Origin of the sequence: Mycobacterium neumannii (genome assembly GCF_002245615.1) — a bacterium.
GTDB lineage: Bacteria > Actinomycetota > Actinomycetes > Mycobacteriales > Mycobacteriaceae > Mycobacterium > Mycobacterium neumannii_A.
This window is the reverse complement of sequence record NZ_NKCO01000027.1, coordinates 1-56100: the sequence shown is the minus strand read 5'-3', so window position 1 is coordinate 56100 and position 56100 is coordinate 1. Positions and strand designations below refer to the sequence as shown.

Here is a 56100-nt window from a genome sequence, read left to right as displayed (position 1 = left end):
CCCGTGATGTCGTGATCAACGCGTTGACTGCGGCCACGGCACACGCCCCGCGTCGTCAGGGCCGACGCTTCGTCGACACCTGGTAGAAGAAAAAGGGACGGTGCCGCCTGCGCCTCTCGGCGAGTGGTCGCTCGAAGCGACGATTGTGTTGGGGCCCGGGGCATGCCCGGCACCGTCGCATTCGTCAACCTGCTGGTCCCTAGAGATATTCCGGGCGATGGTCGAGGCCCGCCGCCGACCCCCCGATCCGGCGGCGAGCCGACCGGTGATCAGGCCGATTCCGCGTAGAGCCGACGGTCGCGCACGGGGTGGCCGTGCCGCTCCGCCAGTGACTTCAGCTGCCGCAGAGCAAACGTGCGGCCGCGCCCGGCCTCGGGCACGAAGATCCCCGCCCACAGACCCTCGGCGCGCGGTAACTCGCAGGCCTCCCGTGCGCAGAGCCAACGGCGAGGGCACGCGCGGCAGATGGCCTTCGCCTGCTCGTCGGCCGATGTGGTCCACCGCTCCGGGTCCCGGGTGCAAGCACCGACGGGCGTCTCATCCCATTCAGTCGTGTTCATTCGTGATGCTCCTCTGCACTGTGTGCGGCCCGTCGGTCGCGATGGCGAAAACGTAGCGCATTAACCGTAGCGATGCAACGGTTAATGCGAGTGCAAGTGCCAGCGGCTGCCGCAAGTATGCCCCTGAAGTGCGAATTCACATGCTACGGGTGCCGACAAAGCCGTAGCACAGGCTGACGCGGACACGACTGAACTGGAGCGTCGACACGATTTGGGGACCGCCACGCCGCACCAAGCCGTAGCGCGCAACATAACGGCGGATACGATTACGGCGCCTTCTCACCCCCGCCCTCGAGGACCCACCGCGCCATGACCAATCCGGAGTCGACCGACGGATCGACCGAGGCGCTCGATCAGGGCATGGTTCGAGCGGGTGCGGCCGCCGCGGCGCGACGTCGTGAGCTCAACATCAGCCAACGCAGCCTCGCGGCGGACGGCATCATCAACGCCGGCGCCCTGATCGCCTTCGAGAAGGGCAGAAGCTGGCCGCGGGAGCGAACCCGAGCAAAGCTCGAAGAGGTGCTGCAGTGGCCACCCGGCACGATCGCTGGGCTTCGGCGGGGAGAACCGGCCGGCGAGAATCACCGCCCCGCGGCGGCGCCGCGCAGCGACGAGGTGCCGTTGATCGCCGAGGCGGTGATCACCGCCGCGAGGACCTTCGACTCGGCCATCGCCGCGCTACCCGCAGCCGAGGACCCGGAGTTCGGCGCGAAGGCGGCCAAGATCCTGGCCGACCTCCGTCAACTGGAAGCCGTCGCGGCGCGGGCGGCGCGGATCAGCAGGGTGACCCCGCCGCTCATCAAGGCGTTGAGCGCCGTGCGGACGCGCTATGACGAGCTGATGTTGCGCGCGGCGCGATCCCCGGGCGCGACGTTGGGTCAGCGCCTCTATGCGGCGCGGCGCCGGGCGAACCTCACCATCGCCGAAACCGCCCAGGCGGCAGGGGTTTCCGATGACGACATTGCGCACGCCGAGGCAGAAGAGCAGGTGCCGGTGCAGGCTGCCGAGGCGATCGCCGCACTCGTCGACGAACTCGGTTGAGGCATCCGAATCAATAGCGCTCGCGGCTGCGGTCGTCGCTGGTGGGGAAGTGGTCGGCCAGCGCGGCGGCGATCTCGAGGAACCGCCGACGGGTTTCCGCGGACATCTCCGAAGTCCCGTTGATGACGCCGCCCGGACGCAGATGCCCGTCGAACGGCACCTCGATGACCCTCTGGCCCTGACCCGAAAACTGTTGGGCCAGAATCGAACGCGTGCGCTTGTCGGCGTGCCCGTCGGAGTCGTTGAGCACGATGACCGTGCGCTGCAGCAGCCTCGTCAGCCCGCGCGCAGCCAGCCAGTCCAGCGTCTGGCCGGCCACAGCGGCGCCGTCGACCCACGGTGAGGACACCACGACCATCGCGTCCAGGTCCCGAAGCACCTCCTGGGTGACCGGGGAGTCCATCGTCGAACTGCAGTCGATGATCGAGATCGTGAAGTAGCGGTCCAGCCGAGAGGTGGCTTCCCGGTAGATGGCCGGGTCGAGCACGCGGCGACGCGCGGGAGTGCCTTCACCGGCGAGCACAAACAATCCGGCGGCGTTGTTTCCGACTCGGCTGCGGACGTCGGCGAAGGTTTCCAGATGCTGGTCGGAGGCCAGTTCCCAGTACGAGCCCTGGGCCTTGGGGTCGACCCGGCTGCCCAGCTTGCCGAACGCGGTGTCCGCGTCGATCGCGACAACCCGGTCGTCCTGACGTATCTCGGCGAATACCGAGCCGATGCTGGCCGACACGGTCGTCTTACCGACCCCGCCCTTGCCCATCACGCCGATCTTGTAATGACCCCGCAGCGCGCCCCGGATCTTCGCTTCCAGCTCGGCCTGCCGGATCTCGTCAGGCCCCGGGCCGAGGTTCACGTATCCGAAGGTGGCTCGATACAAGGCGTATCGCCAACCGCGGGTGGGCGCGGCCTTGCGCGGAGGCACCAGTTCGTCGGGCCTGATCCGTTCTGCGTAGGAGCCCGGTTGCTGGGGTGCGGCTTGGCCCTGCGGTCCGGGACCGGGCCACGGTCCGGCCGGCGGGCCGGGCTGCTGCGGAGGACGGGGCGGTGGCTGTTGCCTGGTGGGGTGGCCCCACATCCGCGGATCGGGACGGGGGGCGGCCGGTACCGGTCCGGTGTCGTGAAGAGAGTCCGGAGGTGGGCCGAATCGGGTCGGCTGCTCGCGGAAACTGGCGCGCGGTGCGTCCGGATCCGGGAAACCCGGTGGCGGCGGCTGCGCCGGCTCCGATTCGGAGGGCGGTGGCGGCGCCTGTTCGGCTTCTTCGGGGCTCGTCCAGCCGAGTTCTTTGCGCAACGCGTCATCGCGGTCGCTCAATGCGATCTCCTCCGAATGTCGTATCGGTCCCCGGGGTCAAGTATCAACCACTGTCCCAGCTTCCCCTGGCCAGCATTCCCAGCTAACACCGAGCCGGGGGTCCCAGGGACGATGTAGCCGTCGTGAGTCGACGTCCAGCCGGCTGCAACCGTCGGCGGGCATGCTTGCCAGCGGAAGCAGCCGCCAGCGGCTTCAGCACCCTAGGGCAGTGGAAAAGTGCATCAACAGAGTTTGCTATATCGGGCATAGGCGCGGTTATGCCGCTGAGATGACATCTTGCGCATTAACTGCAAGTTGCCTGTGCGCGACGATCGGCGGGCGCCGAGGAGCCGAAAATTGGTGACATCGGGGGTGTTCAACCGCTGGTACGCTAGCTCGCGGCGACCAGACCTGCGTGATCGGTGCCGGCCGTGTGAAGGGGTCCGCGGCAAAGGACTCGAGGTCCGTGCGCAAACGCGCGGTGCCGACAGAAGGTGCCAACGCACGACGACGGGAAGGGGTGAACGGCGATGTCCGACGATGTGCGTGTCTCCACCGCTCACCTCGGCGATCTGGCCGCTCGGCACGACCGCACGGCCGCGGACACCCGCGCGATGAGCCGCTCCGGCGACGACATCCAGGCAGCGGTCGAGAACACCCACGGCACCATCGCGGCGCCGACCGCCGATGCGCTGGATGCCGTGCTCACGTCGCGAGACCACGCCGGCGTCGCGGCCGCGGAATCGTCGGTCGCCCTCTCCGACGAACTGACCGACGCCGCCGCGCTCTATGGCAGCACCGACGAGGCGGCGGCCTCGGCATTGACCGCCCAGATTCAGACGGATCAGCCGTGAGTACGGACGCCACGCACATCGACGACGTCGTGGGCGTCGAGGTCACCATCGACGGCATGCTGGTCATCGCCGACCGGCTCGGCCTGATGGAATTCCCCACCGCCTTGGGCATCCGGCTGAACATCCCCCAGCCGGAACTGCGCGACCGCGTGTGGGATCAGGTCGCTCGCGATCTGACCGCACAGGGCGTGCTCGACGTCTTCGGCCACCCGCACCCCGAGGTGGCGGCGATGGTCGACACGTTGAGCCGGGCGGACCGCACGTTGGAAGCACGCTGGTGGCGGCGCGACGTCGGCGGCAAGCTGATCCGCTTCGTGGTCTGCCGCAAAGGTGACCGCCATGTCGTCGCGGCCCGTGACGGCGACATGCTCGTGTTGCAGCGGGTGGCTCCCCAGGTCGGTTTGGCGGCCATGGTCATGACGGTGCTGGGCACCGCGACGCCGGCCGACTTCGAACCGCTGACGGGTGTGGCGAGCAAACTCGCCGCATGCCGCGACGCAAACCAGATCGCGGCCTACGGAATCGGCCCGTCGTCGGCGCGCGCCTACGCCGACATCATCGCCGACCCGGAGAGTTGGGCGGAGATCACCGCGATCGAGCGGCATCCGGGCGGAACGTTCACCCAAGCCGACGTCGCCGCGGGCGTGCTGGACTCGAAGTACGGACGGATCGTGTCGATTCCCCGGCGGGTGAGCGGTGAACTGTATGGCAGTTTCCTGCCCGGCAGCACCGAGAACCTGCAGCGCGCGCTGGACGGCTTGATCGAATTCCTGCCGTCCAGAACGTGGTTCGAGCACGCCACGCTCGACCCAGCAGAGGCCGCGCATGGTGGATGAGCGGTCTCAACACGATGCCGACGACGAGCGCGACGACATGGCCGCGCTCGATTTCAGCCCACCCGAGGTCTCCGACGACTCCGTGCTCGACGCCCTGGATGGCTACGGCCCGGGCGCAACCGGCGCCACCGAACCGCCGCTCCCCGTCGCCACTGTGACCAATCCGCCCGGCACCGTCTCCGTCAGCGCCTTGTCCGACGGCCGGATCAGTCGAATCAAGCTATCTCCCAGAGCAAGTGGGCTCGCAGAGGCCAAGCTCGCCGAAGAGGTCCTCGTCGTCGCCGGGCTCGCCAGCCAAGACGCGAAGTCGACGCAATACGTCAGCATGCTCGAGGGCATGCGCCAACAGGGCCACGACGACGCGGCAACCCGCGACTTCCTCACCCGCGATCTCGGCCTCCCCAGCCCGGAACAAGCCCGCGCCGAGCGCACCCGCGTGTTCACGACAAGATATGCCGGTGGCCATGACTGAGCATCTCGCCAGCCTGTTCGGAAGCGCGGTCGGCATGTTGGCCAGCACACCCGCGCGCTCATTCGAGATCTTCACGGAGATCACCACTTTCGACGAATCGGCCTGCGACGCGTGGGTGGGCCGCATCCGTTGCGGTGACACCGACAGGGTCACGCTGTTCCGCGCCTGGTACTCCCGCGCCAACTTCGGTCAGCTCGCCGGTTCGGCCGAGATCTCGATGAACAGCCTCAACGCTCGGGTGCCGATCGGCGGGGGGTTCGGCGACATCACCTACCCGGTGAATTCGCCGCTGGCCATCACTATGGGTTTCGCCGCCAACGAGGCGTCGATCGGCAACTACGCCGACGCGATGGAGGCTCTCGACGACGCCCCGGCCGCCGGGGCCGAGCACCTGGTGGCCTGGATTAAGGCCGTGATCTACGCCGCCGCCGAGCGCTGGACCGATGTGATCGACCAGGTCCGCGGCGCCGCCGCGTGGCCAGACAAATTCCTCGCCGCGGCCGCAGGTGTGGCGCACGGCGTCGCGGCGGCCAACCTCGGGCTGTTCACCGAGGCCGAACGACGGCTCACCGAGTCCAACTCCTCACCCGCCGGGGAGGCGTGCGCCCCGGCCATCGCGTGGTTCCTGGCGATGACGCGCCGCAGCCAGGGCAACGAAGAGTCGGCGGTCGCACTGCTGGAATGGTTGCAGGCCACCCATCCCGCCCCGAAAGTCGTTGAAGCACTCCGCGACCCGTCATACCGACTCACGACCACGACCGCGGAGCAGATCGCGGCGCGCAAGGATCCGTGGGACCCGAGCAGTGTCGAGGCCGACACCTCCGGTCGCGAGCGGCTCCTCGCCGAGGCGCAGGCCGAACTCGACCGACAGATCGGGCTGACGCGGGTGAAGGAGCAGATCGAGGCCTACCGTGCCGCGACGCAGATGGCCAAGATCCGCGCGGCGCGCGGGATGAAGGTCGCACAGACGTCCAAGCACATGATCTTCGCCGGTCCGCCCGGCACGGGCAAGACGACGATCGCCCGTGTCGTCGCCAATATCCTGGCGGGCCTCGGCGTCATCACCGAGCCGAAGCTCGTCGAGTCCTCCCGCAAGGACTTCGTCGCCGAGTACGAGGGGCAGTCGGCGGTCAAGACCAGCCGCACGATCGACCGCGCCCTCGGCGGTGTGCTGTTCATCGACGAGGCCTACACACTGGTGCAGGAACGCGACGGCCGCGCCGACCCGTTCGGCACCGAGGCACTGGACACGCTGCTCGCCCGGATGGAGAACGACCGGGACAGGCTGGTGGTGATCATCGCCGGCTACAGCGCCGACATCGACCGCCTGCTGGAATCGAACGACGGCCTGCGGTCGCGGTTCGCCACCCGCATCGAGTTCGACTCCTACACCCCCGGTGAAATCGTCGAGATCGCCGAAGTGATTGCCCGTGCCAATGACTCGTCGCTGGACGAGCAGGCCGCCAAGCAGGTGCTCGAGGCCGCCACCCTGTTGAGCAGCCGCACGCTCAACGGCAAACCCGCGCTCGACATCGCAGGCAACGGCCGCTATGCCCGCCAACTGGTCGAGGCGGGCGAACAGAACCGTGACATGCGGCTGGCCCGTTCGCTCGACATCGACAGCCTTGGCGACGAACAGCTCAGCGAGATCAACGGTGAGGACATGGCCGCCGCGATCGGCGCGGTCCACGCACGTCTGAGCATCGGTGATTAGCCATGGGATTCCGGCTCACCACCAAGGTGCAGGTCAGCGGTTGGCGCTTCCTGCTTCGACGCGTCGAGCACGCGATCGTGCGCCGCGACACCCGGATGTTCGACGACCCGCTGCAGTTCTACAGCCGCGCCGTCTCCGCGGGCGTGATCATCGCGGTGGCGGTATGCCTGGGTGCCGCGCTGCTGGCGTACTTCAAGCCGCTCGGAAAGCGCGGCGATGACACGCTTCTCGTCGATCGCAACACCAATCAGCTCTATGTGGTACTGCCCGGCAGCGGTCAGTTGCGGCCGGTGTACAACCTGACCTCGGCGCGGCTCGTGCTCGGTAACCCCGGGACACCGGTGGCGGTCAAGTCCGACGAGTTGAACCGCATGCCGAAGGGTCAGTCGATCGGAATCCCCGGGGCGCCTTACGCGACGCCGGTCGGCGGCGCGAACTCGATGTGGACGCTGTGTGACACCGTCACCAAGCCCGAAAGCGTGGCGCCGAACCTGGAATCCTCGATCATCGTCCGGCCCCTGGTCACCGACGCCTCGGTCGCGCCGATGCGCCCCGATCAGGGCATGTTGGTCGCCTACGAGAACGACATCTGGCTGGTGACCGAAAGCGGCAGGCACGACATCGATCTCGCCGATCGCGCGGTCACCTCGGCGGTCGGAGTCCCGGTGACAGCGCGGGCGACGCCGATTTCGCAGGGGTTGTTCAACGCGCTTCCCAACGCGGGCCCCTGGCGTCTTCCCGACATCCCGGCCTTGGGGGCTCCCAATTCGGTTGGGCTGCCGCCCAATCTCGTAATCGGCTCGGTGTTCAAGGCGCTGACCGAGGACGGCGAACAGTATTTCGTGGTGCTGCCCGACGGTGTCGCGAGGATCAACGACACCACCGCCGCCGCGCTGCGCGCGACCAACTCGTTCGGTCTGGTCACGCCGCCGTCGGTGGAGGCAAGCGTCGTCGCCCGGATCCCCGAACATGTCTTCGCCTCACCGCTGCCCGACAAACCGTTGGAGATCCTGCCGCGCGAGGACACCCCAACATTGTGCTGGGCGTGGCAGCGCGAGCCGGGGGATCAGGCGCCGAAGACGACGGTGATCGCGGGGCGGCACCTGCCGATCGCACCGTCGGCGATGGGCACCGGCATCGAGCAGATCGGGGGTGAGGCAACGGTTTACATCGACGGCGGACAGTACATCCAGTTGCAGTCGCCCGATCCGCGGTACGGCGAGAGCCTCTACTACATCGATCCGCAGGGCGTCCGGTACGGGCTGCCCAACGCCGACACCGGCAAGACACTCGGGCTCACCGGTCCGACGACCGCGCCGTGGCAGGTGGTCGGACTTCTGATGGACGGCCCGGTGCTGTCGAAAGAGGCGGCGCTCATCGAACACGACACCCTGCCACCGGATCCCAACCCGCGCAGGGTCGGTGGGGACTCTGCCGCCGAGTCGGCCGCAGCGCAGTCCGGAGGCGGCCGATGACGACCAAGAAGTTCACCCCGATCATCAAGCGCGGGCCGAGGCTGACGCCCGGTGAGATCAACGTCGCACCGCCGGAAGACCTGGGAGTCGAGATCCCGCCGTCGGGCATCCAGAAGGCGCTGCCGTGGGTGATGGGCGGCGGCATGCTCGGGATGATCGCGATCATGATCTTCACCGGTATCCGGCAACTGTCGCCGTACATGCTGATGATGCCGTTGATGATGATCATGGCGACCGTCGGATTCATGGCGGGAGGCGGCCCCGGCGGCAAGCGTGTCCCCGAGATCAACGCCGACCGTAAGGAATATCTCCGCTACCTGGCCGGGCTCCGCACCCGCGTCACATCGTCGGCGGCCGCTCAGGTGACGTTCTTCAACTACCACGCGCCACACCCGCAGGACCTGCTGTCGATCATCGGCACCAACCGCCAGTGGTCCCGGCAGACCAACGCCGACTTCTACGCCGCGACCCGGATCGGGCTGGGTACCGAACCCGCGGTCGACCGGCTGTTGAAGCCGGCGGTCGGCGGTGAGCTGGCCGGTCCGCAGGGCGCACCGCAACCGCACCTGGAACCGGTGAGCCACATGTGGGTGACGAAGTTCCTGCGCACCCACGGGCTCATCCACGACTGCCCGAAACTACTGCAGCTGCGTACCTTTCCGACCATCGCGATCGGCGGTGACCCGGACGGCGCGGCGGGGCTGCTCACCGCCATGATCTGTCACCTCGCGGTGTTCCACCCGCCGGACCTGCTGCAGATGCGGGTGCTCATCGACAACCCCGAGGACCCGAACTGGGCCTGGCTCAAATGGTTACCGCATGTGCAGCATCAGACCGACACGGACGCGGCAGGGCCCACCCGGATGATCTTCACCCGCCCCGACGGCCTGAGCGACCTGACTGCGCGCGGCCCCCACACCGCGGACGCGGCGCCCAGCGGACCGTACGTCGTCGTCTTCGACCTGACCGGGGGTAAGGCCGGGTTCCCGGTAGACGGCCGGGCCGGCGTCACGGTCATCACGCTCGGCAACCACCGCGGCTCGGCCTACCGGATCCGGGTGGCGGACGACGGCACCGCCGACGATCGGCTGCCCAACCAGACCTTCCGGCTCATCACGTCGACGGTCGACCAGATGGCACCGGGGCAGGCCGCCCGCATCGCGCGCAAGCTGGCGGGTTGGTCGATCACCGGCACGATCATCGACAAGAGCGTGCGGGTGCACAAGAAGGTCGCCACCGAATGGCATCAACTGGTCGGGGCGCAGTCGATCGAGGAGGTGACCCCGGCGCGGTGGCGCATGTTCAGCGACGCCGACCGCGACCGGCTGCGTATCCCGTTCGGTCACGAACTCAAGACCGGCGACATCATGCACCTCGACATCAAGGAAGGCGCTGAGTTCGGTGCCGGTCCGCACGGAATGCTCATCGGGACAACGGGTTCGGGTAAGTCGGAGTTTCTCCGCACCCTGATCCTCTCGCTGGCGGCCACCCACCACCCCGACCAGGTCAACCTGCTGCTCACCGACTTCAAGGGTGGCTCGACATTCCTGGGCATGGAGAAGCTGCCCCACACCGCCGCCGTCGTCACCAACATGGAAGAGGAAGCCGAACTGGTCAGCCGCATGGGCGAGGTGCTCAGCGGTGAACTGGACCGCAGGCAGTCCATCCTGCGGCAGGCCGGTATACAGGTCGGCGCGGCGGGCGCGCTGTCCGGCGTCGCCGAATACGAAAAGCATCGCGAACGCGGGGCCGACCTGCCGCCGCTGCCAACACTTTTCGTCGTGGTCGACGAGTTCGCCGAACTCCTGCAGAACCACCCGGACTTCATCGCGTTGTTCGACCGGATCTGCCGGGTGGGCCGCTCGTTGCGGGTGCACCTGCTGCTGGCGACGCAGTCGCTGAACACCGGCGGGGTGCGCATCGACAAGCTCGAGCCGAACCTGACCTACCGGATCGCGTTGCGCACCACCAGTTCCGCGGAATCCAAGGCCGTGATCGGAACCCCTGAGGCGCAGTACATCACGAACAAGGAAAGCGGTGTCGGCTTCCTTCGCGTCGGTATGGAGGACCCGGTCAAGTTCCACAGCGTCTACACCGGTGTCAACTATGTGCCGACCGCCGCGCGGCAGGACAACGGGGAAGCACGACCCCAGGCCACCGGTCAGACCCGGCTGCGAATCCGGCCGTTCACCGCGGCGCCGATTCCGGAGACGGCGGTGACGTCATGAGCATCGAACCCGACCAGCGGGTGCTCCGCGAGGTGGTCCTCGACCAGCTGACCACCGGAGAGACCCGCGCCTATCGGATGTGGTTGCCGCCGCTGGCCGATCCGACACCGGTCAACGAACTGATCGCCAACGACCGGCAGCGTCAGCCGCTGCGCTTCGGCCTCGGCATCATGGACGAACCGCGCCGGCACCGCCAGGAGGTGTGGGGCATCGACACGTCGTCGGCAGGCGGCAACATCGCCGTCGGCGGCGCACCACAGACCGGCAAGTCCACCTTCCTGCAGACGTTGATCCTCTCAGCGGCCGCTTCCCACACGCCCCGGCAGGTCCAGTTCTACTGTGTCGACCTCGGCGGCGGCGGCCTGCTGTACCTCGAGGACCTACCGCACGTCGGCGGTGTCGCCACGCGCTCGGAGCCGGACCGGGTCAACCGTGTCGTCGCCGAGATGAAAGGCGTTCTGCGGCAACGTGAGGCGATGTTCAAGCAGTACCGCGTCGGATCGATGGCCGCCTATCGCGAGATGCGCGATGACGCGAACCATCCGCTGGCCGCCGATCCGTTCGGCGACGTGTTCCTGGTCATCGACGGATGGCCGGCATTCGTCGCGGAGTTCGCTGACCTCGAGCCCGTCGTGCAGGATCTCGCCGGCCAGGGTCTGCAGTTCGGTGTGCACACGGTGATCTCGACGCCGCGCTGGACCGAGCTCAAGGCGCGCGTGCGCGACTACCTCGGCACGAAGGTCGAGTTCCGTTTGGGCGACGTCAATGAGACGCAGATCGACCGCATCACCCGCGAGATCCCGGCCAACCGGCCCGGCCGCGCGGTGTCGATGGAGAAGCACCACTTGATGATCGGAGTGCCGCGGCTCGACGGCGTGCACAGCGCCGACAACCTCGTCACCGCGATGTCCGATGCGGTCCAGGTGATCGCGGCGCGGCACACCGACCAGGCACCCAAGGTGCGCGTCCTGCCCGAACGCATCTACCTGCACCACCTGGACCCCAACCCGCCCGGCCCGGACGCCGACTACCGCACGCGGTGGACGGTGCCGCTGGGTCTGCGCGAATCCGACATGGCGGTGGCCTACAACCACATGCACACCACACCGCACATGTTGATCTTCGGCGGGCCCAAGTCGGGCAAGACGCGAATCGCACACGCTGTTGCGCAAGCGATCTGCGCGCGCAACAGCCCCGACCAGGTGCGATTCATGCTGGCGGACTACCGGTCCGGCCTGCTGGACGCGGTTCCGGAGACACATCTTCTGGCAGCGGGTGCCATCAACCGCAACAACGCGAGCCTGGAAGAGGCGATCAAGGCGTTCGCCATCAACCTTCAGAGGCGGCTCCCGCCCGCGGACCTCACCACGGCCCAGCTGCGCGCCCGGTCCTGGTGGAGCGGGCCGGATGTGGTGCTGCTCGTCGACGACTGGCACATGATCGTGGCCGCCAGTGGTGTGGTGCCGCCGATGGCACCGCTGTTTCCGCTGCTGCCCGCGGCCGCCGACATCGGCCTGCACATCATCGTCACCTGTCAGATGAGCCAGGCACACCGCGCCACCATGGACAAGTTCGTGGGCGCCGCGTACGGCGCCGGATCTCCGACGCTGTTTCTCTCGGGAGAGAAACAGGAGTTTCCCTCGAGCGAAGTCAGGCTCAAGCGTCGTCCCCCCGGCCAGGGATTTCTGGTCTCACCGGATGGCAAGGAAGTCATCCAGGCGGCGTATGTGGACCCCCCGGAAGAAGTTGTGTAATGAGCACCCCTGGGCCGCGGTTAAGATTGGTCGACACACGCCAGCAAATTTTGTGGCAAGGCCTTAGCAAAGAGGTCGGGGAACGGTTCCTGGCTGGCGGACAGCGGCGTCCGAGCGTGCACAAGTTCATACGCATTGAATTCATGACCCACGAGGAGACGAACAGATGGAACCGTTGATGCACAATCCGGGTGCGGTCGGAGTCGGCGCCCAGGTCGTGGCTAACGGCACCCGTGGCCTCGCCGCGGGCACCACTGCCGGTGCGGCGGTCACCGCAGTGGTTCCGGCCGGTGCCGATGAGGTGTCGGCGCAGGCGGCGGTCGCTTTCGCGGCCGAGGGCGTGGAAACGCTCGCGATGAACACTTTTGCCCAGCAGGAACTGGCCCGGATGGGCGCGGCCGTCATCGAAGGCGCGGGGATCTACACCGCCGTGGACGGCGCGAACGCCACGACGTTCTGAGCGCGGACCACCGCACACCCTCACTCGACGAACCAGGGAAGACCTAGACGATGTTCTGGCACGCCATGCCGCCAGAATTCAATACCGCCCGGCTGATGGCCGGCGCGGGCGCGGCGCCGATGCTGCAGGCCGCCGCGGGCTGGGAGGCGTTGGCGATCTCGCTGGAAACACAGGCCGACGAATTGGCCGCGAGCCTGGCGTCGCTGACGGCGGTGTGGAGTGGTACGGCCAGCGAGCGGGTCGTGGCCGCGACGATGCCGATGGTGGCGTGGCTGCGGACCGTGTCCGCGCAGGCCCAAAAGCGGGCGCTGCAGGCCACCGCGCAGGCGAACTCCTACAGCCTCGCGATGGCCACCACGCCGCCTCTGCCGGAGATCGAGCAGAACCACATCACCCACGCGGTGCTCGAAGCCACCAACTTCCTGGGCGTCAACACGGTGCCGATCGGGGTCAACGAGTTCGACTACTTCGTCCGCATGTGGAACCAAGCGGCCGGGGCGATGGACGTCTACCAGGCCGAGACCGCCGTGAACCTCCTGTTCGAACCGATCATGCCCCCCAAGCCGATCGTGATGCCCGGTGTGGCCGCCGGCGCGACGGCGGTCGCGGCTGGGTACGCCGCGGCGTCGGCGCCGATGACGGCCATGCGCAACGCCGTGATCGCGCAGGTGAGCACTCAGGCCTCGATGGAGTCGGCGGTGCTGCAGGGTGGACGCGCGACCGCCCAGATCGGCATGTCGGCCCAGCAGGCCGAGGGTCAGGTGCAGAAGGCCGAGAACCTCGCCCAGCGGGCGGCGAGCCCGAACCAGATGACCCAGCAGGGCATGCAGATGGCGTCGCAGTTGGGGTCGTCATTGGCGCAGGTGCCGCAGCAGGGCATGCAGATGGTGATGCAGCCGGTGCAGCAGATGACCCAGCCGTTGCAACAGGTCACCTCGTTGTTCACCCAGCTCGGAAGCAGCTTGGGCAGCGAGAAGATGCAGGTGGGCCTGGTCGGGGCCAGCCCGCTGTCGAATCACCCGCTGGCAGGTGGCTCGGGGGCGACGTCCGGCGCGGGGCTCGTGCGAGCCGCGTCGTTGCCCGGTGCGGGCGGGACGATGGCCCGCACCCCGTTGATGGCCGACCTGATCGGTCAGCCCGCCGCGATGTCCGGCGGGCCGGGCGCGGCAGCCGGCGCAGGCGGTGCCGGGCTGGCACCGGTCGGCGCGGGAGGCGGTGCCGGACCGATGGGCCAGATGGGCCAGCGAGCGACCAGCGGGGGAAGCAAGCACGGATTGACGGCGCCGCGGGTCCTACCCCAGGACCTCGGCGAAGACGAGGACGACGACTGGTGATCGTCCACCACGACTTCCCGGTCACCCGACCGGAAAGACTCGCCAGCGATGGTGAGGACAGAGGAAGAGAGAAAGAGTATCCAGCATGGCAATGAATACCGATGTTGCTGTCCTCGCCAAGGAGGCAGCGAACTTCGAACGGATCGGTGGAGAGCTGCAGGCCGTCATCGGACAGGTGGAGTCCACGGCAGGCGCCCTGTCCGCGCAGCTGATCGGCGAGGCCGGCTCGGCCGCACAAGCCGCCCTGATGCGCTTCCACGAAGCCGCCGTTCGTCAGGTCCAGGCGCTCAACGACATCTCGGCCAACATCCACTCCGCCGGCGCGCAGTACGCCGCGACGGATAGCGACCAGTCCGCGGCGCTGTCGACCGCGATGCAGTTCTGAACCCAACCCGACGAACGGAGAACACACCATGAGCGAAAAGGTTTACAACTACGCGGCGATCGACGGGTCGTCGGCCGAGATCAACACCGCCGTCGGCCGGACCGAGGGTCTGCTCGAGGAGGGCAAGGCCTCTCTCACCGCTCTCGCCGGAGTCTGGGGCGGCACCAGCTCGGAGGCCTACCAGGCCGTGCAGATGCGCTGGGACACCGCTTCGGCCGAGCTCAACGCCGCCCTCCGGCAACTCGCCGCCACCATCCAGGAGGCGGGCGGAAGCGGGGGGACCATGTTCCAGGCCGACAAGATGATCGAAAGCTCGTTCGGCGGATAGGAACTGCGCGCGGGTGGGCAGGTTTCATCCTTCCGGGGGGTCTTGCCCACCGCGTGTGTCCTCGCTTAGCGACTACATAGAGAGGTTCTCATGTCGGCAGACTATGACCGGCTTTTCCACTCCGCGGGAGACGCTGTCCAAACAGCCGACGACGACGCAGTGGATCGCGACACCACCAGTGCGGCCACGCGCCCGCCCGCACCCGTGCCCAGTGGCCACGTCCCTGTCGAGATGACGGGGCCGACGGTGTCGGTCGGACAGACCAAACAGGCGCCGCCGCCGCAGCAGAACGAGATCACCACGCAGATGCCGGCCGCGCGGTCGACACCACCGCCGCCGCAACCGAATTCGATGATGCGCGTGCCGATGAGCGGCGGACCGGCCGGCGCACGGTTCGAGCAGCCACGCTCGGCGCCCGCACCGGCGCCGCGGCCTGCGCCCGCACCCGCGCCGAGCCAGCACTTCGCCGAATCGGAGAAGAACGGCGCCCTCGCCAGTGCCCCGCCCGCGCAGACGTCGGCGGCCACCATCGGCAATCACCGCGCGATCGACGCGCTGTCGCATGTCGGGGTGAAGTCGGCGGTGAAGATGCCCTCGCAGCGGGGCTGGCGCCACGTGCTCTACATGCTGACGCGGATCAACCTGGGCTTGTCACCCGACGAGCTCTACGAGATGGAACTGCACACCCGGATTCGCCGGAACGCCAGGGACTCCTACCAGATCGGTGTGTTCGGGCTCAAGGGCGGTGTCGGCAAGACCGCCGTGACCGTCGCGCTCGGTTCGGCGATGAGCAAGGTGCGCGGCGACCGAATCCTGGCCGTCGACGCGGATCCCGACGGCGGCAACCTCGCCGACCGGGCCGGCCGCCAGTCCGCGGCCACCATCGCCGATCTGCTCGCCGACAAAGAACTGCAGCGCTACAACGACATCCGCGCCTACACGAGCATGAACGGCGCGAACCTCGAGGTACTTTCGAGCGAGGAGTACAGCGGAGCCCGGCGCGAGTTCAACGACGAGGACTGGAAGGGCGTGACGAACATCGTGTCGCGCTACTACAACCTCGTGCTCGCCGACTGCGGAGCCGGACTGTTCCAGCCCGCCGCCCGCGGTGTGCTGTCGACCGTCTCGGGCCTGGTCATCGTGGCGAGCGCGTCGATCGACGGTGCCCGGCAGGCCGCGATGACCATGGACTGGTTGCGGCAGAACGGATATCAGGATCTGCTCAGCCGCTCGTGCGTGGTGATCAACCACATCGTGTCCGGCAAGCCGAACATCGACGTCGAAGATCTCGTCGCGCAGTTCGAGCGCCACGTACCGCCGGGGCGGGTCATCGTGCTGCCGTACGACAAGCACATCGCAGCGGGCACCGAGATCCAGCTGGATCTGCTGGGCAAGACGTTCCGGCGCCGGATCGTCGAGCTGGCCGCCGCCCTGTCCGACGACTTCGACAGGCTCGAACGCCGGTGACCTCAACCGCCGCAGCGACATCCGCCTCGAGCGTCACGCCCGGGCGGCCGTCGACCACCCGGGTCACCATCCTCACCGGACGGCGCATGACCGATCTGGTCTTGCCTGCGGCGGCGCCGATCGAAACCTACATCGACGAGACCGTCTCGGTGTTGGCCGAGCTTCTCGAGGACACACCCAAGGATGTATTGGCGGGGTTCGACTTCAAGGCACAGGGCGTGTGGGCGTTCGCCAGGCCGGGTGCGCCGCCGCTGAGGTTCAGCGAGTCGCTTGACGAGGCGGGGGTCGTCGACGGATCGCTGCTGACGTTGGTCTCGGTCAGCCGCACCGAGCGCTATCGACCGCTCGTCGAGGATGTCATCGACGCGATCGCCGTACTGGACGAGTCGCCGGAGTTCGACCGCTCGGCTCTGAACCGCTTTGTCGGAGTGGCCATTCCGCTGGTATCGGTGGTCGTCACGGCGATGGCGATGCTGGCGTGGTCGCGCGCCGGGCACGACTGGTGGTGGGCGGTCGCTCTCGGAGTGCTGGGGTTGGGTCTGCTCGGCGGTAGCGCGGTGGCCAACAACCGCTACCGGAACGTCGACCTGGCCGAGAGCCTGTTGACGGCGGCGCTGCCGACGCTCGCGGGTGCGGTGGCCCTGGCGGTCCCCCTTCCCCGGGGCGTCGACTCGCTGGGCGCACCGCAGATCGCGGGTGCCTCCGCGGTGGTGTTGTTGTTGACGTTGGCCACACGCGGCGGGCCCCGCCGCAGAGCGGAGCTGGCGTCGTTCCTGGCGATCGCGTCGATCGCGGCGACGGCTGCGGCGGTGGCCTTCGGCTACGGATGGCAGCACTGGGTGCCCACGGGAGCGATTGCGTTCGGTCTGATCGTGGTCACCAATGCCGCCAAACTGACCGTCGCGGTCGCCCGCATCGCGTTGCCGCCGATCCCGGCCCCGGGGGAGACGGTGTCGAACGACGAACTGCTCGATCCCGTCGCGACATCGCACAGCGAGGAGGAGTCGCCGACCTGGCAGGCGATCATCGCCTCTGTTCCGGAGTCGGCGACGCGCCTGCACGAGCGCAGTCAGTTGGCCAGGCGGCTGTTGATCGGATTCGTCACGGCGGGCGCCCTCGTGCTGTCGGTCGGCGCGATCGCGGTCCTGACGCAGGGCCACTTCTTCGTGCACAGCATGAGCGTCGCGGGCCTGACCGCGGTGATCTGTGGATTCCGGTCCCGGTTGTATGCCGAAAGATGGTGTGCCTGGGCGCTGTTGACGGCTACCGTTGCCATCCCGACGGGCGTGATGGTTCGGCTGTGCCTGTGGTATCCGGACAGGGCCGGGTTGGTCCTGGCGATCTACGCGCTCGCGGGCATCGTCGCATTGACCGCCGTCGGTGCCACGGCGAGCCTGCGCCGGATCTCACCGGTGACGAAGCGGATCCTCGAACTGCTCGACGGCGCCGCGATCGCCGCGGTGATCCCGATGCTGCTGTGGATCGCCGGGGTCTACGACCTGCTGCGCAACTTGCGGTTCTAGCTCCACTGCGTCGCGGGGCGGTCCCGACGCTCACCGTCGACGGTGACGTCGACGCGCTCGTCGAAGAAGCAAATGTGGTCGCGGACGCGTTCGCCGTCGGGCAGGGGATCGCGGTAAGTCCACGCGACGTCGCGCGGCCCGTCGGGCACCGAGAAGTACGACGCCCGCCCCTTGTACGCGCAGTAGGAGATGGTGTCGCTGTCGTCGAGGTCGGCGACGACGTCCTCGCGCGGCAGGTAGTACCGCACCGGTAGATGCGTCTCGAACAGCAGCATCGGGCGTTTCGACTCCGCGAGCAGGCGGCCGTCGGATTCGATGCGGACGTGGCGGCTGCTCGTGAGGATGTCGATGCGGTGATACGGATCGTGCGGGTGGCTGACGATCGGCTCGTCTTCTTCGTGCCATTCGAACGCGCCGAAGTTCAGGACCGCGTAGGCGGCGAGGTCGGGGTCCTCGGGTTGGAAGGCCGCTGCGGGTGCCGTTTCCTCGCCGGCGATGACGTCGAACTCGGCACCGGGACACGAGTGGGTGCCGAACGGGACCGTGGGATCGAGCACCGCGCGGTCGACGCCGGGACGATCCGCGTCGTCGTCGCCGGATTCGGCGCCCGCGGGCACCAGCTGCCCGGCGAGGTCGGCGACCGGAACCGCGTACGTCGGCAGGATCCGGCGTGGTTCCCACACCAGCACGGCGTCGCAGGTGTCGACGAGCGGTTCACCGGCAAGGGCCACGCGAATCCGCTTCGGCGTCGGTTCGTACCGCAGGGCGTCGAGGCTTCCGCGCAGCAGGTCGGCCATCCGAACGGCCATCGGGCACCCCTTGTCCGCTTATCCGCGAGTCATTTGCGAGGCGGGCGCAACACGTTCATCGCCAACCGCATTATCGGGGCGGGCACCCGGTCCTTGGCCGAAAGCGCGGCATCGGCGGCCCGACCGCGTAGCGGAGTACCGCGCCCGAACATGCGGTTGAACGGCCCACCGCTCGGTTCGAGGTCGAAGTGCAGCGGGGGCTTCCCGTCGGCGGCGCCGAGCGCATTGGCGATGACGACCCGCTGAATCTCGCTGGTGCCCTCGAAGATGGTGTACAGCTTGGCATCCCGGTACCACTTTTCGACGGGATGGTCGGTGATGTAGCCCCAGCCGCCCATTGTCTGGATGGCGCGTTCGGTGGCGCGGACCGCGACCTCGCTGGCCGCGAGCTTGGACATCGAGCCCTCGCCGCGTTCGAACGGGACACCGCTGGCGGCCATCCACGACGCGCGCCAGGTGAGCAGGCGGGCGCCGTCGAGCGTGGTCGCCAGTTCGGCGAGTGGGAACGCGATCCCCTGGTTGTCGATGATGGGGGCGCCGAACGCCTCTCGGCGGTTGGCGTACTCCGTGGCGTATTCGAGTGCGGCCCGGGCGATCCCGAGGGCCTGGGCGGCGACCATCGGCCGCGTCTGTTCGAAGGTGCCCAGCGTGGCCGAGCCGGAGTGCTTGGCGCCTTCGACGGCTTCGCGGGCTTTGGCCAGCTTGTAGTCGAGTTTCTCCTGGCCGCCGAGCAGGTTGTCGGCGGGGACGCGCACGCCGTTGAACTTCAGCTCCGCGGTGTGCGAGGCGCGGCAGCCGAGCTTGTCGAGCTTGCGGACCATCTCCAGACCCGGGGTGCTGCCGGGGACGATGAAGAGCGCTTGGCCCTTGTGTCCGAGTTCCTGGTCGACGACGGCGTTGACCACGTGCACGTTGGCGATGCCGCCGTTGCCGATCCACATCTTGTGGCCGTCGATGATCCAGTCGTCGCCGTCGCGCCGGGCGTGTGTCCGGAGGTTGCGGACGTCGCTGCCGCCCTCGGGCTCGGAGATCGCCAGTGCCGCCAGCTTCAGATCGCCTGGGGTGCCGAAGCATTCGGGTGCCCACTGGAGCATCTGTTCGGGCGAGGCAGCCTGTCCGATGGCCGACAGCGCGAGTGCGGGCATGACCACGGCAAGGCCGATGCCGGCGCAGCCCCAGAAGAGCTCCTCCATGAATATCGGCAGCGAAAGCCCCGTCGGGTCGCCGATGAGGTCGCGATAGAACAGGGGACTGTAGAAGCCGCGCGTGGCGGCTTCCTCGAGCACCGGCCAGGGGAACTCCTGGCGTTTGTCGTAGTCGAGCGCGACGGGCCGGACCACCTCTTCGGCGAATTCGTGGGTCCGTCGCGCCAGGTCGTGCTGCGCCTCGGTGGGCGTCAGGTCGAAGGCCACGACAGTGTGTTAGCCACGCCTGCGCATTCCGAAACACTTGTTCGCTGAAATGGACGGCCCCCGGATGCCAGGGGGTGCATCCGGGGGCCTGTCTCGCGGGGTAGCTACTTGACGTCTACATAGATCGTCTTGTTGATCACCCGGGTGTTGCGGTCACCGCCGACGCCCAGGCTGTCGGTCTGGGTGTAGGTCTGACCGGGGCGCACCGCCACCACGGACGCCTTGTCCAGCGGGACGTTACCGATGCGGTTCACGATCACGTGGTAGCCCTGAGATTCCAGCTCGCTGATGGTCTGCTGCGCGCTTCCGGGTCCGGATGGTGCGGCCTGGACGGGTGCGGCCAGTCCGATCAGAGCGGCGGCAAGGGCGCTAGCGGCGACGGTAGCGATACCAAACTTCTTCATTTTCGAGCCTTCTTCTTTTGTTCGTTTCGTATCCGAGCCGTGGCATGTGTCGCGGTTCGTAGCTGCAGCTGATCTTGGAAACCACGTGGTCAAAGGTTTTAATTCCGATGGCAGAAATTGATTGCCGGATGGCAGGAATAGTGCTGCGGGGCAGCCGATTGCCCATGTTCGGACGGCCGAACCGGCCCACTGCCGGCGCGGTGAGCGGCGGGGCCGGCCGCACGCTCGCGGTCGCGGGTCGGTTCGCGTCCAGCTACCAGGCGTTCGAACGTATGATCGAACTATGGGCGAGCTGAAAGGCATCGGATACAACGGGCAGCCCGTTCAGCAAGCCTTCCGTCGTGTCGATCCGCCGATCGCCGTGCTCGTCGATCTGGCCGCGGTCTTTCCGCGCGAGCCACACGCCGTCGGCGGCTACAACCCGGCGGGTCTGCAAATGCACGCGGTCGTCGAAGGGCGGCTGACGTGCTGGGGCTTGTGCGAGCAGGGCTACTGGTGGGGGCTGGTGACATACGAAATCGCCTACGGCGCGCGCCGGAAACCCGTCACGCACTGGATCCCCGCATGGACACTCAAGCCCAAGGCGGACTGACCGCGCTCCCACGCATGGCTAAGAAGCCGCCTGACCCAGCCGCCGCTGCGCCTCTCCTGGAGAAATACGCAAGCGCCTGGCCACATCCCGCGGGGTCGCGCTCCGGTCAAGGAGCAGGCGGCCGAACAGCCGCTGCTCGAGCGCCGCGACGCGATTGTCGAGCTTGTCGATCTGTTCGACGAGCGCGTAAAGCTCGGTGCGTGTCAAGCCGTCGAGCCGGACACTCGCAAGCTCTCGGTACAGCGCCTCCAGCGTGGTGAGCAGATCGGAAATTTGATTCGAACGCATGTACGAAAGCCTAGCTCCAGGGTGTGACATTCTGCGAGGAGTTATCCACAGGCAAGGGAATGTATCGGACTACAGTCCGGTTATTCAGTGCATGCCTGCAGTTACCGCCGATACGCTCACCCTTCCCCGCATCACCACCGCCGGACCGTCGGACACCGACCGCCCCGTCCGGTCGATCACCACCGGGCCGCGCGGCTTCGAAGGCGAGGGTTTCCCTGTCGTCCGCGCCTTCGCCGGGGTCTCGGCCGTCGAGCTCGATCCGTTCGTTCACATGGACCAGATGGGCGAGGTGGAGTACGAGCCGGGAGAACCGCGAGGCACCGACTGGCATCCGCACCGCGGGTTCGAAACCGTCACCTACATGATCGACGGCCGATTCGCGCACCAGGACTCCCACGGTGGCGGTGGGCTGATCACCGACGGCGCCACTCAGTGGATGACCGCAGGCTCGGGCATCCTGCACATCGAGACACCACCCGCCGAACTCGTCGAAAGCGGCGGCATGTTCCACGGCATCCAGCTGTGGGTCAACCTACCCCGCAAGGACAAGTTCGCGACGCCGCGATACCAGGCCATCGAGGGCGGCCAGGTCAAGCTGTTGTCGTCCGACGACGGTGGCGCGCTGGTCCGAATCGTCGCCGGTGACGTCGACGGCCACGTCGGCCCTGGTGCGACGCATACCCCGATCACGTTGGCACATGCCACGATTCAACCCGGTGCCCAACTCCACCTGCCCTGGAGACGCGACTTCAACGCGCTGGTCTATGTACTGTCCGGGCGCGGTGCGGTCGGCCCCGTCGCACACCCGATCCACCAGGGCCAACTTGCGGTTCTGGGGCCCGGCGACCGGATCAAGGTGGAAGCACACCGGAGCCAGGACGCTCACCGTCCCGCGCTTGAAGTACTGATCCTCGGCGGCCTCCCGATTCGCGAACCCGTGTTCCAGTACGGCCCGTTCGTGATGAACAGCAAGTCCGAACTCATCGAGGCGCTCGAGGACTACCAGGCAGGCAGGTTCGGACAGATTCCTCCGAACGCCCTCATGCCTCACCGTCATTGATCGACCGCGCCGGTGCACCTTTGGGGTACAGCAGGTTCAGCGCCCCGAGATGGGCAGCGACGGCCACCAAAGGCAGCGCGGCAGGAACCGCGAGGTCGTCGTCGGTGGCCTCGGCGCGCAGCGCCGTCACGAAATCGTCGCTGAGTGGTGGGGGCGGATCGACCGCGCCGCCGGTGACCCTCGCGCAGATCGCCTCGGCGTGGGTTTCGAGCACCTCCCTTGTCCGGGGATAGATTCCGTGCGGCGGGGGAACGACATCGGCGATCAGTTCGGCGGCGGCACGCAGCCGGATGGCCCGGTTCGCCGATCGCACCGCGGGCCCGCGGATATCGGTGGGCCCGCTACCTTCCGAAAGGAACTGTCGCACTGCGTCGTCCACGGTCCGCGTCGCCCGTAGCGCCTGCTGGCTCAACGCGATGACCCGATCGGCGGCCTCCTCCGACGCCCCGCGGGTCACCCTCAGCACCGCGGCCTTGAGGAACGTCGCGCCGACGGCGAACGCGTCGTCGATGGCCCGTCCCAACCGGTTACCCACCCCGCGCGGCCACAACAGGACCGACACCACCACCCCGACGAGTGCGCCGACCACGACATCCTCCACGCGGATCAGCCCGACGCTCCACCCCGTCGGCGCGATCAGGTTGAAGATGATCAGCACCATCATCGTGAACGCGGCCTGGCCGGCGATGAAGGATGCGACCTCAGGAACGAAGGCGGACCCGAAAGCCACCGTCGGCAGGAGCATCCACATGACGACCGGATCGACGCCGACGAGCTCGATGAGCCCTACGCCCAACAGGAATCCGATCGCGGTACCGGCGACCGCCCGTAACATCCGAGTGCCGGTGGTCAGCGCGCTGCTGCGCAGCACCGACATCGCTCCAAGTACGACCCAGAAGCCGTGCTCGAGCGGGAAAAGGTGAGTGACGGCGACCGCCAGCGCCAAGCCGAGCCCCGTGCGAATGCTGTTGCGCAACACCACGGCCCGGGTGGCGAGGAACCCGCGGGTGATCGCTGCGACGGCCGTCGTCTCCGGCATCACCCAGTCGGCGGTGCCGGTCTTGGGCAGGCCACGGCCCAGCACCCGCGCCCACACCGGGCGCGCGTCGGCGGCGGCGGCATTGCGGATGATCCTGCCGGTGACGCCTACCGTCGCCGAAAAGGTACGTCGCGCAAGCAGATTGCGACCGACAGTGAGCGCGTCTGCCTCGCACGACGATGCGAGGATCTCGAGGATGTCCTCGCGGTAGTGCCCCTGGGCGATCTCGCGCAGTTCGGTCAGCGCCGCGTCGAGGTCCGCGGTGCGGGCGGCGCGGGTCGACACGTCGGAGATCTGCAGTACTGCGGCCGAATCGCGCAGCACCCGGATGAGCGGGTATTTCATCTCGCCGAGGAGTTGCCCCGTGCCGTCGGTGATCCGGTCTGACAGCCAACCGAGATCGTCGACCACCCGGACCAGGGCGCGGCTGCCCGCGGTGAGCGCGACGGGTCGGTAGTCGGCACCCAGGAACGTTTCCCACAGTTGGTTCATCGCCCGGGTCACGTTCCTGGCCGGGGTGGTGCCCTGCAAACAGTCGGCCAACCGGTCGCACACGCGCGCGGCACCGCTGCGCAGCTCGTCGTGGTGGCGCGGCGGCAGGAGGAACAGCGCGGCGGGCACACAGAACACCAGAGCTATGAACCAGCCGAGCAGCCGATCGGGTATCGGCCCGGGGGGAGTACACGCGGGCAACACGAACGTCATCAGCGTGGCGCGCTGCCCGGCGGCGATGATCTCGCTGAGCACCCCGGAAAACGTGACCACCAACCCGAGCACGAACATCGCCGCGACGGCGAGCCACGGATGCGGAGCCACCAGCGTGCCGAGCGTGATCAGGACGGCGCCGTTGAAGGCGAGCCCGAGGTAGGCGAGCGCGCGAGCCGGCCGGTTTCCCGGGAAGTCGACCAGGATCAGCAACGCGACCGATCCGAAGATCGTGATCATCGGCGTCTGGGTCCCGCCGCCGACCGCGAAGCTCACCGCGGCGGCGATCGGGAGCACGATCGCCGCGCGGATTGCACGGCGCAGCGCGTCGAGTTCGGGATCGCGCCGTCGCAGTCGGTTCTCCGCGTGGCGCCACACCGGGGCGACGACTTCAGTGAGCGACAACCCCGATGCCCGCGCTAATCACTGTCGGGAACCGTCGCGAACCGACCGTCGTCGAGAGCCTCGCGCAATTCCGCGGAGATCCATCGCAACCCCTCGGGGTCGCGCGGCAACGTCGTCTGCTCATAACCGACGAAGACGTACACCGCACACTCGGCGAAGAGCTGCGCCTGCCTCTTGTGCTGCAAGATCTCGAACGCCGACTCGTACAGGATGTCGAAGCGCTGCTGGTCGACCGCCACCTGTACCTCCTGCACGTGCGGGTCCAGCGCACTCCACACGCGAATGGCGGATTCGGCGCTGTGCGGCACGTCGAAGGCCGACTCGAACAGGGCGTCGATGCGCCGCCGCGGGTTGGGCTCGGCGCGCACCGCTTCGATCACCCGCACGGTGCGTTCCTGTGTCCAGTGTGCGAGCAGTTCCCTGGTGTAGGCGGGCCAGTTCGGGAAGTAGTGGTAGAACGAGCCGGTGGTCACACCGAGGCGTTGACAGACCTCCGCGAGCTTCAGACCTCCGTATCCCAGGTCGGACAGGATCTCGATACCCACGTCGAAGTAACCGTCCCGCGATACGACGCTTCCCATTACGTGGACATTAGTTCTAAGCCGGGCCGATTCTCTACGTTGTATTTCCGACCGCAAAGTCCGCAATTTGCTGATAAAAGGCTGGTCGGAGCCACTGGCGAAGCGGACGTCTGAAGAGGTAAGTGACGTGTGGCACAATTTGACCGTGCCGCATACGGCGAGTAGAGGTCCGGGTCGTCCCCCCGCAGCGAAGGCTGCCGAGACGCGTGAGCGCATCATAGGAGCCGCGCGCGAGGTTTTCAGCGAACTCGGATACGATGCCGCGACCTTCCAGGCGATCGCCATTCGCGCGGATCTGACCCGCCCCGCGATCAACCACTATTTCGCCAATAAGCAGGTTTTATGGCGTGAAGTCGTGCAGCAGACCAACGCCGCGATAGTCAACGCGGGGAAAGCGCGTGCGCAAGACGAAACCAAACTGCTCGCCAGATTGTCGGCGTACTTCACGGCGGCGATGCAGGCCGATTCCGAAGATCGTTCGGCAGCAGCATTTTTGGTGACGTCGGTACTCGAGGCTCAGCGCCATCCGGAGCTCAGCGACGAGGAGCACGACTCACTCAAGCACTCCCGCGAGTTCGTGGCCTGGGCGGTCAACGACGCGATCGCACGCGGCGAGCTCACCACCGACACCGAGGTCGACTCGCTGGTCGAGATGTTGGTCGCGGTGATGTGGGGGATGGGCTTCTACGCCGGCTTCGTCGGCAGCCACGAAGAGCTCAAAGCGGTGGTGCGCCAGTTCGAGCTGCTGATGTCCAACAACCTCTGGCGTCTGCAATCCTGACCGACGCCCCCACGCTCGGTAGCTTGGCTAAGTTTTCGGCTACGATGGCGGACGATGAGTTCGCTGCGCACTGAAGACGACACCTGGGACATCGCCACCAGCGTGGGCACCACCGCGGTGATGGTGGCCTCCGCCCGAGCCGCCGAGACCGAACGCGAGGACGCGCTGATCCGCGATCCCTACGCCAAAGTTCTGGTCGCGGGCGCCGGCGGCGGCGTCTGGGACGTCATGCTCGACCCACAGACCCGCGTCAAGATTGCCGACGCCGATGAAGACGTCGCCGCGATCTTCGAGCACATGGGCAATTACCAGGCGGTTCGGACGCACTTCTTCGACGAGTACTTCACCGATGCCGTCGAGGCCGGTATCCGGCAGGTCGTCATTTTGGCGTCGGGGCTGGACTCGCGTGCGTACCGCCTGCCGTGGCCGGCGGGGACGTCGGTGTTCGAGATCGACCAGCCCAAGGTGCTCGAGTACAAGGCCGCCCGGCTGGCAGAGGAAGGCGCGTTGCCGACCGCCAAGCGCGTCGCGGTGGCCGTCGACCTGCGCCAGGACTGGCCGGGAGCGCTGCAAAAAGCGGGTCTGGACCCCGACGCCCCGACCGCGTGGCTGGCCGAGGGTCTGCTGATGTACCTGCCCGCCGATGCCCAGGACCGGCTCTTCGAGCAGATCACCGCGCTCAGCGCGCCGGGCAGCCGCGTCTCGGTGGAGACGGTCGGAGTGCAGGCCGAGGAGCGACGCGAGCAGATGCGGGAACGTTTCGAGAAAGTGCGCGCGCAGCTCGGCATGGAGGAGTCCGTCGACGTCGCGGAGCTGATGTACAACGACCCCGACCGCGCTGAGGTCTCGGAGTGGCTCGACGCGCACGGCTGGCGGTCGACGGCGGTGACCTCGCAACAGGAGATGCGCCGGTTGGACCGCTGGGTGCTTCCCGAGGAGTACACGAACGACGACGGGTTTTCCGAGTTCGTCATCGCTCAGAAGGTCTGATCTACCGCGCGTCGGGCACCGAAGCCCCGCGAGCGACCGCGTTCGTACGCTGAATCGCGGCGCGTCGACGGGCAAACGCGGTCGCTCGCCGGCTAGCGCGAGGGCTCACGGCCCGCATGCGCGAGGGCTCACGCGGAAAAGGCGCGAGGCCTTCTGGGCGGTTCAACCGGTTGGTTAGGATCGGGGCATTCCTCGGGTCAGGAAGGACTCCCCATGACCGCCGATATCGCCACTCCGGCGCAAGCCACCGAAGACATCCCCAGCATCGTGCGTCGCCTGCGCGAGACCTTCAAAACCGGCCGCACGAGGGACATCGAGTGGCGCATAAGGCAGCTCAAGGCGATCGAACGCCTCGCCGTCGAGAACGAGGAGGCCATCGCCGCCGCGCTCGAACAGGATCTGGGGCGCAACCGTTTCGAGGCGTGGCTGGCCGACATCGCGAGCACCGCCGGTGAGGCCAAGGACGCCGCCAAGAACGTCAAGAAGTGGACCAAGCGCCGCTATCGGCTGCTCGAGATGTCGCAGCTGCCGGGCCGGGGCTGGGTCGAATACGAACCGTTCGGCACGGTGCTGGTCATCGGCGCGTGGAACTTCCCGTTCGTGCTGACGCTCGGCCCGGCGATCGGGGCGATCGCGGCGGGCAACACCGTGGTCCTCAAGCCCTCGGAAGTCTGTCCGGCGTCGTCGGCGCTGATGGCCGAACTGGTGCCGCGCTACCTCGACTCCGACGCGATCGCGGTGGTCGAGGGCGACGGCTCGGTCAGCCAGGAGCTCATCGCGCAGGGCTTCGACCACATCTGCTTCACCGGCGGCACCGAGATCGGCCGCAAGGTCTACGAAGGCGCCGCACCGCATCTGACGCCGGTCACGCTCGAACTCGGCGGGAAGAGCCCGGTGATCGTCTCCGCCGATGCCGACATCGATGTCGCGGCCAAGCGCATCGCGTGGACGAAGCTGATCAACTCCGGGCAGATCTGCATCGCGCCCGACTATGTGCTCGCCGACGCGAAGATCCGCGACAAGCTGGTCGACAAGATCAAAGAGGCGGTGACGACGTTCGAGTCGGAGAACCCCGGCGGCAAACGCATCGTCAACGAACGCCACTTCGGGCGGCTGACCGACGCGTTGGCCGCGACCAAGGGTGAGGTGGTCGTCGGCGGTGGTTCGGACGCGTCGAAGATCAGCATCCAGCCGACCGTCGTCGTCGACCCCGACCCGGCCGAACCGTTGATGACCGACGAGATCTTCGGCCCGATCCTGCCCGTCGTGACGGTCCAATCACTCGACGACGCAATCAGTTTCGTCAATTCGCGGCCGAAGCCGCTGGCGGCCTACCTGTTCACCAAGACGAAGAGCATCAGGGAACGGGTGATCAAGGAGGTGCCGGCCGGCGGGATGGTGGTCAACCACCTGCTGTTCCACTTCGCCACCAACAAGCTGCCGTTCGGCGGCGTCGGGCCCTCGGGCATGGGCGCCTACCACGGCCGCTACGGCTTCGAGCAGTTCAGTCACAAGAAGACCGTGATGACCAAACCGACCCGACCCGATGTCGGCGCGTTCATCTATCCCCCGTATACAGAGAAGGCGCTGAAGCTCGCCAAACGCCTGTTTTAGCGATTCGGGTGTAGTTGGTGGCGGCCAGCGCAACCAACTACACCGAAATCGCGGCGGAATGTGGAAAGGAACCCCATGCCAGGAGTGCAGGATCGCGTCGTCGTCGTCACCGGGGCCGGAGGCGGACTCGGACGCGAATACGCGTTGACGCTCGCCAAAGAGGGCGCCAGCGTCGTCGTCAACGACCTCGGCGGTGCCCGAGACGGCACCGGCGCCGGCCAGAACATGGCCGACCAGGTCGTCCAGGAGATCAAGGACGCCGGTGGCCGCGCGGTCGCCAACTACGACTCGGTCGCCGAGCCCGAGGGCGCCGAGAACATCATCAAGACCGCGCTCGGCGAGTTCGGCAAGGTCGACGGTGTGGTTTCCAACGCGGGCATCCTGCGCGACGGCACATTCCACAAGATGGAGTTCGCCAACTGGGACGCCGTGCTCAAGGTGCACCTGTACGGCGGCTACAACGTGATCCGCGCCGCATGGCCGCACTTCCGGGAGAACGGCTTCGGGCGGGTCGTGGTCGCCACCTCGACCAGCGGTCTGTTCGGAAACTTCGGCCAGGCCAACTACGGCGCCGCCAAGCTCGGCCTCGTCGGCCTGATCAACACGCTGGCCCAGGAGGGCGCGAAGTACAACATCAAGGCCAACGCCGTCGCCCCGATCGCGGCGACCCGGATGACGCAGGACATCCTGCCGCCGGAGGTCTTCGAGAAGCTGACGCCGGAATACGTTGCGCCCGTGGTGGCCTACCTGATGACCGAGGAACTGCCCGACACCGCTTCGGTGTTCATCGTCGGTGGCGGCAAAGTTCAACGGGTAGCGCTGTTCCAGAACGAGGGGCTCACCTTCTCCGAGGTGCCTTCTGTCGACGACATCGCCGCGAAGTGGGGCGAGATCACCGACCTGTCGGCGGCGCAGCGGGCCACCTTCAGCCTCGGCTGAGTTCCATGAAAGCGCTTGTCGCGCAGGAACTCACCGGGCCGGCTGGACTGGCGTACACCGATGTCGATGATGTCGGCGGCGAGGACGTCGTCGTTGTCGACGTCGGTGCGGCCGGCGTCAGCTTCCCGGACCTGTTGCTGCTGCGCGGGGAGTACCAGCTGCGGCTCGAACCGCCGTTCGTTCCCGGCATGGAGGTCGCCGGGGTGGTGCGCTCGGCGCCGTACGAGTCGGAGTTCAAACCCGGGCAGCGGGTGACCGCGCTGTCGATGCTCGGCGGGTGGGCCGAGCGGGTGGCAGTGTCACCCGACAGCCTGACACCGACGCCCGACGGCCTCGACGACGCGGAAGCCGTTGCGCTGCTGGGCAACTACCAGACGATGTACTTCGCGCTGGCCAAGCGGGGCGCGCTGCGACCGGGCGAGACGGTGCTGGTCCTGGGATCGGCGGGCGGTGTGGGCACCGCGGCGGTGCAGATCGCGAAGGCGTTGGGCGCCAGGGTGATCGCGATGGTGCACCGGCCGCACGCGATCGAATTCGTCGAGTCGCTGGGCGCCGACGTCGTGCTACCGCTGACCGACGGCTGGCTGCAGGCGGTCAAGGACGCGACCGACGGCCGCGGTGTCGATCTTGTGGTCGACCCCATCGGCGGCGACGCGTTCGACGACGCGATCCGCGCGCTCGCCGTGGAGGGCAGGCTGCTGGTGATCGGTTTTGCGGCGGGCGGGATTCCGACGGTGAGGGTGAACCGGCTGCTGCTGCGCAATGTGGCGGTGATCGGGGTGGGCTACGGCGAATATGTGAACCGCAAGCCGGGATCGCAGTCGGTGTTCGAGTTCGGCGTCGCGCAGCTTGTCGAGGCGGGATTGCGCCCGCCGCCGCCGATGCGCTTCGCGCTGTCGAAGGGCGCTGAGGCTTTGCAGGCACTCGCGGACGGCGGTGTGCTCGGCAAGGTCGTGTTGGAGCCGTAGATGCCGAAGGCGCTGGCATTCGACGTGTTCGGCACCGTCGTCGACTGGCGTTCGAGCATCATCCGCGAGCTCGAGGAGTTCGGTCGTGCCCATGGCGTGCAACGGGATTGGGCGGCCTTCGCCGACGACTGGCGGGCCGGCTATCCGCCAGCGATGGACCGGGTGCGCCGCGGTGAGCTGCCGTGGACCAAGATCGACGACCTGCACCGCATGATCCTCGTCGAGCTGCTCGACACGGCGGGGATCACGAGCGTCGATGCCGCGGCCGTCGGAAATCTCAACCGGGCCTGGCACCGCCTCGACCCGTGGCCCGACGCCGTGGACGGCCTTACAAGGTTGAAGGCGCGCTACCTCATCACGACGCTGTCCAACGGGAACGTCTCGCTGCTGACGAATATGGCCAAGCGTGCGGGTCTGCCGTGGGATTGTGTGATCTCGGCCGAGCTGTTCTGCCACTACAAACCCGATCCCGAGGCCTATCTCGGGTGCGCTGAGCTGCTCGACGTCGCGCCCGGTGAGCTGATGCTGGTGGCCGCGCACGCCAGCGACCTGCGCGGTGCGAAGCGGGCGGGCCTGATGACCGCCTACGTCGACCGGCCGCTGGAGTACGGGGCGGGCCGCCGCCGCCCGTCGAGGATCGAGGACGGCGAGTTCGACGTCATGGCAGCCGATTTCGCCGACCTGGCCGACCAGCTCGGGGCCTGAACCGCAGGGGTAGCGTGAAAGCGTGACCGATCAGCCGACATCATCGCTGCCGCCTGCGCTGCGCAGGGCGGTCGAGCTGTTCTCCGATCCGCCGGCGCGTCTCGAGGTCCGCGACGGCTACCTGGACCTGCTCGACGACTCGGCATCACCGCAGCAGACACCGCCGGCGAACCGCGGTCTGATCCAGGCCGTGTGGGCGTCGGGTCCGGGGTCGATGTTCTACGACTACGCCCAGGGCATCGCCCGCAGATTCGTGGGCGCCTGGCAGCTGCCGATCGACTGGCTCGACATTCCGAAGGGCGGTATCGCGCTCGACATCGGAAGCGGGCCGGGCAACGTCACCGCCTCGCTGGCCCGCGCGGCGGGACCGGGCGGGTTGGCGCTGGGCATCGACATCTCGAAACCGATGCTGACGCGGGCGGTCAGCGCGCAGGCCGGGCCCAACGTCGGATTCCTGCGGGCGGACGCCCAGCGGTTGCCGTTTGGGGACGAGACCTTCGACGCGGTGACGTCGCTGGCGGTGGTGCAGCTGATCCCCGAGCCGTCGTCGGCGGTGGCCGAGATGTACCGCGTGCTGCGGCCGGGCGGCCGGATCGCGATCATGGCGCCCACGGTCGGCAATGTGCCGCCGCCGCTGCGATGGTTGTCCAGCGGCGGGGCCCGCTTCTTCGCCGAAGACGAACTCGGCGACATGTTCGAGCAACGCGGGTTCGTCGGCGTGCGCACCAAGTCCGTCGGCAACCTCCAGTGGGTGCGGGCCCGGCGCCCGTGAGCCGACCGCGGCCGAGCCGCTACGACCACACGTAGATTCAACACATGACCACCGGCGGGATCGTGCTTGTCGCGTTGGCCATCGCGGTCGGCATCGTCGGCATCGTGGTGCCGGTGCTTCCCGGGACACTGCTGGTCTTCGGGGCGATCGCGGTGTGGGCGCTCGTCGAGCGGGAACCCGCCGCGTGGGTGACGCTGGCCGTGGCGACCGTGCTGCTCGGTGCTGCGGCGCTGATCAAGTACACGTGGCCGGTGCGACGGATGCGGGAGGCCGATGTGCGCACCCTGAGCCTGGTCGCGGGCGGAGCGCTCGGCGTGGTCGGCTTCTTCGTGATCCCCATACTCGGACTCCCGATCGGCTTCGTGCTGGGCATCTATCTCTCTGAACTGACCAACCGGCACGACCGGCGCGTGGCGTGGGTGTCGACGAAGCATGCGCTCAAGGGCGTCGCCTTGTCGGTCGGCGTCGAAATGGCCGGCGCATTGCTCGCCACCGTCGTTTGGGTCATCGGGGTGTACCTGACGCAGTAGCTTGCAGGCATGGCCAAGCTGCGTTTCGGATACTTCATCGCACCGTTTCACCGCGCCGGCACCAACCCGACGCTCGCGCTGCAGCGCGATCTGGAGCTCATCGAGCACCTCGACGCGCTGGGCTTCGACGAGGCGTGGATCGGCGAGCACCATTCTGCGGGAAGCGAGATCATCAGCTCACCCGAGGTGTTCATCGCGGCGGCCGCGCAGCGCGCCAAGCGGATCCGGTTCGGCACCGGCGTCATCTCGCTGGCGTACCACAACCCGCTGTGGGCGGCCGACCGGCTGATGCTGCTCGACCACCTCACCCACGGCCGCATCATCGGCGGCATGGGGCCCGGCTCGCTGCCCACCGACTCGGCGATGATCGGCCTGACGCCCACCGACACCCGTGAACTTCTGGAGACCAACCTCGACATCGTCGTGCGGTTGCTCAAGGGCGAAACGGTCTCGGCCAAGACCGCCACCCACGAACTCCACGACGCCAGACTGCAACTGGCGCCTTATGCGGAGGACGGCATCCCGCTCAGTGTCGCCGCGGTGGCCTCGCCGACCGGGGCGCGGCTGGCAGGCAAGCACGGAATCGGCCTGCTGTCGATCGGTGCGACGCTCGTCGTCGAGGGATTCGATGCGCTCGCGCATCACTGGGGGATCGCCGAGGAACGGGCGGCCGCGTTCGGCACCACGGTCGACCGCCGCAACTGGTCGCTGGTGTGCCCCATGCACATCGCCGAAACCGACGAACAAGCGCGCGCCGACGTCCGCTTCGGTATCGAGCCGTGGTTCAACTACTTCCAGAAGGTCGCCGCATTCCCGCAGATGACGATTCCCGGGGACCGGATCGACGACATGATCGACATCATCAACAACGCGGGCGCCGGAGTGATCGGAACACCCGAACGAGCCCGCGCCCAGGTGCAGCGGCTGTGGGATCAGTCCGGCGGCTTCGGGTGCATGCTCCAGATGGGCCACGAATGGGCCAATCCCGCCGCCACCAAGCGCAGCGCGGAACTGTTCGCCGCCGAGGTCATACCGCACTTCCAGGGTCAGGCCCAGCCGACGCTCGACGCCGCGGCGCGCGCCCGCGATGTGCGCGAGAACCTGGCCCAGACGCAGCTGTCCGCGATCGAGCACATGACGCAGAAGTACGAGGCCGAAAAAGGCGGGGCCTGACCGGATTTCAGCCGAGCAGGACGGTGCGCAGCCGCACGACCTCATCGTCGGTGACGCCGGCGGCCTCGAGGTAGCCCCGCACCGAGCCGTAGTTCTCGACGATCGAGCGTCGGGCGGTTTCGAGGTAGTCCTCGCGCACGCCGAGCACCTCCTCGGTAAGCCGCGCCTCGGCGAAGGTGACGATTTCGTCGGTGGTGTCCTCTGACCGGTTGCGGATCGACTCGAGGATGCTTTCGCGAAGCTGCGGTACTGCCTCGTTACTGCGCAGGAAGTCGGCCAGGATGGCATCGCGCTGCACACCGACCGCCTCGAGCACGGTTGCGACCGTGAAGCCCGTGCGGTCCTTACCGGCGAAGCAGTGCGCGATGACCGGGCGCTGCCCGGCGAGCATCGAAATGACCTGGCGCACAGCCAAATGCGCACCGGGCAGCGTCGGGAACTTCTGGTACTCCTCGGTCATGAACCGGCCCGCAGCCACCGCCACGTCTTCGTCGTCGGGTTTTTCGGTCATCATGCGCTGGAAGCTCTGCTCATGCGGCGCCTCCGCGCCGGGTTTGGCAAGCTCGTGAAACGGCAGCCGGTGTATCGCGACGCCGTCGGGCACCCGCCCGGGCCCGCGCCGCTCGACCTCACGATCCGAGCGCAGGTCGGCGACATCGGTGATGTTCAACCGGCGCAACAGCTCGCGGCCCACCTCGTCCAGACCGCTCAGCTCGCTGGACCGGAAGAACTGCCCGGGTCTGATACCGGTCTCCTCGGAGATGTCGCGGAAGTTCCACGCCCCTGACAGGGCGTCGGGGTTGCCCGCCACCTATCCGGCTCCTCCGGCCACCGCCGCGCCTCCGGCCGCCGCGGGACCCGATTGGCGGCTCGCCGCTGGACCCGATTGGCGGCTCGCCGCGGGACCCGATTGGCGGCTCGCCGCCGTCGCGAAAGCGCTTTTCTCCCTGCCGAGTTCGGCGCGGGCGATGGTCCGCATATGCACCTCGTCCGGCCCGTCGAACAGCCGCATCGCGCGGTGCCAGGCGTACAGCCGGGCCAGGGGCACGTCGTCACAGATCCCCATACCGCCGTGCACCTGGATCGCACGGTCGATGACGTCACACGCCATCTGCGGGGCGACCGCCTTGATCTGGGCGACCAGCACCTGCGCGTCCTTGCTCTTATTGCCCTGCTCGTCGATGGTCCACGCCGCCTTGTGGCACAGCAGGCGGGCCTGGTCGATCTGGTTGCGCGACTTGGCGATCGACTCGCGCACCACCCCCTGCTCGGACAGCGGCTTGCCGAACGCCACGCGGTTCTGCACACGGTCGATCATCAACGCCAGCGCCCGCTCGGCCGCGCCGATCGCGCGCATGCAGTGGTGGATACGCCCCGGGCCGAGGCGGGCCTGGGCGATCGCGAACCCGCTGCCCTCTTCGTGGAGCAGGTTCTCGGCCGGCACCCTCGCGTTGTCGAAGACGATCTCGCAATGCCCGTGCTGGTCTTGGTAGCCGAACACCGGAAGCGAACGTTGGATGTCGACGCCCGGGGTGTCGGTCGGCACGAGGATCATCGACTGCTGCTGGTGGCTGGCCGCATCCGGATTCGTGCGGCCCATCACGATCATGATCTTGCAGCGCGGATCGGCCGCGCCGGTGATCCACCACTTGCGACCGTTGATGACGTAGTCGTCGCCGTCGCGCAGCATCGTGGTCTCGATGTTGCGGGCGTCGCTGGAGGCGACCGCGGGTTCGGTCATCGCGAAGGCGCTGCGGATCTCGCCGGCCAGCAGCGGTTCGAGCCATTGCTTGCGCTGCTGCTCATTGGCGAACAGGTGCAGCGTCTCCATGTTGCCGGTGTCGGGGGCCGCGCAGTTGGTGACCTCGGGCGCGATCTCCATGCTCCAACCGGTCAGCTCGGCAAGCTGCGCGTACTCGAGGTTGCTCAGACCCGACTCGGCGGGCAGGAACAGATTCCACAGCCCGCGTTCCTTGGCGAGCTTCTTGAGGTCCTCGACGATCGGCGGAACGGTGTGGTCCTTGGGACCGGCCTCTTCGCGGTAGCGGTGGTACTCGGCTTCGGCGGGGAAGACGGATTCCGTCATGAATTCGCCCAGGCGCTGGTGGTAGTCCTGAGCCTTGGCCGACATCGCGAAGTCCATGCCCGCCACGATATGTCACCTCCTCAGACGGGTTTGTGCTGCGTCGGGCTTTGCCCGGACTCCCACTTGGCCTCCAGGCTGCGGGTCACCTGGGTGCCCGCTGCGTATTCGACCTGGAACGTCGTACCGTCGTCGAGCTCGTAGGTGATGACGGCCGTGCCGTCGTTGACGTCCTTATGCACCACCTTGGACGGGACGGGTTCGGCGCCGCGGTCGACGAGGACGATGTCGCCGGGCGTGACGTCCTCGATGCGGTCGTTCTCGGAGATGTTCGACATCCATCGACCGTAGCAACGTCGCTGGCGCGAGGGTTCGCGCACTCTGCGATGCCTCCGTCCCGATGGACCCCGAAATACGCTGACAGCGAACCTATTTCACGGCGCCGGTGTGGCCACAATCACGTTCGTTTAGCTTGCCTTCGCACCGAGAAAGGCCGAGTATCGAATACGTAATCTGGACTGAATCCAAACTAAGCGATAAGGATGGTGCTCGCGAATGGCATTGTTGACAATCGGTGACCAGTTCCCCAGGTACGACATGGCGGCGGTGGTCGGCGGTGACCTCTCCGAGGTCGATGCCAAGCAGCCCGATGACTATTTCACCCGCGTGACCAGCGAGGACCACGAGGGCAAGTGGCGGATCGTCTTCTTCTGGCCGAAGGACTTCACCTTTGTGTGCCCGACGGAGATCGCCACGTTCGGCAAGCTCAACGACGACTTCGAGGACCGCGACGCGAAGGTCATCGGCGTGTCCGTCGACAACGAGTTCGTCCACTTCCAGTGGCGCGCTCAGCACGAGGACCTCAAGAAGCTGCCGTTCCCGATGGCTTCGGACCTCAAGCGCGAGTTGTCGCTGGCGACCGGTGTGCTCAACGCCGACGGCGTGGCCGACCGGGCGACGTTCATCATCGACCCGAACAACGAGATCCAGTTCGTGTCGGTGACGGCAGGATCCGTGGGCCGCAACGTCGACGAGGTGCTGCGCGTGCTCGACGCGCTGCAGTCCGACGAGCTGTGCGCCTGCAACTGGAAGAAGGGTGATCCCACGATCAAGCCGGCCGAGCTGCTGGCAGAGGCGGTGTAACCATGAGCATCGACAGCATCAAGGAAGCGCTTCCGGAGTACGCCAAGGACCTGAAGCTCAACTTCGGCAGCATCGTCAAGACGACCGAGCTGTCCGAGGAGCAGTTGTGGGGCGCCCTGGTGGCGACCGCCGCGGCGACCAAAAACGAGCGACTGATGCGTGAGATCGCCGAGGACGCTCTGGACATCCTGAGCCAGGAGGCCTACAACGCCGCCCTCGGGGCGGCCGCGATCATGGGGATGAACAACGTCTTCTACCGCACCAAGGGCCAGCTCGACGGCGCCTATGACGACCTGCGGGCCGGGCTGCGGATGAACATCATCGGCAATCCCGGTGTCGCCAAGGAGGATTTCGAGCTGTGGTCGCTGGCGGTGTCGGCGATGAACGGATGCGGCCATTGCGTCGCAGCGCACGAGAAGACCCTGCGCGACGCTGACGTGTCACGCACGGTCATCTTCGAGGCGATCCGGTTGGCCTCGATCGTCTCCGGCGTGGGCCAGGCGCTGCAGACCGCCGAGGTCCTGACCTCGGTCTGACCTGACACGAGAAAGCGGGGGCACCGGTAGGGTGCCCCCGCTTCGCTCGTTGCGCCTCAGCGGTGCCAGGTCGGCTGCTCCACCTCGATATGGTCGATCCGGTGGCCGTGCGTTCCCGACTGGACTCCAGGAGCGTGGACGTTCGGCGTGGCGACGATGCCCGGCCGCGGGGTGTTGTCGGGGGTGTAGGTACCCGCGCTGGCGGCTCCGGCGAAACCGAGTGCCCCGGCGAGGATTCCGGCCCCGAGGACCGGCAGCGCGACGACGCGGGCGAAGCGGCGAGTGGTGTTAGTGTTCATTTCGAATTCTCCTTTGGTTCTTGCTTTTTGGTCTGGCCGACCGGGTAATTCCGGCGATGACTCAAGAGTGCTGCAGCGCGGGCCCGTTGTATGTCCGGCGAACGGCGGTCGAACCGGATGAATCTCGTGTCCCCCAAATGGGGGAAGTGAACGCGCCGCTATGCCAAGCTGATCGCGTGGTGAGCAGCACGGCCGGTGACAAGATCCGGGTGGTGGTGGGTGACGACCATCCGATGTTTCGCGACGGGGTGGTCCGCGCGCTGGTCTCCAGCGGCCAGATCGAGGTGGTTGCCGAGGCCGACGACGGAGCGACCGCGCTCCAGGCCATCCGCGAGCATTCCCCGCAGGTGGCCCTGCTGGACTACCGGATGCCGGGCATCGACGGGTCCGAGGTGGCGGCCGCTGTCATACGGGACGAGCTGCCCACCCGGGTGCTGCTCGTCTCCGCGCACGACGAGTCCGCGATCGTGTATCAGGCACTGCAGAACGGCGCGGCGGGATTCCTGCCCAAGGAATCCACTAGGGCGGAGCTCGTCAACGCAGTACTCGATTGCGCCAAGGGACGAGATGTCGTCGCACCGAGCCTGGCCGCCGGCCTGGCCGGTGAGATCCGCAAGCGCTCCGAACCCAACGGCCCGACGCTGAGCCCGAGGGAACGCGAGGTGCTCCGGCTGATCGCGTCCGGGACCAGCATCCCGGCGATGGCCAAGCAGCTGTTCCTGGCGCCATCGACGGTGAAGACCCACGTGCAGCGGCTTTACGAGAAGCTCGGCGTCAACGACCGTGGCGCGGCCGTCGCCGAGGCGATGCGCCGCAAGCTGCTGGACTGACGCCGTCGTGGTGGACCGGATCGCGGGCTTCTTCGCTGCGGAGCCCGTGCGCGTTTCCGCGGTGCTGCGGCTGCCGCTGCTCGCGCTGATCGCTGTGCTGGTGCTGATCTGGGAGGTCGACCACTGGCTTCCCGGGCTGTACGCGGTGGTGCTCGGGATATGGGCGGTGGCGGCCGTGCTGTGGCTCGTCGCGGTGTTGCGCGGCCCGGTGCCCTGGTGGGGAGGCTGGGCGTCCACCGGCGTCGACGTCCTGATGATCCTGGTGCTGTGCCTGGTCTCCGGTGGCGCCACCGCCGCGCTGCTCCCCGTCTTCTTCCTGCTGCCCATCGCGGTCGCGTTCCAGGACCGACCCATGCTGACCGCGCTGCTCGGAATCGGCACGGCGACGGCCTATCTCGGGGCCTGGGTGGTGTACTCAAAACGCGACGACTCGGTCGGGTTGCCCGATGTCGTCTACACCCAGTTCGGCTTCCTGGTGTGGGGCGCGGTGGCGATGACCGCACTGTGCGTCGTGCTGGTCCGCCGCCAGGCCCGGGTGGCGAAGCTGCAGGCGGTGCGGCGCCAACTGGTCTCCGAGGCGATGCAGGCCGACGAGCGCCACAACCGGGAGGTCGCCGAGAATCTCCACGACGGACCGCTGCAGACACTGCTCGCGGCGCGCCTCGAACTCGACGAACTTCAGGAACACAACGACGATCCCGCGTTGGAAGCGGTTCGCGAGGCGTTGCAGCAGACCGCCGCGGCGCTGCGCTCGACGGTGACCCAATTGCACCCTCAAGTGCTGGCCCAGCTGGGTCTCACTCCAGCGCTACGAGAGTTGTTGCGACAGTTCGAATCCCGCGGTCACTACGAGATCGAGGCGGACCTCGACGATGTGGGCAAGCCCGACTCGCAGCAGTTGCTCTATCGGGCGGCCCGCGAACTGCTGGCCAACATCCACAAGCACGCCGACGCGACAACGGTGCGGGTGGGACTGACGCGGCGAGGGGACCGAGTCGTGCTGACGGTCTCCGACGACGGCAAGGGGTTCGACCCGGCGATCATCGAGCAGTACGTCGCCGACGGTCATATCGGCCTGGGCTCACTGCTGGTCCGGTTCGACGCCATGGGCGGGTCAATGCGGGTGAATTCGGAACAGGGCTACGGCACGCAGGTCACGGTTACCTCGCCGCCCGAACCGTCGCTCGGTGAACCGGCCGAGATCAGGACGTGAGGCCGCGGGCGATGACGAGGCGCTGAATCTGGTTGGTGCCCTCGAAGATCTGGGTGATCTTCGCTTCCCGCATGTACCGCTCGACGCGGTAGTCGCGGGTGTAACCGGCACCGCCGAACACCTGCACCGCGTCGGTGGTCACCTGCATAGCGGCGTCGGTGGCGATCAGCTTGGCGACGCTGGCTTGCTGTGAGTACGGCCGGCCCTGATCGCGTCGACGCGCCGCGTCCAGGTACGTAGCCCGCGCACTGGCGACCGCGGCGGCCATGTCGGCCACCAGGAAGCCGAGGCCCTGATGGTCGATGATCCTGCGCCCGAACGTCGTTCGCTCGTTGGCGTAGGCGACCGCCTCCTCGAGCGCGGCCTGGGCCAGCCCGGTGGCGACCGCGGCGATGCCCAGCCGCCCGGAATCTAGTGCGGAGAAGGCGATCTGCAGGCCTTGGCCCTCGGCGCCGATCAGCCGGTCCGCGTCGATGTGGGCGTCGGAGTAGAACGCTGAGGTGGTCGGGATCGCGTGCAGGCCCATCTTCTCCTCGGGCTTGCCGAAGCTCAGTCCGGGCAAGTCACCGGGCACCAGGAAACACGAAATGCCCTTCGAGCCCTCGCCCGTGCGCGCGAACAACGTGTAGAAATCGGCACGCCCGCCGTGGGTGATCCACGACTTGGAGCCGTTGATGACATAGCCGTCTTCGGCTTTGGCAGCCGCGCAGCGCAACGCCGCTGCGTCCGAACCAGCCTGCGGCTCCGACAGGCTGTAGGCCCCGATCTGCTCACCCGACAACATGCCGGGCAGCCAGCGCCGCTTCTGCTCTTCGGCGCCGAACATCAGCAGGGGATGCGACGACAGGCTGTGCACGCTGACCGCCACCGCGACGGCCGCCCACCGGGCCGCCAACTCCTCGAGCACCTGGAGGTAGATCTCGTAGGGAACCCCACCACCGCCCCACTCCTCGGGCTGGGGCAGGCTCAGCAGTCCGGCCGCACCCAGCTGCGCCATCACGCCTTCGGGATAGCGTTCAGCCTTCTCGTAATCGTCGACGATCGGGTCGAGCACCTTGTCGGCGATGTCGCGGGTCAGCGCGATCAGATCATCGGCGTCCGGGGTGGGCAGCAGCCGGTCGACAGCCATCCGATGGCCTCCCGTGGTTGTACTGGTCGAGACCACCATAGGCGGGCCCGGCCGGCGGCTACCGCGCCGTCAGTCGCTGCGTCGCCACCAGGCGGCGAAGTACAGCACCATCGCCCCGGTCAACGCGAGCAGCACCCACAGCACCAGGATCTGATCGATCCACGCGCCCGGCGGCGGCGCGCCGGGCATGAAGTTGCGGATAGGAATGATCGCGAAGAGCGACGCGGCGTACCACGTGCCGAAGGGCGGGAGGAAGTTGCGCCGCCCGCGCAGCATCTCGATCGACACGAAGAGAGCCAGCGCGGGCAGGGTTATCAACACCAGGCACAGGCCCACATCGAAGGCGAGCGGTCCCTTCGCGCGCTTCAACGTCACCGTCTCGTAGTCGCCGTCGTCAGCCGACTGGGTGGCCGGCCCGCTTCGCGTGCTGGTGATGTCCCACCCGTCGAGTCCGCCGGTCACCACCACCCGAGCGGGCTCGAACGTGCGGTCGTCACCGCTTCCGACGATGATGTCGGCTCCCAGAGCGCCGACCGTGTACGAGTCGAAAGGCCACTTGTCCGGGTCGCCCTTCGCGGACAGCGTGGCGCTGATCTGGGCAGGCAACTGGCCCCTCGGCGTCTGCAGGTCGTCGATGTCGATGTTGATCTCGTTGATGAACAGCCGCACCGCGATATCGGTGTTGACCACGTTGAGGTCGTCGTTCATGTGGTTGTCCGACGGGAAGACCACGACCTCGACGTCGATCTGGTTGGCGACCGTGTGCAGTTCCGACAGGGTGACCTGGACGATGTTGTCTCCGCTGTCTCCGAGGTCAGGAGGACCCAATGAGACGGGCTCGCCGGAGAGATAGTGATAACCGACCAGCGACGTGATGTAGACGACCAGGATGATCAGCACCGTGGCGATGTCGGCCAGCCGTGCGCGTCGGCGATTACGGGACTTCGGCAACGACGCTTCCGGCACCTTCGGGATGTTAATTCGCGCCGGCGCCGTTTCCGGTGCGCCGTGCCGGTGGAAATCCGCGACTGACCGTACCGATTTAGATGTGACCAGCGGTAGCGGTTAAGGTGTTCCGTCATGACAGAGCAGACGCATGCTGATGTCGCCGCCGGGGCGGCCCCGACGGTTGGGGTGGTACGCGAATCAGAAGCCGACGAGCGCCGCGTCGCGTTGGTGCCGAAGGCCGTCGCGTCGCTGGTGAAGAGCGGTGTCGCCGTCGTCGTGGAGTCCGGCGCGGGCGAGCGGGCCCTTCTGCCCGACGACCTCTACACCGCAGCGGGCGCGACGTTCGGTGACGCATGGAGGACCGACGTCGTGGTCAAAGTTGCGCCGCCGACCGCCGAAGAGGTCGCCAAGCTCACGAGCGGGCAGACGCTGATCGGTTTCCTCGCCCCACGCAACGACGACAACCAGATCGCCGCCCTGAAGGCCGCAGGTGTGCAGGCCTTCGCCGTCGAGGCGATCCCGCGCATCTCGCGCGCCCAGGTGATGGACGCGCTGTCGTCACAGGCCAACGTTGCGGGCTACAAGGCCGTGCTGCTGGCGGCTTCGGAGTCGACGCGGTTCTTCCCGATGCTCACCACGGCCGCAGGCACCGTGAAACCGGCGTCGGTGCTGGTGCTCGGCGTCGGCGTGGCGGGGCTGCAGGCGCTGGCCACCGCCAAGCGGCTCGGCGCGCGCACCACCGGCTACGACGTGCGCCCCGAGGTGGCCGATCAGGTCCGCTCGGTCGGCGCGCAGTGGCTCGAGCTGGGCATCGAGGCGGCCGGGGAGGGCGGCTATGCCCGCGAGCTGTCCGACGAGGAACGCGCACAACAGCAGAAGGAACTGGAGCAGGCGATCACCGGCTTCGACGTCGTGATCACCACCGCGCTGGTGCCCGGCAGGCCGGCGCCCCGACTGGTGACGGCCGCCGCGGTCGAGGGGATGAAGCCGGGCAGCGTGGTCGTCGACCTCGCCGGCGAGACGGGCGGCAACTGCGAGCTCACCGAGCCGGGGCAGACCGTGGTCCGCCACGGCGTCACGATCGCCTCACCGCTGAACCTTCCGGCCACCATGCCCGAACACGCCAGCGAGCTGTACTCGAAGAACCTGACCTCGCTGCTGGAGCTACTGATCAGCGACGGCAAGCTCATGCCCGATTTCGATGACGAGGTGGTGGCGGCCTCCTGCGTCACCCGGGGAGAAAACTGATGTACGACAACCTGCTGGCCAATCTCGCGATCCTGGTGCTCGCCGGGTTCGTCGGGTTCGCCGTGATCTCCAAGGTGCCCAACACCTTGCACACACCGCTGATGTCGGGCACCAACGCAATCCACGGCATCGTGGTGCTCGGTGCGCTGATCGTGCTGGGCGATCTGCCCGCAGACGCGCCATGGGGTGTGCGGACGATCGCCTTCGTGGCGCTGATCTTCGGCACGCTCAACGTGATCGGCGGCTTCCTGGTCACCGACCGGATGCTGGGGATGTTCAAAGGGCGAAGGCCCGCCCAGAACACCGAGCCCAAAGCTGTTGAGGCGGCTGACAAGTGAACTATCTGGTCACCGTCCTCTATATCGTCGCGTTCTCGCTGTTCATCCTCGGCCTGTCCGGGCTGACCGGACCCAAAACCGCGGTGCGGGGCAACTGGATCGCGGCCACCGGTATGGCCATCGCCGTGATCGCCACGCTGATCAAGGTGCGCGACACCGCGCCGATCAACTGGGTGCTGATCGCGGCCGGATTGGCGCTCGGCGTGATTCTCGGTGTGCCACCGGCCAAGAAGACCAAGATGACCGCGATGCCGCAGTTGGTGGCGCTGTTCAACGGCGTCGGCGGGGGCACGGTCGCGTTGATCGCGTGGGCGGAGTTCATCGAGACCGATGGCTTCGCGCATTTCACGCCCGACCAGCATCCGACGGTGGCGTTGGTGGCGGGGTCGCTGCTGGCCGCGATCATCGGGTCGGTGTCGTTCTGGGGTTCGCTGGTGGCGTTCCTCAAACTGCAGGAGTCGATCCCCAAGAACGTCGAGAAGCGACTTGTCGCTTCCGCGAAGGTGTTTCAGGCCGCCAACGTCGTGCTGCTGCTCGGTGCGACCGCCGCCGCGATCTACATCGGGCTCAACGCCGGAACCGGTAGCCCCGGGTGGGCGATCGCCCTGGTCCTGGTGTTCGCCGGCCTGATGGGCCTGTTCGTGGTGTTCCCTATCGGCGGCGCGGACATGCCGGTCGTCATCTCGTTGCTCAACGCGCTGACTGGATTGTCCGCGGCCGCAGCGGGTCTGGCGCTGGACAACACCGCGATGATCGTGGCGGGCATGATCGTCGGCGCATCGGGTTCGATCCTGACCAACCTGATGGCCGTGGCGATGAACCGGTCGATTCCGGCGATCGTGTTCGGCTCCTTCGGCGGCGGCGCCGAGGCGGTGGCCGGGCCGGGGGGCGACCAGGGCACGGTCAAGGCCACCTCCGCCGCGGACGCCGCGATCCAGATGGCCTACGCCAACCAGGTGATCGTCGTCCCCGGTTACGGGCTGGCCGTCGCGCAGGCCCAGCACACCGTCAAAGAGATGGCCGACTTGTTGGAAAGCAAAGGCGTCGAGGTGAAGTACGCCATCCATCCTGTCGCGGGCCGTATGCCCGGGCACATGAACGTGCTGCTGGCCGAGGCCGACGTCGAGTACGACTCGATGAAGGAGATGGACGACGTCAACGGCGAATTCGGCCGCACCGACGTCACTTTGGTCATCGGCGCCAACGACGTCACCAATCCGGCCGCGCGTAACGACCCGTCGAGCCCGATTCACGGCATGCCGATCCTCAACGTCGACGAGTCGCGTTCGGTGATCGTGCTCAAGCGGTCGATGAACGCGGGCTACGCGGGCATCGAGAACCCGTTGTTCTTCCTCGACCAGACCTCGATGCTGTTCGGCGACGCCAAGAAGTCGGTCACCTCGGTGATCGAGGAACTCAAGGCGCTCTAGCGCTACCTGCGAGCCGTAAGCTCAAGCGGGTGACGGAGCGACGTTCGCCGGTCGAGGTCCTGCTGGCCCGTGCGGGCGGCGTGCGCGGACTGGTCTACTCCGCGCTGCCGGTCGCGGTGTTCGCGGTATCGTCGCCGACGTTGGGCCTGCTGGTGGCCACAGGAGCCGCCGTGGGCGCCGCGGCCCTCGTGGCGATCGCGCAACTGCTGCAACGAGGTTCGATACGGCCCGCCCTGTTCGGCTTCGCCGGGGTGGCGGTCTGCGCGGTCGTGGCCTTGATCACCGGCCGCGCCAAGGACTTCTATCTGCCGGGGATCTGGATGTACCTCGGTCTGGCGATCGCGTTCACCACGTCGTTGGTGGTGCGGCGTCCGCTGGTCGGAGTCGTGTGGGCGTGGATCACCGGACGCGACAGTGCCTGGCGGCAGGTCCCACGGGTGCGCCTGGCTTTTGACATCGCCACCGCGGTGATGGCCACGTCGTCGTGGTCGCGCTTTCTGGTGCAGTACTACCTCTACGACACCGACCGGGAGGGACTGCTCGCGGTGGCCCGTGTCGCGATGGGGTGGCCGATCTTCGTGATCACCTCGTCGGTAATCTACCTCGCGATCCGCACGGCGCTGCGCACGCTGCCGCGCGCTGCCTAACAGCGGGCGATTCAGCCGGCGCCGGTCGGGTAACCGGACGGCATGGACATGCACGCGCTTCTTCAGATGCCCGAATCGGCCGACTCACTCGACGCGGTCGCGGACCGGACGGCCGATGCTGTCGACCGGATGCTCGGTGACGGCGCGTTGGCACGGGGACTGCGCGGCTCGTGGCTGGGGCACCCCACACATCCGCTGATGGTCACCCTGCCGATCGGCGCGTGGATGTCGTCGATGGTGCTGGATCTACTGTTCAAGGACCGCGACGCCGCGCGGCAGCTGATCGCGATCGGGCTGGCCGCGACACCGCCCGCAGTGCTGGCCGGGCTGGCGGAGTTTCCCACGCTGGGGACGCGGCAGAGGCGAGTCGGCCTCCTGCACGCGGCGGGCAACACGGTCGCGGCAGTGGCGTTCTGGGTGGCTTATCGGAAGTACAAGCGCGGCAAGGTGGGTGCGGCGCGCACGTTCAGCGTGCTCGGCTTGACCGCGGTCTCAGTGGGCGGCGCGCTCGGCGGACATCTGTCCTACGCCCAGGGCGCGGGTGTGCACCGCTGGCAGTTGACGGGTTAAACCGGCGGATAAGCAGGCGGCGGGTACACCCCGCGAAGAATCCACGCGAACCAGTTCACGCCGTACTCCAGCTCGTCGCTCGCGTCATAGTCCGGATTCGGATCCATGGGGTCACCTCTCGAGTGCGGCCGGTAATGACCGAAGTCTAGACCCGCCGTGCGGCCGGCGACACCCCCAACACCTACACTTCCAACCAGTTGATTGACACCCGGACGAGGTTCCGGCCTGCATATAGTGAGTCGCCATGCCCTCTGCGGACGCCGCCACCCCGAACGGGAGGACCCGTCGCGACGAGTTGTTGGCGGTCGCGACCAAGCTCTTCGCTGCGCGCGGCTACCACGGCACCCGGATGGACGACGTCGCCGACGCGGTCGGCCTGAACAAGGCGACCGTCTACCACTACTACGCCAGCAAGTCGCTGATCCTCTACGACATCTACAAGGGTGCCGCCGACTTCACCGTCGACGCGCTGCACGACGACCCGTCGGCGTCCGCGCGCGAAACGATCTACCACTTCACCCGCCGGCTGCTCGTCGGCATCGCCAGCGATATCGAACGCGCTGCCGTCTACTTCCAGGAGGGCCCCTACATCGGCGAGTGGTTCACCGAAGACCAGGTGGCCTATATCCGGGAGAAGGAGACGCAGGTCTACGAACACGTGCGCGACGTCATCGACCGTGGCATCGCCAGCGGCGAGTTCTACGACTGCGATTCGCACGTCCTCGCGCTCGGCTACATCGGCATGACATTGGGCGCCTACCGCTGGCTGCGGCCGCACGGCAGGCGTACCGCACAGGAGATCGCGGTCGAGTTCAGCACGGCGCTGCTGCGCGGTCTGATCCGTGACGAGACCGTGCGCACTGAGTCGCCGCTGGGCATCGAGGTCGACGCATTGCCCGGGGAACCCGACACCGCGACCGCACCGTGAAGTCACTGCTGCTGTCGCGCCGCGACCTCGACTTCCTGCTGTATGAGTGGTTGAAGGTCGAGGAGTTGACCGAGCGCGAGCGGTTCGGCGAACACTCGCGCGAGACTTTCGACGCGGTGCTGGAGCTCTGCGAGCAATTGGCGACGCGGTACTTCGCGCCGCACAACAAGAAGAGCGATGCCAACGAGCCGACCTTCGACGGCGAGAAGGTGACCGTCATCCCCGAGGTCAAGGAGGCCTGGGATGCGTTCGCCGAGGCCGACCTCATCGCGATGTCGATGGAACACCGTCTCGGCGGCGCGCAGCTGCCCGCAACCGTGGCGCAGGCCGCCTTCGCCTGGTTTTCGGCGGCCAACCTGAGCACGACGGGCTATCTGATGCTGACGATGGCCAACGCCAACCTGCTGGCCCGCTTCGGCACCGACGAGCAGGTCGAGGAGTTCGTCAAACCGATGCTGGCCGGGCGGTTCTCGGGCACCATGGCGTTGTCGGAGACCCAGGCGGGTTCGTCGCTGGCCGACATCGTCACCCGCGCCGAACCGGCCGACGATGGCACCTACCGGCTGTTTGGATCGAAGATGTGGATCTCGGGTGCCGAACACGAACTCACCGACAACATCGTCAACCTGGTGCTCGCCAAGATCCCCGGCGGCCCACCGGGAACCAAGGGCATCTCGCTGTTCATCGTGCCCAAGTACCTGACCGACGGCGACGGCGCGATCGGCGAGCGCAACGACGTCGTCCTGGCCGGGCTGAACCACAAGATGGGTCAACGTGGTATCACGAACACGGTGCTCAACCTCGGCGAGGGCGCGTACACACCCGGCGGGCAGCCGGGCGCGGTCGGATACCTCGTCGGTGAGCCGCACCGCGGGATCGCCTACATGTTCACGATGATGAACGAGGCGCGCCTCGGCGTCGGGATGGGTGCGGTGGCGCTCGGTTACACCGGCTATCTCAAGTCGGTTCAGTACGCCCGCGAGCGCCCACAGGGGCGACCGGTCAGCGACAAGGACCCGTCGACACCCCAGGTGCCGATCATCGAGCACGCCGATGTCAAGCGAATGCTGCTGGCCCAGAAGGCCTATGCCGAAGGGGGGTTGGCGTTGCTGCTGTACTGCGCCAAGCTCGTCGACCTCCAGCACAGCGCGGCCTCCGATGAGGAGCGCGACAGCACCACGTTGCTGCTCGAGATGCTGACACCGGTCGGCAAGAGTTGGCCCTCGCAATGGTGTCTGGAGGCCAACAGCCTGGCGATCCAGGTGCACGGTGGCTACGGCTACACCCGCGAATACGACGTCGAGCAGCACTACCGCGACAACCGGCTCAACCCGATCCACGAAGGGACACACGGTATCCAGAGCCTGGACCTGTTGGGCCGCAAGGTCCCTGCGCGCGGGGGTGCCGGGCTGGCGGCGCTGGGTGCGGCCATCGGAGCGACGGCTGCCGAGGCCGGCCCGCTCGGCGGCCGGATCACCGAACACGCAAGTCTGTTGGATGCCGCATTGCAGCGCCTCACCGCCGTCACCGCCGAGATGTTCGGCTCCGGCGACGTCGAGGCCGCGATGGCCAACAGCGTGATCTACCTCGAGGCGTTCGGCCACATCGTCGTCGCCTGGATGTGGCTGCAGCAGGAGATCGCCGCGCACGATCACAGCGGAGACTTCTATGACGGCAAGCGTCAAGCCGCCCGCTACTTCTTTCGCTACGAACTACCCAAGACCGCACCGCAACTCGACCTTCTCGCCAGCCTGGACCGCACCACGCTGGACATGCACGAGCGCTGGTTCTGACCTCTACCCGAAGCGGATGACCTGACGCACGGCGCGGCCACCGGCCAGTTCGTCCATGGCGGAGTTGATTTCGTCGAGCGTGATCGTCGACGACACCAGCGACTCGACCGGCAACCGTCCCGCACGCCACAATTCGACGAAGTGGGGGATCTCGCGGGAGGGGACCGCCGAACCGAGGTAGCTGCCGATCAGCGAGCGTCCCTCGGCGACAAAACCCAAGGGCGACAACGATACCCGCGCATCGGGTGGAGGCAGGCCGACCGTCACCGTGCGACCCCCCGCGGCGGTGAGCTCCACCGCGGTTTCCAGGGCGCTCGGATGACCGACCGCCTCGATCACGACGGCGGCTTTGAACCCGCTGTCACGAGCCGCCTCCGGGGTGTACGCCTCGTGCACCCCGAGGCCGCGGGCCCGCTCGAGTTTGTCGGGCAGCTGGTCGACGCCGACCACACGGACGTCGTCGGCAGCCAGTGCGGTGAGTACCGCGGCCATCCCGACGCCGCCGAGGCCGACGACGGCCACGGTGTCGCCCGCTCGCGGTCGGCCGGCGTTGATCACCGCACCGCCCCCGGTCAGCACCGCGCAGCCCAGCAGCGACGCCACCGCCGCGGGCACGTCGTCGGGCACCGGCACGACCGAACGGCGGTCGACGACTGCGTGGGTTGCGAAACCGGAGACGCCGAGATGGTGATGGACGGGTTCGCCGTCGCGCGACAACCGGCGCTCACCGGTCATCAGCGTGCCTGCCCCGTTGGCCGCCGAACCCGGCTCGCAGGGCGTGAGACCGTCCGTCGCACACGCCGGACACTCACCGCACCGAGGCAGGAACGTCATCACCACGCGGGCGCCGACCTCCAGGTCGGACCCGCCGGCGCCGATCTTTTCGACGATCCCGGCCGCCTCATGGCCGAGAAGCATGGGCACGGGCCGTACACGGTTGCCGTCGACCACCGACAGGTCGGAGTGACACAGACCCGCGGCCTCCACCTGCACCAGCAGTTCCCCGGGGCCGGGCGCGGCGAGGTCGAGTTCGCCGACCGTCAAGGGTTTCGACTCCGCGTACGGCCTCGGCAGGCCGATCTGTTCGAGCACGGCGCCGCGAATTCTCATCTCTACAGCTTGCCGTCACGTCTGCTGAGTCGACAATCCAGTGGCGTGGCTGATGCCGCCGTCGCGGAAGCCGCGCGACTCGGACTCCTTTGAGGTAGCCGAAAGGGGCCATCTGCAGAGGATGGCCGCATCGGGCGATGCGTGCGCCACATGCCCACTCCTACGTTTGCGACATGACTGAAGTCGCCGATATGAGGTCGAGCAGCGAACCTTGCGGAAAGCCGCAATCGGCTGCGTGGCTGCAACCGCGACACCGTCGGGCGCCTGCGCGCCAGCGGCTTCACGGTCTCGGCCCAGAACGTCGTTTGGCGCGGCATGCCGGCGATCGTCCACCCGCTCGCCATGGGACGGGCGACACGCACCTGACTGCCTTGACTGCGAGACTGCTGCCATGACCGGTAGCGAGCAGACACACCCCAGCGCGGACTTCCCGGTGCACTGGGCTGTGACCACCAGGTGGGCCGACAACGACATGTTCGGCCACCTCAACAACGCGGTGTACTACGCGCTGTTCGACTCGGCGATCAACGGCTGGATCAACACCAGCCTCGGGATCGACCCGCTGACCGTGCCCTGGCTCGGCGTCGTGGCCGAATCGGGGTGCCGGTACCTGGCCGAGCTTCGGTTCCCGGATCCGCTGACGGTCGGACTGGCGGTCACCCGGCTGGGCACCAGCAGCGTCACCTACCGGTTAGGGCTCTGGCAGCACGACGGCCCGACCGCGGCGGTCGGGCACTGGGTGCACGTCTATGTGGACCGGGGCGGTCGGCGGCCGGTGCCGATCCCGGCGTCGATCCGCGAGCTGCTGGAAACGGCGCGCGTGGAGTAGTCGATATGCTCGTCGGATGCCGCTCGTGAGTAAAACCGTCGAGGTGGCGGCCTCCGCCGAGGCGATCATGGGGATCGTCGCCGACTTCGAGGCCTACCCCCAGTGGAACGAAGAGATCAAAGGGTGCTGGGTGCTGGCCCGGTACGACGACGGCCGGCCCAGCCAGTTACGTCTCGACGTCGTCGTGCAGGGGCAGGCGGGCACGTTCATCACCGCGGTCTACTACCCGGGCGAGAACCAGATCTTCACGGTGCTGCAGCAGGGCGATCATTTCGACAAGCAGGAGCAGAAGTTCTCGGTGGTTCCGATGGGCCCCACCTCGCTGCTGACCGTCGACCTCGACGTCGAGACCAAGCTGCCCATCCCGAAGCAGATGGTGAAGAAGGCGATCGGGGACACGCTGGACTACTTGGCCGACAACCTCAAGGCCCGCGCCGAACAACTGGCCTCCAAGTAGCGCCGGTTCGTCAATCGGGCAGCGTATCCAGCCACTTCTCAAAGTCGCGGCCCGCGAGCATGTCGGCTTCGGCCCGCAGGTCGAGCACCCGCTTGCGAATCCGGTCTGCGGTCGAGCGCGGGGTGTCACCCGGGCCGTAGAGTCCGCGCCGCACCCGCCGCACGCGGCCGTGTGCCATCTCCCAGCGCAAGGCGTCGGAGACCCACTTGGGGGCCGGTCCGGGGAGTGCGAAGTTGTAGTAGTCGAGTGCGTCGATCAAGTCGGGAATCGTCGTGGGGCCGTGCTGGGACAGATGGAACGTCAGCACGTACCGCAGTTCGACGCCGTAGATGTTCCGCTTGCTGGCCATGGCCACGACTGTGCCGCGAGCGACCGACAGTTTCGGCCCGCCGCGGCGCATCATCCCCAGGCGGTCCGCAGGCGGCTCGCCACCGCCGGGCATATCGACTGCCGACCATTCGCCAAGGTGCCCACCTCGCAGCGAAAAATTCGCTGCCAGCGAAATTTTCGCTGATAGGCGGGCACTCGTCTAAATGGTGGGCAGCTGTCGTCCTGCGGACGGATGATCTGCGCAAGGCGCCGATCTGGGTCCTCCGGTCTGCAACGACCGGTCTCTGGCAGCCGGTCTGCGAAGGCGAGTCTCGTCCTGGAGCCTCAGCTCCACAACCCCGTCTCGTCGAGGCGCGCGATCAGCCGCTGGGCCCCGTCGGTGAACTCGCCGGCCGTCAGTGCGACCACGGTGTCGACGTCACGTCGGCGCAGCGCCGCGATGAGCTCGCGGTGCGTCGCCACCGCCGAAACCCCCCACTGCGGGTCGCCCGCGTAGATCTGCCCGGGCAGATAGCGCGCGACGTGCAGAAGGAACCAGGCCAGCTTGATCCGGCCGCTCGAGCGGTTGAACGCGCGGTGGAACACGAACTCCGCGGCAGCAATCTCCTCGACGTCGTGGCGTGAGACGGCGAGCTCCAAGTCGTCGTTGAGCCGGTCCAACTCGTCGATCTCGTCGGTGGTGATGCGTTGGGTGGACGTGGCCGCGAGCTCCCGCGCGATCGAAGCCTGCAGCCAGAAGATGTCCTCGACGTCGGCGCGTGACAGCGGCACCACCACGTGGCCGCGGTGCGGTTCGAGCTGCACCATGCCCTCACCGCGCAGCGTGCGCAGCGCCTCGCGCACCGGGGTGATGCTCACTCCGAGCGCCGCGGCGGTCTCGTCGAGCCTGATGAAGGTGCCCGGCCGCAACACGCCTGTCATGATGTCGGCGCGCAGACGCGCCGCGACCTCGTCGGACAGTTGTTCACGCCGCACTCCCCGCGGCGGCCTGGGAAGCCGTGCGGTGGGTGCGTTCACTGTGTTCTCCGGTGCGTTCTGGCCATCAACGACGAGGAAATGACGAGGGCTTGTACCCAAGCGGCCGAGGCCATAGTGTGACCGGGGCAACACCATGTTTGATCAAATGTCAAACGCGCGCAACCCCCGAGATTCGATGGAGCAGCAGCAGGTGAGTTCCCTTCCCCCGCCGGAACCCGACCCCACTACACAGCCGTACCTCGCCCGCAGGCAGAACTGGACGAACCAGCTAGCCCGCCATGCGCTGATGCAGCCCGACGCCACCGCCTTGCGCCACCTCGGCAAGACCACGACCTGGCGTGAGCTCGACGAGCGGGTGAACGGGCTGGCCGGCGCGTTGAGCCGCCGCGGGGTGAGCTTCGGCGACCGGGTGCTGATCCTGATGCTCAACCGCACCGAGTACGTCGAGGCGTTCCTCGCGGTCAACAAGCTCGGTGCGGTCGCGGTACCGGTCAACTTCCGCATGACCCCGCCCGAGATCGCGTACCTGGTCAGTGACTGCCAAGCCACGGTCGTCATCACCGAGGCGGTCCTGGCCACCGTCGCCACCGCGGTCCGCGACATCGACTCGACGCTGACCACCGTCATCGTGGCCGGCGGCGCCACCGAGAACGACGTGCTCGGCTACGACGACCTGATCACCGAGTCCGGTGAGCCGGCGACGGTCGTCGACATCCCCAACGACTCCCCTGCGCTGATCATGTACACCTCCGGCACTACGGGCCGGCCCAAAGGCGCGGTGCTCACCCACACCAACATCGCCGGCCAGGCGCTGACGTTCCTGTTCACCAACGGCGCCGACATCAACAACGACGTCGGGTTCATCGGCGTGCCCATGTTCCACATCGCCGGTATCGGCAACATGATCCCCGGCCTGCTGCTGGGCCGGCCGACGGTCATCTATCCGCTGGGCGCCTTCAATCCGGATGAGCTGCTCGACGTCCTCGAAGCCGAGCAGGTGACCGGGATCTTCCTCGTGCCCGCGCAGTGGCAGGCGGTGTGCGCCGCGCAGAAGGCACGGCCGCGTCAGCTGCGGCTGCGGGTGTTGTCCTGGGGCGCCGCGCCGGCGTCGGACACCCTGCTGCGCCAGATGGCCGAGACCTTCCCCGGCACCCAGATCCTGGCCGCCTTCGGCCAGACGGAGATGTCGCCGGTGACCTGCATGCTGTTGGGCGAGGACGCGATCCGCAAACTCGGATCGGTCGGCAAGGTGATCCCCACCGTCGCGGCGCGTGTGGTCGACGAGGACATGAACGATGTGCCGATCGGTCAGGTCGGCGAGATCGTCTACCGCGCACCGACTCTCATGGCCGGCTACTGGAACAATCCCCAGGCCACCGCCGAAGCGTTTGCTGGCGGGTGGTTTCACTCCGGCGATCTCGTCCGCCAGGACGAGGAGGGCTACGTCTGGGTGGTCGACCGCAAGAAGGACATGATCATCTCCGGCGGAGAGAACATCTACTGCGCCGAAGTCGAGAACGCGCTCGCCGCCCACCCGGCGATCGCGGAGGTCGCCGTCATCGGGCGCCCGGACGAGAAATGGGGCGAGGTCCCCGTCGCGGTCGTCGCCCTCGGCGCGGCCGAGCAGACCGACCTTGACCTGCGCGAGCTCGACGCGTTCCTCGACGAACGGCTCGCCCGGTACAAGCATCCGAAGGCCGTCGAGGTCGTTGATGCGTTGCCGCGCAACCCCGCCGGCAAAGTCCTGAAAACCGAACTGCGCGCGCGGTTTGGGGCCGACAGGTGGGCTGACGCCGCTGAAAGTAGCTCTGAGGGAACGGTTTCTGCTGCGCCACAGCCGAATTAGAGAACGGAATCGGGTTTGCTAACGGTTACGGGCACAATCCGCCCGATGCCCTGCACGGCGGGAATCGCATCGGGTACATTCCTGTGGTCTGTCTTACTACCGACTGGTAGCGAGACGGGGATAACAACAATCAGGTCGGGGCAAGGAGGGGTCGTGCGACAGGGGCTGCCGGTGCACCGCGACAGTCGCCGTTGCGCCACGGGAGCACACTGGTGACGGCGTCGACCGGCGTTGTCGGTTACGTACGCGATCAGGTCAGACCCGGCCTGGAGGCGGTCGGCGGCTTCGTGCGCATGTGCGTTCTCGTCGGTAAGGCACTGCTCAAGCCGCCGTTCCAGTGGCGCGAGTTCATCCTGCAGAGCTGGTTTTTGATGCGGGTCGCGTTCCTGCCGACGCTGGCGGTCTCCATCCCGTTGACCGTGCTGCTGATCTTCACGCTCAACATCCTGTTGGCCGAGTTCGGCGCCGCCGACGTCTCCGGTGCGGGGGCGGCCATCGGCGCCGTCACGCAGCTCGGGCCACTGGTGACGGTGCTCGTGGTCGCCGGGGCGGGCTCGACCGCCATCTGCGCAGACCTGGGAGCGCGCACCATCCGCGAGGAGATCGACGCGCTCGAGGTGCTTGGGATCGACCCGATCCACCGGCTGGTGGTGCCCCGCGTCGTCGCCTCCACCTTCGTCGCCTTGTTGCTCAACGGCGCGGTGATCACGGTCGGCCTGGTCGGTGGCTTCATCTTCGGCGTCTACCTGCAAAACGTCTCGGCGGGCGCGTACGTCTCGACGCTGACCCTGATCACCGGACTGCCCGAGGTCCTCATCTCGATCATCAAGGCCATGACGTTCGGTCTGATCGCCGGCCTGGTTGGCTGTTATCGCGGCCTGACGGTCGCCGGTGGCGCGAAGGGCGTCGGCACCGCGGTCAACGAGACCCTGGTGCTCTGCGTCATCGCGCTGTTCGCGGTCAACGTGGTCCTGACCACGATCGGTGTTCGGTTCGGAACAGGGAGCTGACGTGTCGACGACAACGGTCCTGCGTTCTCGGTTTCCGCGGGGGTTCAGCCGTGCCCAAAGCGTCGCCGGCGCACCGGCGCGGTTCCTCGACAGCGTCGGGCACGTCGCGTGGTTCATCATCACCGCGGTCGGGTCGATCGGCCACGCACTGCGTTACTACCGCAAGGAGACGCTGCGCCTGATCGCCGAAATCGGCATGGGCACGGGCGCGATGGCCGTGATCGGCGGCACGGTCGCGATCGTCGGCTTCGTGACACTGTCGGGTTCGTCGCTGGTCGCGATCCAGGGCTTCGCCTCACTGGGCAACATCGGTGTCGAGGCGTTCACCGGCTTCTTCGCCGCATTGATCAACGTGCGCATCGCCGCTCCGGTCGTCGCGGGTCAGGCGCTGGCCGCCACGGTCGGCGCGGGCGCGACCGCCGAGCTGGGCGCGATGCGCATCAGCGAGGAGATCGACGCGCTCGAGGTGATGGGCATCAAGTCGATCTCGTATCTGGTGTCGACGCGGATCATGGCCGGCTTCATCGTGATCATCCCGCTGTACGCGATGGCGATCATCATGAGCTTCTTGTCCGCTCAGGTGACCACTACGATCTTCTACGGCCAGTCGATCGGCACCTACGAGCACTACTTCCGAACGTTCCTGCGTCCCGACGACGTCTTCTGGTCGTTCATCCAGGCAGTGATCATCTCGGTGATCGTGATGCTCAACCACTGCTACTACGGCTACTTCGCCAGCGGCGGCCCGGTGGGCGTCGGCGAGGCCGTCGGTCGCTCGATGCGCGCATCGCTGGTGGCGATCGTCTGTGTGGTCCTGTTCGCCTCGTTGGCGCTCTACGGCGTCGACCCGAACTTCAACCTGACGGTGTAGCGCCATGACCGCCCCCCTCAACAACCCCCGCACCCCGCCCTACAA

Annotated in this window: 58 protein-coding genes and 2 pseudogenes (1 of these 60 only partly in view); 42 read left to right on the top strand and 18 right to left on the bottom strand. The window is 67.4% G+C overall.

Going from position 1 to position 56100, the window contains the following annotated elements; translation table 11 throughout:
• Positions 1-86, top strand: partial view of an acyl-CoA carboxylase subunit beta gene (locus CEX88_RS22935; RefSeq protein ID WP_094295260.1) — the 3' end only. The gene continues 1480 nt to the left of window position 1, outside the view; only the last 86 of its 1566 coding nucleotides appear in the window; its start codon lies beyond the left edge, outside the window; the stop codon is at positions 84-86.
• A 183-nt stretch (positions 87-269) separates the two neighbouring features.
• On the opposite strand, the gene CEX88_RS22930 is transcribed toward CEX88_RS22935, so the two are convergent.
• Positions 270-560, bottom strand: a complete 291-nt coding sequence (locus CEX88_RS22930) for a WhiB family transcriptional regulator (protein ID WP_066846576.1) — start codon at positions 558-560, stop codon at positions 270-272.
• Positions 561-869: 309 nt separating this feature from the next.
• Between CEX88_RS22930 and CEX88_RS22925 the strand changes: the two genes are divergently transcribed.
• Positions 870-1601, top strand: a complete 732-nt coding sequence (locus tag CEX88_RS22925) for a helix-turn-helix domain-containing protein (protein ID WP_066846578.1) — start codon at positions 870-872, stop codon at positions 1599-1601.
• A gap of 10 nt (positions 1602-1611) precedes the next feature.
• Here CEX88_RS22925 and CEX88_RS22920 read toward each other — a convergent pair whose 3' ends face one another.
• On the bottom strand, positions 1612-2913 hold the full coding sequence (locus CEX88_RS22920; protein WP_094295259.1) for a MinD/ParA family ATP-binding protein: 1302 nt from the start codon (positions 2911-2913) through the stop codon (positions 1612-1614).
• A gap of 509 nt (positions 2914-3422) precedes the next feature.
• Between CEX88_RS22920 and CEX88_RS22915 the strand changes: the two genes are divergently transcribed.
• The 13 genes from CEX88_RS22915 (at position 3423) to eccD (ending at position 17722) form a co-directional block, all read left to right on the top strand.
• Complete coding sequence (locus tag CEX88_RS22915) at positions 3423-3746, top strand: type VII secretion target (protein ID WP_094295272.1); 324 nt, start codon at positions 3423-3425, stop codon at positions 3744-3746.
• A 56-nt stretch (positions 3747-3802) separates the two neighbouring features.
• Complete coding sequence (locus CEX88_RS22910; RefSeq protein WP_202931622.1) at positions 3803-4582, top strand: ESX secretion-associated protein EspG; 780 nt, start codon at positions 3803-3805, stop codon at positions 4580-4582.
• Positions 4572-5054 (top strand): secretion protein EspD, encoded by a 483-nt coding sequence (locus tag CEX88_RS22905; protein WP_094295258.1) that lies wholly within the window; start codon positions 4572-4574, stop codon positions 5052-5054. Before CEX88_RS22910 ends, CEX88_RS22905 begins: the two co-directional genes overlap by 11 nt.
• Positions 5047-6768, top strand: coding sequence for a type VII secretion AAA-ATPase EccA (gene eccA, locus CEX88_RS22900; protein ID WP_094295270.1), 1722 nt, complete (start codon positions 5047-5049; stop codon positions 6766-6768). Before CEX88_RS22905 ends, eccA begins: the two co-directional genes overlap by 8 nt.
• Positions 6769-6770: 2 nt before the next feature.
• Positions 6771-8243: a type VII secretion protein EccB gene (gene eccB / locus CEX88_RS22895; RefSeq protein ID WP_094295257.1), complete on the top strand. Its 1473-nt coding sequence runs from the start codon at positions 6771-6773 to the stop codon at positions 8241-8243.
• Positions 8240-10471 carry a type VII secretion protein EccCa gene (eccCa, locus tag CEX88_RS22890; protein WP_094295256.1) on the top strand — a complete coding sequence of 744 codons (2232 nt, stop codon included), beginning with the start codon at positions 8240-8242 and terminating at the stop codon, positions 10469-10471. Before eccB ends, eccCa begins: the two co-directional genes overlap by 4 nt.
• Positions 10468-12225: a type VII secretion protein EccCb gene (gene eccCb / locus CEX88_RS22885; RefSeq protein WP_066846599.1), complete on the top strand. Its 1758-nt coding sequence runs from the start codon at positions 10468-10470 to the stop codon at positions 12223-12225. Before eccCa ends, eccCb begins: the two co-directional genes overlap by 4 nt.
• A 166-nt stretch (positions 12226-12391) precedes the next feature.
• Positions 12392-12685 carry a PE domain-containing protein gene (locus tag CEX88_RS22880; RefSeq protein ID WP_066846603.1) on the top strand — a complete coding sequence of 98 codons (294 nt, stop codon included), beginning with the start codon at positions 12392-12394 and terminating at the stop codon, positions 12683-12685.
• A 50-nt stretch (positions 12686-12735) separates the two neighbouring features.
• Positions 12736-14019 (top strand): PPE family protein, encoded by a 1284-nt coding sequence (locus tag CEX88_RS22875; protein WP_094295255.1) that lies wholly within the window; start codon positions 12736-12738, stop codon positions 14017-14019.
• An 85-nt stretch (positions 14020-14104) separates the two neighbouring features.
• On the top strand, positions 14105-14404 hold the full coding sequence (locus CEX88_RS22870; protein WP_064394652.1) for a WXG100 family type VII secretion target: 300 nt from the start codon (positions 14105-14107) through the stop codon (positions 14402-14404).
• A gap of 28 nt (positions 14405-14432) precedes the next feature.
• Positions 14433-14732: a WXG100 family type VII secretion target gene (locus CEX88_RS22865; RefSeq protein ID WP_064394651.1), complete on the top strand. Its 300-nt coding sequence runs from the start codon at positions 14433-14435 to the stop codon at positions 14730-14732.
• Between the two features lie 90 nt (positions 14733-14822).
• Positions 14823-16199 (top strand): ESX-1 associated ATP-binding protein EpsI N-terminal domain-containing protein, encoded by a 1377-nt coding sequence (locus CEX88_RS22860; protein WP_094295254.1) that lies wholly within the window; start codon positions 14823-14825, stop codon positions 16197-16199.
• Positions 16196-17722 carry a type VII secretion integral membrane protein EccD gene (eccD, locus tag CEX88_RS22855; RefSeq protein WP_094295253.1) on the top strand — a complete coding sequence of 509 codons (1527 nt, stop codon included), beginning with the start codon at positions 16196-16198 and terminating at the stop codon, positions 17720-17722. The genes CEX88_RS22860 and eccD overlap by 4 nt, the downstream gene beginning before the upstream one ends.
• Here the strand turns inward: eccD and CEX88_RS22850 are convergent.
• From CEX88_RS22850 to CEX88_RS22840, 3 genes are all read right to left on the bottom strand, one after another.
• Entirely contained in the window at positions 17719-18531 is an 813-nt protein-coding gene (locus CEX88_RS22850; protein ID WP_094295252.1) for a DUF427 domain-containing protein, read from the bottom strand. The genes eccD and CEX88_RS22850 overlap by 4 nt on opposite strands.
• Before the next feature lie 29 nt (positions 18532-18560).
• Positions 18561-19943 carry an acyl-CoA dehydrogenase family protein gene (locus CEX88_RS22845; RefSeq protein ID WP_094295251.1) on the bottom strand — a complete coding sequence of 461 codons (1383 nt, stop codon included), beginning with the start codon at positions 19941-19943 and terminating at the stop codon, positions 18561-18563.
• A gap of 104 nt (positions 19944-20047) precedes the next feature.
• Positions 20048-20347: a hypothetical protein gene (locus CEX88_RS22840; protein WP_094295250.1), complete on the bottom strand. Its 300-nt coding sequence runs from the start codon at positions 20345-20347 to the stop codon at positions 20048-20050.
• Between the two features lie 283 nt (positions 20348-20630).
• Between CEX88_RS22840 and CEX88_RS22835 the strand changes: the two genes are divergently transcribed.
• Complete coding sequence (locus CEX88_RS22835) at positions 20631-20939, top strand: hypothetical protein (RefSeq protein ID WP_064394645.1); 309 nt, start codon at positions 20631-20633, stop codon at positions 20937-20939.
• Positions 20940-20957: 18 nt separating this feature from the next.
• Here the strand turns inward: CEX88_RS22835 and CEX88_RS22830 are convergent, their stop codons facing one another.
• Positions 20958-21227, bottom strand: a complete 270-nt coding sequence (locus tag CEX88_RS22830; RefSeq protein WP_094295249.1) for a hypothetical protein — start codon at positions 21225-21227, stop codon at positions 20958-20960.
• 91 nt (positions 21228-21318) lie between these two features.
• On the opposite strand from CEX88_RS22830, the gene CEX88_RS22825 reads away from it, so the two are divergent.
• On the top strand, positions 21319-22287 hold the full coding sequence (locus CEX88_RS22825) for a pirin family protein (RefSeq protein WP_094295248.1): 969 nt from the start codon (positions 21319-21321) through the stop codon (positions 22285-22287).
• Here the strand turns inward: CEX88_RS22825 and CEX88_RS22820 are convergent.
• Together CEX88_RS22820 and CEX88_RS22815 are read right to left on the bottom strand one after the other, a co-directional pair.
• The gene (locus CEX88_RS22820; protein WP_202931620.1) at positions 22268-24436 is read right to left on the bottom strand and encodes an FUSC family protein; all 2169 of its coding nucleotides are present in this window, start codon (positions 24434-24436) and stop codon (positions 22268-22270) included. The genes CEX88_RS22825 and CEX88_RS22820 overlap by 20 nt on opposite strands.
• Positions 24437-24450: 14 nt before the next feature.
• Positions 24451-25017 carry a TetR/AcrR family transcriptional regulator gene (locus CEX88_RS22815; protein ID WP_094295246.1) on the bottom strand — a complete coding sequence of 189 codons (567 nt, stop codon included), beginning with the start codon at positions 25015-25017 and terminating at the stop codon, positions 24451-24453.
• A 145-nt stretch (positions 25018-25162) separates the two neighbouring features.
• On the opposite strand from CEX88_RS22815, the gene CEX88_RS22810 reads away from it, so the two are divergent.
• The 9 genes from CEX88_RS22810 (at position 25163) to CEX88_RS22770 (ending at position 33489) form a co-directional block, all read left to right on the top strand.
• On the top strand, positions 25163-25798 hold the full coding sequence (locus tag CEX88_RS22810; RefSeq protein ID WP_094295269.1) for a TetR/AcrR family transcriptional regulator: 636 nt from the start codon (positions 25163-25165) through the stop codon (positions 25796-25798).
• A gap of 54 nt (positions 25799-25852) precedes the next feature.
• Entirely contained in the window at positions 25853-26788 is a 936-nt protein-coding gene (locus tag CEX88_RS22805) for a class I SAM-dependent methyltransferase (RefSeq protein WP_094295245.1), read from the top strand.
• Positions 26789-27001: 213 nt separating this feature from the next.
• Positions 27002-28402 (top strand): aldehyde dehydrogenase family protein, encoded by a 1401-nt coding sequence (locus CEX88_RS22800; protein ID WP_066842021.1) that lies wholly within the window; start codon positions 27002-27004, stop codon positions 28400-28402.
• 75 nt (positions 28403-28477) lie between these two features.
• On the top strand, positions 28478-29341 hold the full coding sequence (locus tag CEX88_RS22795) for an SDR family NAD(P)-dependent oxidoreductase (RefSeq protein ID WP_094295244.1): 864 nt from the start codon (positions 28478-28480) through the stop codon (positions 29339-29341).
• Between the two features lie 5 nt (positions 29342-29346).
• Positions 29347-30309 (top strand): NADPH:quinone oxidoreductase family protein, encoded by a 963-nt coding sequence (locus CEX88_RS22790; RefSeq protein WP_094295243.1) that lies wholly within the window; start codon positions 29347-29349, stop codon positions 30307-30309.
• Positions 30310-31014: a haloacid dehalogenase type II gene (locus tag CEX88_RS22785; RefSeq protein WP_066842017.1), complete on the top strand. Its 705-nt coding sequence runs from the start codon at positions 30310-30312 to the stop codon at positions 31012-31014.
• Positions 31015-31036: 22 nt separating this feature from the next.
• Complete coding sequence (locus tag CEX88_RS22780) at positions 31037-31786, top strand: methyltransferase domain-containing protein (RefSeq protein WP_094295242.1); 750 nt, start codon at positions 31037-31039, stop codon at positions 31784-31786.
• A 44-nt stretch (positions 31787-31830) separates the two neighbouring features.
• Positions 31831-32316 (top strand): DUF456 domain-containing protein, encoded by a 486-nt coding sequence (locus CEX88_RS22775; protein WP_066842012.1) that lies wholly within the window; start codon positions 31831-31833, stop codon positions 32314-32316.
• A gap of 9 nt (positions 32317-32325) precedes the next feature.
• Positions 32326-33489 carry an LLM class flavin-dependent oxidoreductase gene (locus tag CEX88_RS22770; RefSeq protein ID WP_066842010.1) on the top strand — a complete coding sequence of 388 codons (1164 nt, stop codon included), beginning with the start codon at positions 32326-32328 and terminating at the stop codon, positions 33487-33489.
• A 7-nt stretch (positions 33490-33496) separates the two neighbouring features.
• Here CEX88_RS22770 and CEX88_RS22765 read toward each other — a convergent pair whose 3' ends face one another.
• The 3 genes and pseudogenes from CEX88_RS22765 to CEX88_RS22755 form a co-directional block, all read right to left on the bottom strand.
• Positions 33497-34300, bottom strand: coding sequence for a tyrosine-protein phosphatase (locus CEX88_RS22765; protein ID WP_068196403.1), 804 nt, complete (start codon positions 34298-34300; stop codon positions 33497-33499).
• Between the two features lie 105 nt (positions 34301-34405).
• A pseudogene (locus CEX88_RS22760) lies at positions 34406-35620 on the bottom strand (acyl-CoA dehydrogenase family protein); the annotation flags it as partial.
• A gap of 35 nt (positions 35621-35655) precedes the next feature.
• Positions 35656-35910, bottom strand: a complete 255-nt coding sequence (locus CEX88_RS22755; protein ID WP_094295240.1) for a hypothetical protein — start codon at positions 35908-35910, stop codon at positions 35656-35658.
• 217 nt (positions 35911-36127) lie between these two features.
• Between CEX88_RS22755 and CEX88_RS22750 the strand changes: the two genes are divergently transcribed.
• Complete coding sequence (locus CEX88_RS22750) at positions 36128-36715, top strand: peroxiredoxin (protein WP_064394629.1); 588 nt, start codon at positions 36128-36130, stop codon at positions 36713-36715.
• Positions 36716-36717: 2 nt separating this feature from the next.
• Complete coding sequence (gene ahpD, locus CEX88_RS22745; RefSeq protein WP_094295239.1) at positions 36718-37251, top strand: alkyl hydroperoxide reductase AhpD; 534 nt, start codon at positions 36718-36720, stop codon at positions 37249-37251.
• A gap of 56 nt (positions 37252-37307) precedes the next feature.
• Here the strand turns inward: ahpD and CEX88_RS22740 are convergent, their stop codons facing one another.
• Positions 37308-37550 carry a hypothetical protein gene (locus tag CEX88_RS22740; protein ID WP_066841998.1) on the bottom strand — a complete coding sequence of 81 codons (243 nt, stop codon included), beginning with the start codon at positions 37548-37550 and terminating at the stop codon, positions 37308-37310.
• Between the two features lie 179 nt (positions 37551-37729).
• On the opposite strand from CEX88_RS22740, the gene CEX88_RS22735 reads away from it, so the two are divergent.
• Both CEX88_RS22735 and CEX88_RS22730 read left to right on the top strand, forming a co-directional pair.
• Complete coding sequence (locus tag CEX88_RS22735; RefSeq protein WP_197696723.1) at positions 37730-38380, top strand: response regulator transcription factor; 651 nt, start codon at positions 37730-37732, stop codon at positions 38378-38380.
• A gap of 7 nt (positions 38381-38387) precedes the next feature.
• Positions 38388-39593, top strand: coding sequence for a sensor histidine kinase (locus CEX88_RS22730; protein WP_066841996.1), 1206 nt, complete (start codon positions 38388-38390; stop codon positions 39591-39593).
• On the opposite strand, the gene CEX88_RS22725 is transcribed toward CEX88_RS22730, so the two are convergent.
• Together CEX88_RS22725 and CEX88_RS22720 are read right to left on the bottom strand one after the other, a co-directional pair.
• A complete protein-coding gene (locus CEX88_RS22725) occupies positions 39583-40722 on the bottom strand; it encodes an acyl-CoA dehydrogenase family protein (RefSeq protein ID WP_094295238.1) in 1140 nt (379 codons plus the stop codon). The genes CEX88_RS22730 and CEX88_RS22725 overlap by 11 nt on opposite strands.
• A 69-nt stretch (positions 40723-40791) precedes the next feature.
• Positions 40792-41688, bottom strand: a complete 897-nt coding sequence (locus tag CEX88_RS22720; RefSeq protein ID WP_202931619.1) for a DUF4436 domain-containing protein — start codon at positions 41686-41688, stop codon at positions 40792-40794.
• Between the two features lie 114 nt (positions 41689-41802).
• Here CEX88_RS22720 and CEX88_RS22715 point away from each other — a divergent pair, with 114 nt between their 5' ends.
• From CEX88_RS22715 to CEX88_RS22695, 5 genes are read left to right on the top strand one after another with little or no spacing between them, the layout of a single operon-like run.
• Positions 41803-42918: a Re/Si-specific NAD(P)(+) transhydrogenase subunit alpha gene (locus tag CEX88_RS22715; protein WP_094295237.1), complete on the top strand. Its 1116-nt coding sequence runs from the start codon at positions 41803-41805 to the stop codon at positions 42916-42918.
• Positions 42918-43256 carry an NAD(P) transhydrogenase subunit alpha part 2 gene (locus CEX88_RS22710; protein WP_064394622.1) on the top strand — a complete coding sequence of 113 codons (339 nt, stop codon included), beginning with the start codon at positions 42918-42920 and terminating at the stop codon, positions 43254-43256. Before CEX88_RS22715 ends, CEX88_RS22710 begins: the two co-directional genes overlap by 1 nt.
• Complete coding sequence (locus CEX88_RS22705; RefSeq protein ID WP_064427985.1) at positions 43253-44686, top strand: NAD(P)(+) transhydrogenase (Re/Si-specific) subunit beta; 1434 nt, start codon at positions 43253-43255, stop codon at positions 44684-44686. Before CEX88_RS22710 ends, CEX88_RS22705 begins: the two co-directional genes overlap by 4 nt.
• 29 nt (positions 44687-44715) lie before the next feature.
• Positions 44716-45333, top strand: coding sequence for a DUF3159 domain-containing protein (locus CEX88_RS22700; protein WP_066841985.1), 618 nt, complete (start codon positions 44716-44718; stop codon positions 45331-45333).
• Positions 45334-45375: 42 nt separating this feature from the next.
• Positions 45376-45903 (top strand): DUF2231 domain-containing protein, encoded by a 528-nt coding sequence (locus CEX88_RS22695; protein WP_094295236.1) that lies wholly within the window; start codon positions 45376-45378, stop codon positions 45901-45903.
• Here CEX88_RS22695 and CEX88_RS26155 read toward each other — a convergent pair.
• Positions 45900-46013: pseudogene (locus tag CEX88_RS26155) on the bottom strand (CAP domain-containing protein); the annotation flags it as partial. The gene CEX88_RS22695 and the pseudogene CEX88_RS26155 sit on opposite strands and share 4 nt — an antisense overlap.
• Positions 46014-46147: 134 nt before the next feature.
• On the opposite strand from CEX88_RS26155, the gene CEX88_RS22685 reads away from it, so the two are divergent.
• On the top strand, positions 46148-46831 hold the full coding sequence (locus tag CEX88_RS22685) for a TetR/AcrR family transcriptional regulator (protein ID WP_066841983.1): 684 nt from the start codon (positions 46148-46150) through the stop codon (positions 46829-46831).
• Entirely contained in the window at positions 46828-48624 is a 1797-nt protein-coding gene (locus CEX88_RS22680; RefSeq protein ID WP_094295235.1) for an acyl-CoA dehydrogenase, read from the top strand. Before CEX88_RS22685 ends, CEX88_RS22680 begins: the two co-directional genes overlap by 4 nt.
• Before the next feature lie 3 nt (positions 48625-48627).
• Here CEX88_RS22680 and CEX88_RS22675 read toward each other — a convergent pair whose 3' ends face one another.
• Positions 48628-49734 (bottom strand): alcohol dehydrogenase catalytic domain-containing protein, encoded by a 1107-nt coding sequence (locus CEX88_RS22675; protein ID WP_094295234.1) that lies wholly within the window; start codon positions 49732-49734, stop codon positions 48628-48630.
• Between the two features lie 391 nt (positions 49735-50125).
• Here CEX88_RS22675 and CEX88_RS22670 point away from each other — a divergent pair, with 391 nt between their 5' ends.
• Together CEX88_RS22670 and CEX88_RS22665 are read left to right on the top strand one after the other, a co-directional pair.
• Positions 50126-50563 (top strand): acyl-CoA thioesterase, encoded by a 438-nt coding sequence (locus tag CEX88_RS22670; RefSeq protein WP_094295233.1) that lies wholly within the window; start codon positions 50126-50128, stop codon positions 50561-50563.
• A gap of 16 nt (positions 50564-50579) precedes the next feature.
• On the top strand, positions 50580-51020 hold the full coding sequence (locus CEX88_RS22665; RefSeq protein ID WP_066841977.1) for an SRPBCC family protein: 441 nt from the start codon (positions 50580-50582) through the stop codon (positions 51018-51020).
• Positions 51021-51030: 10 nt separating this feature from the next.
• On the opposite strand, the gene CEX88_RS22660 is transcribed toward CEX88_RS22665, so the two are convergent.
• Both CEX88_RS22660 and CEX88_RS22655 read right to left on the bottom strand, forming a co-directional pair.
• Complete coding sequence (locus tag CEX88_RS22660; protein WP_094295267.1) at positions 51031-51369, bottom strand: hypothetical protein; 339 nt, start codon at positions 51367-51369, stop codon at positions 51031-51033.
• Between the two features lie 305 nt (positions 51370-51674).
• Positions 51675-52367, bottom strand: coding sequence for a GntR family transcriptional regulator (locus tag CEX88_RS22655; RefSeq protein WP_066841974.1), 693 nt, complete (start codon positions 52365-52367; stop codon positions 51675-51677).
• A 136-nt stretch (positions 52368-52503) separates the two neighbouring features.
• Between CEX88_RS22655 and fadD5 the strand changes: the two genes are divergently transcribed.
• The 3 genes from fadD5 to CEX88_RS22640 all read left to right on the top strand — a co-directional run bounded on the left by fadD5 (position 52504) and on the right by CEX88_RS22640 (position 56055).
• Entirely contained in the window at positions 52504-54174 is a 1671-nt protein-coding gene (fadD5, locus tag CEX88_RS22650) for a fatty-acid--CoA ligase FadD5 (protein ID WP_094295231.1), read from the top strand.
• A gap of 212 nt (positions 54175-54386) precedes the next feature.
• Complete coding sequence (locus tag CEX88_RS22645) at positions 54387-55184, top strand: MlaE family ABC transporter permease (protein ID WP_094295230.1); 798 nt, start codon at positions 54387-54389, stop codon at positions 55182-55184.
• A 1-nt stretch (position 55185) separates the two neighbouring features.
• Positions 55186-56055: an MlaE family ABC transporter permease gene (locus CEX88_RS22640; protein ID WP_094295229.1), complete on the top strand. Its 870-nt coding sequence runs from the start codon at positions 55186-55188 to the stop codon at positions 56053-56055.
• The last annotated feature ends 45 nt before the right edge of the window (positions 56056-56100 follow it).

What these genes read in the sequence shown, in the direction of transcription:
- CEX88_RS22930 (WP_066846576.1), bottom strand. Translation starts at nt 560, where the DNA reads ATGAACACGACTGAATGGGATGAGACGCCCGTCGGTGCTTGCACCCGG.
- CEX88_RS22925 (WP_066846578.1), top strand. Translation starts at nt 870, where the DNA reads ATGACCAATCCGGAGTCGACCGACGGATCGACCGAGGCGCTCGATCAG.
- CEX88_RS22915 (WP_094295272.1), top strand. Translation starts at nt 3,423, where the DNA reads ATGTCCGACGATGTGCGTGTCTCCACCGCTCACCTCGGCGATCTGGCC.
- CEX88_RS22910 (WP_202931622.1), top strand. Translation starts at nt 3,803, where the DNA reads ATGCTGGTCATCGCCGACCGGCTCGGCCTGATGGAATTCCCCACCGCC.
- CEX88_RS22905 (WP_094295258.1), top strand. Translation starts at nt 4,572, where the DNA reads ATGGTGGATGAGCGGTCTCAACACGATGCCGACGACGAGCGCGACGAC.
- eccA (WP_094295270.1), top strand. Translation starts at nt 5,047, where the DNA reads ATGACTGAGCATCTCGCCAGCCTGTTCGGAAGCGCGGTCGGCATGTTG.
- eccB (WP_094295257.1), top strand. Translation starts at nt 6,771, where the DNA reads ATGGGATTCCGGCTCACCACCAAGGTGCAGGTCAGCGGTTGGCGCTTC.
- eccCa (WP_094295256.1), top strand. Translation starts at nt 8,240, where the DNA reads ATGACGACCAAGAAGTTCACCCCGATCATCAAGCGCGGGCCGAGGCTG.
- eccCb (WP_066846599.1), top strand. Translation starts at nt 10,468, where the DNA reads ATGAGCATCGAACCCGACCAGCGGGTGCTCCGCGAGGTGGTCCTCGAC.
- CEX88_RS22880 (WP_066846603.1), top strand. Translation starts at nt 12,392, where the DNA reads ATGGAACCGTTGATGCACAATCCGGGTGCGGTCGGAGTCGGCGCCCAG.
- CEX88_RS22875 (WP_094295255.1), top strand. Translation starts at nt 12,736, where the DNA reads ATGTTCTGGCACGCCATGCCGCCAGAATTCAATACCGCCCGGCTGATG.
- CEX88_RS22870 (WP_064394652.1), top strand. Translation starts at nt 14,105, where the DNA reads ATGGCAATGAATACCGATGTTGCTGTCCTCGCCAAGGAGGCAGCGAAC.
- CEX88_RS22865 (WP_064394651.1), top strand. Translation starts at nt 14,433, where the DNA reads ATGAGCGAAAAGGTTTACAACTACGCGGCGATCGACGGGTCGTCGGCC.
- CEX88_RS22860 (WP_094295254.1), top strand. Translation starts at nt 14,823, where the DNA reads ATGTCGGCAGACTATGACCGGCTTTTCCACTCCGCGGGAGACGCTGTC.
- CEX88_RS22850 (WP_094295252.1), bottom strand. Translation starts at nt 18,531, where the DNA reads ATGGCCGTTCGGATGGCCGACCTGCTGCGCGGAAGCCTCGACGCCCTG.
- CEX88_RS22840 (WP_094295250.1), bottom strand. Translation starts at nt 20,347, where the DNA reads ATGAAGAAGTTTGGTATCGCTACCGTCGCCGCTAGCGCCCTTGCCGCC.
- CEX88_RS22835 (WP_064394645.1), top strand. Translation starts at nt 20,631, where the DNA reads ATGGGCGAGCTGAAAGGCATCGGATACAACGGGCAGCCCGTTCAGCAA.
- CEX88_RS22830 (WP_094295249.1), bottom strand. Translation starts at nt 21,227, where the DNA reads ATGCGTTCGAATCAAATTTCCGATCTGCTCACCACGCTGGAGGCGCTG.
- CEX88_RS22825 (WP_094295248.1), top strand. Translation starts at nt 21,319, where the DNA reads ATGCCTGCAGTTACCGCCGATACGCTCACCCTTCCCCGCATCACCACC.
- CEX88_RS22815 (WP_094295246.1), bottom strand. Translation starts at nt 25,017, where the DNA reads ATGGGAAGCGTCGTATCGCGGGACGGTTACTTCGACGTGGGTATCGAG.
- CEX88_RS22805 (WP_094295245.1), top strand. Translation starts at nt 25,853, where the DNA reads ATGAGTTCGCTGCGCACTGAAGACGACACCTGGGACATCGCCACCAGC.
- CEX88_RS22800 (WP_066842021.1), top strand. Translation starts at nt 27,002, where the DNA reads ATGACCGCCGATATCGCCACTCCGGCGCAAGCCACCGAAGACATCCCC.
- CEX88_RS22795 (WP_094295244.1), top strand. Translation starts at nt 28,478, where the DNA reads ATGCCAGGAGTGCAGGATCGCGTCGTCGTCGTCACCGGGGCCGGAGGC.
- CEX88_RS22790 (WP_094295243.1), top strand. Translation starts at nt 29,347, where the DNA reads ATGAAAGCGCTTGTCGCGCAGGAACTCACCGGGCCGGCTGGACTGGCG.
- CEX88_RS22785 (WP_066842017.1), top strand. Translation starts at nt 30,310, where the DNA reads ATGCCGAAGGCGCTGGCATTCGACGTGTTCGGCACCGTCGTCGACTGG.
- CEX88_RS22775 (WP_066842012.1), top strand. Translation starts at nt 31,831, where the DNA reads ATGACCACCGGCGGGATCGTGCTTGTCGCGTTGGCCATCGCGGTCGGC.
- CEX88_RS22770 (WP_066842010.1), top strand. Translation starts at nt 32,326, where the DNA reads ATGGCCAAGCTGCGTTTCGGATACTTCATCGCACCGTTTCACCGCGCC.
- CEX88_RS22755 (WP_094295240.1), bottom strand. Translation starts at nt 35,910, where the DNA reads ATGTCGAACATCTCCGAGAACGACCGCATCGAGGACGTCACGCCCGGC.
- CEX88_RS22750 (WP_064394629.1), top strand. Translation starts at nt 36,128, where the DNA reads ATGGCATTGTTGACAATCGGTGACCAGTTCCCCAGGTACGACATGGCG.
- ahpD (WP_094295239.1), top strand. Translation starts at nt 36,718, where the DNA reads ATGAGCATCGACAGCATCAAGGAAGCGCTTCCGGAGTACGCCAAGGAC.
- CEX88_RS22740 (WP_066841998.1), bottom strand. Translation starts at nt 37,550, where the DNA reads ATGAACACTAACACCACTCGCCGCTTCGCCCGCGTCGTCGCGCTGCCG.
- CEX88_RS22725 (WP_094295238.1), bottom strand. Translation starts at nt 40,722, where the DNA reads ATGGCTGTCGACCGGCTGCTGCCCACCCCGGACGCCGATGATCTGATC.
- CEX88_RS22715 (WP_094295237.1), top strand. Translation starts at nt 41,803, where the DNA reads ATGACAGAGCAGACGCATGCTGATGTCGCCGCCGGGGCGGCCCCGACG.
- CEX88_RS22710 (WP_064394622.1), top strand. Translation starts at nt 42,918, where the DNA reads ATGTACGACAACCTGCTGGCCAATCTCGCGATCCTGGTGCTCGCCGGG.
- CEX88_RS22695 (WP_094295236.1), top strand. Translation starts at nt 45,376, where the DNA reads ATGGACATGCACGCGCTTCTTCAGATGCCCGAATCGGCCGACTCACTC.
- CEX88_RS22685 (WP_066841983.1), top strand. Translation starts at nt 46,148, where the DNA reads ATGCCCTCTGCGGACGCCGCCACCCCGAACGGGAGGACCCGTCGCGAC.
- CEX88_RS22675 (WP_094295234.1), bottom strand. Translation starts at nt 49,734, where the DNA reads ATGAGAATTCGCGGCGCCGTGCTCGAACAGATCGGCCTGCCGAGGCCG.
- CEX88_RS22670 (WP_094295233.1), top strand. Translation starts at nt 50,126, where the DNA reads ATGACCGGTAGCGAGCAGACACACCCCAGCGCGGACTTCCCGGTGCAC.
- CEX88_RS22665 (WP_066841977.1), top strand. Translation starts at nt 50,580, where the DNA reads ATGCCGCTCGTGAGTAAAACCGTCGAGGTGGCGGCCTCCGCCGAGGCG.
- CEX88_RS22660 (WP_094295267.1), bottom strand. Translation starts at nt 51,369, where the DNA reads ATGGCCAGCAAGCGGAACATCTACGGCGTCGAACTGCGGTACGTGCTG.
- fadD5 (WP_094295231.1), top strand. Translation starts at nt 52,504, where the DNA reads ATGGAGCAGCAGCAGGTGAGTTCCCTTCCCCCGCCGGAACCCGACCCC.